At 42.1% G+C, this 57671-nt stretch carries 44 protein-coding genes (2 of these 44 only partly in view); 16 read left to right on the forward strand and 28 right to left on the reverse strand.

Annotated elements, in window-relative coordinates:
* Nucleotides 1–767, forward strand: partial view of a PAS domain S-box protein gene (locus tag RMX98_RS03225; RefSeq protein ID WP_322678239.1) — the 3' end only. 1771 nt of this gene lie to the left of the window's left edge; only the last 767 of its 2538 coding nucleotides appear in the window; its start codon lies beyond the left edge, outside the window; its stop codon occupies nt 765–767.
* Nucleotides 768–789: 22 nt separating this feature from the next.
* Here RMX98_RS03225 and RMX98_RS03230 read toward each other — a convergent pair whose 3' ends face one another.
* From RMX98_RS03230 to RMX98_RS03295, 14 genes are all read right to left on the reverse strand, one after another.
* Complete coding sequence (locus tag RMX98_RS03230; RefSeq protein WP_322678240.1) at nt 790–1878, reverse strand: aliphatic sulfonate ABC transporter substrate-binding protein; 1089 nt, start codon at nt 1876–1878, stop codon at nt 790–792.
* 88 nt (nt 1879–1966) lie between these two features.
* Nucleotides 1967–3157, reverse strand: coding sequence for an aliphatic sulfonate ABC transporter substrate-binding protein (locus RMX98_RS03235; protein WP_322678241.1), 1191 nt, complete (start codon nt 3155–3157; stop codon nt 1967–1969).
* 284 nt (nt 3158–3441) lie between these two features.
* Nucleotides 3442–4305, reverse strand: a complete 864-nt coding sequence (locus tag RMX98_RS03240) for a TauD/TfdA family dioxygenase (protein WP_322678242.1) — start codon at nt 4303–4305, stop codon at nt 3442–3444.
* A gap of 37 nt (nt 4306–4342) precedes the next feature.
* Nucleotides 4343–5449, reverse strand: a complete 1107-nt coding sequence (locus RMX98_RS03245; RefSeq protein WP_322678243.1) for an aliphatic sulfonate ABC transporter substrate-binding protein — start codon at nt 5447–5449, stop codon at nt 4343–4345.
* Nucleotides 5450–5757: 308 nt separating this feature from the next.
* Complete coding sequence (locus RMX98_RS03250; protein WP_322678244.1) at nt 5758–6579, reverse strand: class I SAM-dependent methyltransferase; 822 nt, start codon at nt 6577–6579, stop codon at nt 5758–5760.
* 63 nt (nt 6580–6642) lie between these two features.
* Nucleotides 6643–7824 (reverse strand): acyl-CoA dehydrogenase family protein, encoded by a 1182-nt coding sequence (locus RMX98_RS03255; protein WP_322678245.1) that lies wholly within the window; start codon nt 7822–7824, stop codon nt 6643–6645.
* 396 nt (nt 7825–8220) lie between these two features.
* Nucleotides 8221–9702 (reverse strand): amidohydrolase family protein, encoded by a 1482-nt coding sequence (locus tag RMX98_RS03260; RefSeq protein ID WP_322678246.1) that lies wholly within the window; start codon nt 9700–9702, stop codon nt 8221–8223.
* Between the two features lie 115 nt (nt 9703–9817).
* Complete coding sequence (locus RMX98_RS03265; RefSeq protein ID WP_322678247.1) at nt 9818–11308, reverse strand: amidohydrolase family protein; 1491 nt, start codon at nt 11306–11308, stop codon at nt 9818–9820.
* A 268-nt stretch (nt 11309–11576) separates the two neighbouring features.
* On the reverse strand, nt 11577–12635 hold the full coding sequence (locus RMX98_RS03270) for an ABC transporter substrate-binding protein (protein ID WP_322678248.1): 1059 nt from the start codon (nt 12633–12635) through the stop codon (nt 11577–11579).
* A gap of 161 nt (nt 12636–12796) precedes the next feature.
* Nucleotides 12797–13126: a ferredoxin family protein gene (locus tag RMX98_RS03275; RefSeq protein WP_322678249.1), complete on the reverse strand. Its 330-nt coding sequence runs from the start codon at nt 13124–13126 to the stop codon at nt 12797–12799.
* Complete coding sequence (locus RMX98_RS03280) at nt 13123–14742, reverse strand: FAD-binding protein (RefSeq protein WP_322678250.1); 1620 nt, start codon at nt 14740–14742, stop codon at nt 13123–13125. Before RMX98_RS03280 ends, RMX98_RS03275 begins: the two co-directional genes overlap by 4 nt.
* 803 nt (nt 14743–15545) lie before the next feature.
* Complete coding sequence (locus RMX98_RS03285) at nt 15546–17360, reverse strand: iron uptake porin (RefSeq protein WP_322678251.1); 1815 nt, start codon at nt 17358–17360, stop codon at nt 15546–15548.
* 692 nt (nt 17361–18052) lie between these two features.
* Nucleotides 18053–19066: a glycosyltransferase family 2 protein gene (locus RMX98_RS03290; protein ID WP_322678252.1), complete on the reverse strand. Its 1014-nt coding sequence runs from the start codon at nt 19064–19066 to the stop codon at nt 18053–18055.
* A gap of 107 nt (nt 19067–19173) precedes the next feature.
* Nucleotides 19174–19884, reverse strand: a complete 711-nt coding sequence (locus RMX98_RS03295) for a TVP38/TMEM64 family protein (RefSeq protein WP_322678253.1) — start codon at nt 19882–19884, stop codon at nt 19174–19176.
* Nucleotides 19885–20354: 470 nt separating this feature from the next.
* Between RMX98_RS03295 and ssuD the strand changes: the two genes are divergently transcribed.
* The 6 genes from ssuD to RMX98_RS03325 all read left to right on the forward strand — a co-directional run bounded on the left by ssuD (nt 20355) and on the right by RMX98_RS03325 (nt 26266).
* The gene (gene ssuD, locus RMX98_RS03300) at nt 20355–21503 is read left to right on the forward strand and encodes an FMNH2-dependent alkanesulfonate monooxygenase (protein ID WP_322678254.1); all 1149 of its coding nucleotides are present in this window, start codon (nt 20355–20357) and stop codon (nt 21501–21503) included.
* Nucleotides 21504–21601: 98 nt separating this feature from the next.
* Nucleotides 21602–22429, forward strand: coding sequence for an aliphatic sulfonate ABC transporter permease SsuC (ssuC, locus tag RMX98_RS03305; protein ID WP_322678255.1), 828 nt, complete (start codon nt 21602–21604; stop codon nt 22427–22429).
* 115 nt (nt 22430–22544) lie between these two features.
* On the forward strand, nt 22545–23315 hold the full coding sequence (locus RMX98_RS03310) for an ATP-binding cassette domain-containing protein (RefSeq protein WP_322678256.1): 771 nt from the start codon (nt 22545–22547) through the stop codon (nt 23313–23315).
* Between the two features lie 328 nt (nt 23316–23643).
* Nucleotides 23644–24150 (forward strand): GNAT family N-acetyltransferase, encoded by a 507-nt coding sequence (locus RMX98_RS03315; RefSeq protein ID WP_322678257.1) that lies wholly within the window; start codon nt 23644–23646, stop codon nt 24148–24150.
* A gap of 120 nt (nt 24151–24270) precedes the next feature.
* Nucleotides 24271–25218, forward strand: coding sequence for a D-2-hydroxyacid dehydrogenase (locus RMX98_RS03320; RefSeq protein WP_322678258.1), 948 nt, complete (start codon nt 24271–24273; stop codon nt 25216–25218).
* 97 nt (nt 25219–25315) lie between these two features.
* Complete coding sequence (locus RMX98_RS03325; protein ID WP_322678259.1) at nt 25316–26266, forward strand: D-2-hydroxyacid dehydrogenase; 951 nt, start codon at nt 25316–25318, stop codon at nt 26264–26266.
* A 110-nt stretch (nt 26267–26376) separates the two neighbouring features.
* Here RMX98_RS03325 and RMX98_RS03330 read toward each other — a convergent pair whose 3' ends face one another.
* The 4 genes from RMX98_RS03330 to RMX98_RS03345 all read right to left on the reverse strand — a co-directional run bounded on the left by RMX98_RS03330 (nt 26377) and on the right by RMX98_RS03345 (nt 34519).
* On the reverse strand, nt 26377–27576 hold the full coding sequence (locus RMX98_RS03330) for an acyl-CoA dehydrogenase family protein (RefSeq protein ID WP_322678260.1): 1200 nt from the start codon (nt 27574–27576) through the stop codon (nt 26377–26379).
* A gap of 339 nt (nt 27577–27915) precedes the next feature.
* A complete protein-coding gene (locus RMX98_RS03335; protein WP_409881044.1) occupies nt 27916–31905 on the reverse strand; it encodes a beta strand repeat-containing protein in 3990 nt (1329 codons plus the stop codon).
* A gap of 662 nt (nt 31906–32567) precedes the next feature.
* Nucleotides 32568–32780, reverse strand: coding sequence for a hypothetical protein (locus RMX98_RS03340; RefSeq protein WP_409881045.1), 213 nt, complete (start codon nt 32778–32780; stop codon nt 32568–32570).
* A gap of 344 nt (nt 32781–33124) precedes the next feature.
* Complete coding sequence (locus tag RMX98_RS03345; RefSeq protein ID WP_322676410.1) at nt 33125–34519, reverse strand: TldD/PmbA family protein; 1395 nt, start codon at nt 34517–34519, stop codon at nt 33125–33127.
* 394 nt (nt 34520–34913) lie between these two features.
* On the opposite strand from RMX98_RS03345, the gene RMX98_RS03350 reads away from it, so the two are divergent.
* Both RMX98_RS03350 and rpsU read left to right on the forward strand, forming a co-directional pair.
* Nucleotides 34914–35234: an RNA-binding protein gene (locus RMX98_RS03350; protein WP_322676409.1), complete on the forward strand. Its 321-nt coding sequence runs from the start codon at nt 34914–34916 to the stop codon at nt 35232–35234.
* 120 nt (nt 35235–35354) lie between these two features.
* Nucleotides 35355–35546, forward strand: a complete 192-nt coding sequence (rpsU, locus tag RMX98_RS03355) for a 30S ribosomal protein S21 (protein WP_322676408.1) — start codon at nt 35355–35357, stop codon at nt 35544–35546.
* Nucleotides 35547–35776: 230 nt separating this feature from the next.
* Here rpsU and RMX98_RS03360 read toward each other — a convergent pair whose 3' ends face one another.
* The 4 genes from RMX98_RS03360 to RMX98_RS03375 all read right to left on the reverse strand — a co-directional run bounded on the left by RMX98_RS03360 (nt 35777) and on the right by RMX98_RS03375 (nt 43962).
* Nucleotides 35777–37090, reverse strand: coding sequence for a response regulator (locus RMX98_RS03360; protein WP_322676407.1), 1314 nt, complete (start codon nt 37088–37090; stop codon nt 35777–35779).
* On the reverse strand, nt 37087–39933 hold the full coding sequence (locus RMX98_RS03365; protein WP_322676406.1) for a CHASE2 domain-containing protein: 2847 nt from the start codon (nt 39931–39933) through the stop codon (nt 37087–37089). Before RMX98_RS03365 ends, RMX98_RS03360 begins: the two co-directional genes overlap by 4 nt.
* Nucleotides 39934–40129: 196 nt before the next feature.
* Nucleotides 40130–41101 (reverse strand): DUF928 domain-containing protein, encoded by a 972-nt coding sequence (locus tag RMX98_RS03370; RefSeq protein WP_322676405.1) that lies wholly within the window; start codon nt 41099–41101, stop codon nt 40130–40132.
* 314 nt (nt 41102–41415) lie between these two features.
* On the reverse strand, nt 41416–43962 hold the full coding sequence (locus RMX98_RS03375) for a CHAT domain-containing protein (protein ID WP_322676404.1): 2547 nt from the start codon (nt 43960–43962) through the stop codon (nt 41416–41418).
* A 523-nt stretch (nt 43963–44485) separates the two neighbouring features.
* Between RMX98_RS03375 and fni the strand changes: the two genes are divergently transcribed.
* The 3 genes from fni (at nt 44486) to RMX98_RS03390 (ending at nt 48167) form a co-directional block, all read left to right on the forward strand.
* A complete protein-coding gene (gene fni / locus RMX98_RS03380) occupies nt 44486–45535 on the forward strand; it encodes a type 2 isopentenyl-diphosphate Delta-isomerase (RefSeq protein WP_322676403.1) in 1050 nt (349 codons plus the stop codon).
* 152 nt (nt 45536–45687) lie between these two features.
* Entirely contained in the window at nt 45688–47523 is a 1836-nt protein-coding gene (gene sppA / locus RMX98_RS03385) for a signal peptide peptidase SppA (protein WP_322676402.1), read from the forward strand.
* Between the two features lie 404 nt (nt 47524–47927).
* On the forward strand, nt 47928–48167 hold the full coding sequence (locus RMX98_RS03390; protein ID WP_322676401.1) for a hypothetical protein: 240 nt from the start codon (nt 47928–47930) through the stop codon (nt 48165–48167).
* A 117-nt stretch (nt 48168–48284) separates the two neighbouring features.
* On the opposite strand, the gene RMX98_RS03395 is transcribed toward RMX98_RS03390, so the two are convergent.
* Together RMX98_RS03395 and RMX98_RS03400 are read right to left on the reverse strand one after the other, a co-directional pair.
* Nucleotides 48285–48479, reverse strand: coding sequence for a WYL domain-containing protein (locus tag RMX98_RS03395; RefSeq protein WP_322676400.1), 195 nt, complete (start codon nt 48477–48479; stop codon nt 48285–48287).
* A 107-nt stretch (nt 48480–48586) separates the two neighbouring features.
* Nucleotides 48587–49615: a hypothetical protein gene (locus tag RMX98_RS03400; RefSeq protein WP_322676399.1), complete on the reverse strand. Its 1029-nt coding sequence runs from the start codon at nt 49613–49615 to the stop codon at nt 48587–48589.
* 354 nt (nt 49616–49969) lie between these two features.
* Between RMX98_RS03400 and RMX98_RS03405 the strand changes: the two genes are divergently transcribed.
* Nucleotides 49970–51568, forward strand: a complete 1599-nt coding sequence (locus tag RMX98_RS03405) for an Hsp70 family protein (protein WP_322676398.1) — start codon at nt 49970–49972, stop codon at nt 51566–51568.
* A gap of 76 nt (nt 51569–51644) precedes the next feature.
* On the opposite strand, the gene RMX98_RS03410 is transcribed toward RMX98_RS03405, so the two are convergent.
* From RMX98_RS03410 to RMX98_RS03425, 4 genes are all read right to left on the reverse strand, one after another.
* Nucleotides 51645–52493, reverse strand: a complete 849-nt coding sequence (locus RMX98_RS03410) for a DUF6882 domain-containing protein (protein ID WP_322676397.1) — start codon at nt 52491–52493, stop codon at nt 51645–51647.
* A gap of 538 nt (nt 52494–53031) precedes the next feature.
* A complete protein-coding gene (locus tag RMX98_RS03415) occupies nt 53032–53556 on the reverse strand; it encodes a L,D-transpeptidase (RefSeq protein ID WP_322676396.1) in 525 nt (174 codons plus the stop codon).
* Nucleotides 53557–54052: 496 nt separating this feature from the next.
* Nucleotides 54053–54571, reverse strand: coding sequence for a L,D-transpeptidase (locus tag RMX98_RS03420; RefSeq protein ID WP_322676395.1), 519 nt, complete (start codon nt 54569–54571; stop codon nt 54053–54055).
* 113 nt (nt 54572–54684) lie between these two features.
* Nucleotides 54685–55317, reverse strand: coding sequence for a bifunctional 4-hydroxy-2-oxoglutarate aldolase/2-dehydro-3-deoxy-phosphogluconate aldolase (locus RMX98_RS03425; protein ID WP_322676394.1), 633 nt, complete (start codon nt 55315–55317; stop codon nt 54685–54687).
* Between the two features lie 321 nt (nt 55318–55638).
* Between RMX98_RS03425 and RMX98_RS03430 the strand changes: the two genes are divergently transcribed.
* From RMX98_RS03430 to RMX98_RS03440, 3 genes are all read left to right on the forward strand, one after another.
* Entirely contained in the window at nt 55639–55905 is a 267-nt protein-coding gene (locus RMX98_RS03430; protein WP_322676393.1) for a hypothetical protein, read from the forward strand.
* Between the two features lie 456 nt (nt 55906–56361).
* Complete coding sequence (locus tag RMX98_RS03435) at nt 56362–56634, forward strand: GlsB/YeaQ/YmgE family stress response membrane protein (RefSeq protein WP_322676392.1); 273 nt, start codon at nt 56362–56364, stop codon at nt 56632–56634.
* A gap of 513 nt (nt 56635–57147) precedes the next feature.
* Nucleotides 57148–57671: the 5' portion of a metallophosphoesterase gene (locus tag RMX98_RS03440; protein ID WP_322676391.1), read on the forward strand. 307 nt of this gene lie beyond the right edge of the window; only the first 524 of its 831 coding nucleotides appear in the window; its start codon is at nt 57148–57150; its stop codon lies off the right edge, out of view.

Consider the following 57671-nt stretch of genomic DNA (forward strand, 5'->3'; position numbering starts at 1 on the left):
GGAACCTGCTCTCAAATGCAGTTAAGTTTACACCAGAAGGCGGACGGGTTGATATTCGGCTCGAACAAGTAGGGAGTAAAGAAATACCAAACCACTCCCCGCTTTATGCTCAAATTATCGTCAGCGACACTGGAAAAGGCATCGATCCTGATTTTCTGCCTTATGTGTTTGAATATTTTCGCCAAGAGAACAGCAGCACCACCAGAAAATTTGGTGGATTGGGGTTAGGATTAGCGATCGTTCGTCACTTAGTCGAACTGCATGGCGGGACAGTCCAGGTAGAAAGTAAAGGCGAAGATCGGGGGGCAACTTTTACTGTGAGATTACCGTTAATCCAAAATCAATTAGAGATTAAACAAGACAGTAACAACTCTGAGCCATCCTCAAATTTGAATGGTGTCAAAATTTTAGTAGTGGATGATGATACAGATACGCGAGAATTTATTGCCTTTTTGCTAGAGCAGTATGGGGCAAATGTGACAGCAGTAACATCGGCAAATGAAGCTCTAGCGACTTTAGCCCAATCCTTACCAGATATACTTTTAAGCGATATTGGAATGCCAGAAGTGGATGGATGTATGTTCATGCGACAGTTAAGAATGCTGCCAGTAGAGCAGGGAGGACAAATTCGAGCGATCGCACTTACCGCCTATGCTGGAGAAATGAACGCCAAACAGGTACTTGCAGCCGGATTTCAAAAGCATCTTGCCAAACCAGTAGAACCAGCCGAATTAGTAGATGCGATCGCTAACTTAATCGCTGAATAAAGAAAGATTCAGAATTCAAAATTTATTTTTCACTTATCAGTGTTGGTGGAGTAATAGCTGCATATTCTTGAGGCGTGAGTAATGCTTCTTTGACATCAATTTTTTTGGGTAAGATTTTTTCGTTATAGAACAAATCAGCAACATTTTGTTGAGCTTGCATTAGTTCTGGAGTAATTCCTCTTAAGCGATAAGTAGCACGGCTAGAAATTACTTCCTGAATCGGTAAATCAATTTTGAGTACAGGTGCTATGAGTTTCGCTACTTCTTTACGATTCGCTTCTGCCCATTCACCATTTTTCTCAATTTCTTCTAAAATGATCCGAACTAATTCGGGATTTTCCTTAGCAAATTCTCGTGTTCCTACATAATATCCGCCTGGAGTACCGATATTTGTTGCATCTCTCAACACACGCGCACCGTGGAGTTTTTCTACCAAAGCTAAATGAGGATCGCCAGTTACCCAAACCGGAATAGTGCCTTGAATAAATGCGCCACGGGCTTCGACATTGGGCATACTTAAGACTTGAATATCACTATATTTTAAACCTACTTCTTTTAAGGCTTGAATGATAAAATAGTGAGAAGCAGAACCTTTTTGAAAGACTACTTTTTGACCTTTAATATCAGCTAATTTTTTAATTGGAGAGTTTTTCGGAACTGCGATCGCACTACCTTTACCTGAATTAGGCCCAAGTCTTCTACCAGCCAAATAGATGATTCTTGCACCCGCAGCTTGAGCAAAGATCGGCGGCGTTTCTCCAACAGAGCCAATATCAATTTTGCCCACATTCATCGCTTCCATAAGTTGTGGCCCTTGAGCAAATTGTGACCACTCGACTTTCAAGCCCAAAGGCTCCAAACGTTTTTCTAAAACTCCTCTAACTCTAACCAAATCACCAGAGCTTTGATACCCTATTCGCAGTAACTTTGTTTTAAAAGTTATAGTCTTAGCCCCTGCTGGCTCTGCTTTTGGTTCAGTTCCCGTATTTGTGTTAGATACATTTGACGTACAACTTATTAAAGTACTAGATAAAGCCACAAAACCAGGGATTATAAATAAGGCGAATTTATTGATTACTGTTGTCTTATTTTTCACTAAATTATTAAACATTTCCCCCTCACTTTTTGATTAACTGCTGATTTAAAAGCATTAGCTAATAACGTAACTTTTTTAGTTTCTTAAACTTAATTACAGTTCTTTACTTATTATATTTAATTGAATCAGGTGTGAATGCTGCATATTCTTCTGGAGTAAGTACTCCATCTTTGACATTAACCTTTTTTGGTAAAAGTCCTTGTGCATACCATAAATCAGCTATTTGTTGTTGTTTTTTAACAACTTCATCAGTAATTGGTAGCAGACCATATACTGCTTTACTATGAATTGCTTTGAGAGTAGGTACATCAATACCAACGTCACCCGTTTCAAGTTCTGCTAACTTATCAATATTTTTCTGTGACCAATCTTCAGCTTTGATAAACTCCTCTAGAAAAACTTTCAGAATATCAGGATGCTCTTTAGCAAATTTACGTGAGGTAGTATAAAAACTACCAAGATCCTGAAGTCCTTGTCCATCTATTAATACACGACCAAGATTTTTTTGGACATTTCTGGTAATGTAAGGTTCCCAAATTACCCAAACATCAATTCCTCCCTGACTAAAAGCCACATTTGCATCTGGAGGTGAGAGAAACAGAGATTTTACATCACTCAGTTTTAGTCCCTCTTTTTGTAATGCTTTTAGTAAGACATAGTGAGCAATAGAGGCTTTTTGAAAAGAAACTTTTTTGCCTTTAAAGTCAGCAACACTTTTAATCGGAGAGTTTTTTGGTACTAAAAAAGAAACTCCTCTACCATTAAATCGGGTCGTTGCAATATACACAAGAGGTGTACCTGCGGCTTGAGCAAATATAGGCGGTGATTCAGCTGTGGCTGCGATGTCAAGGGAACCAGCATTTAACGCTTCTAAAGCTTGTGGCCCAGCAGCAAACTCTAGCCACTTGACAGTAAAATTCTTTGCTGCCAAACTTTTTTCTAGAGTTCCTTGCTTTCTCATCACTGCAAGAGAACCAAGCTTAGAATAAACAACTCGTAGTTCTTGTTTTTGTGGAGTGTTAGAGACTGTTTTACTTTGAGATTCTGTACTAATTGGGGATAGTTGGTTTTGAGTATTTTTAGTGTCTTGACTACAACCAACTATGCTCATTGGTATAGTGAGAGTGCAAGCAGCAATTAATAAAGATATATGTTTAGGCTCAATTTTATATTTGGCTTCTATAAGTTTAGTATTTAGGCTATATTCACATACTATTTTGGTATTTTTGATTTTTGAATGCAGAGGTTTATTGCTAGACAAACTTAGCCTTTGCAAAGATTTGAAAAGCCCCATAATATTTTTCTAGTTAAATTTAATAATTTCCGTACTAGCGCTTTTAATGAGTGCTAACAACTCTCATTTTCAATCTAGAGTCTATCAAGTTTGGTCTAAAAATAAAGTATTCATGAACACTTGTTTTTAACCAAAAAAATAATTTTTACTATTTTTGATTTACAAGCATAGAGTATGATATTTAGACAAGTTTTATTGGTCAAAAGTCCAGAATAACTCTTGACTTTTGACCAATAAAAGGTATATTTAAACGCCCATAAACTCAATCTTCTGAGCTATAAATCTTAAAAGGGACGACTACCTGCAAGGCTAACCCGCTTTAATACTCGTCGCTCATTCGGATCGAATGCTTGACGGTAATGTAAGGTAGCTTGATTATCCCAATAGACAATATCGCCTACAGACCATTTGTGTTGGTAGTAGAACTTGGGTTGAGTTAGATGTTGTCTCAATTGTTCAATCAGTTTAGATCCTTCTTCCGGCTCTAACCCGACAATTTCTACTTCTGTAGCAGCATCTAAATAAAGATGCTTTTTACCACTTTCTGGATGGGTTCTAACTAAAGGATGGGGAAAGATCGGACTGATTAAAGGAATAGTTTTGTCTAAACGATACAAAGACCGGGGTGCATTCCGATCTCGCAAAAATGGGTTGTAGGTAATTAACTGTAAATCTGCAATCCGTTCTTTGGTGACTTCATCTAATGCCTCATAGGCTAAATTGGTATTTAACCAATAAGTATCTCCACCATGAGTTGGTATTTCCAACGCATAAAGAAGCGAACCACTAGATGGGATAGGAGTCCATTTGTGATCGGAATGGAAAGTGAGTTCTCCAGTACCGGTATAGCCACCATCGACATTGGAAATCGGAATCACCACCGGAGTTTCTCCTGGTTTAGAAGCCAATACTGGAGTTTCATCAGATGGTACAAAAAGCGCACCAAAGTATAGAGAAAAGTTCAAAAGCTGTTCATCGGAGAGCTTTTGGTCTTTGAAAATTAAGATGTGGCGATCGCGCAGAGCTGCTTTAAGTTGTAATATGACTTCAGGTGCGATCGCTTGACTCGCATCAAGATCGGTAACTATCGCTCCCAAAGGAGCATCAATAGGCTTAATTTTAACCTTTGTCAAAGTCGAGGTAGACATAATATTCTCCTGAATTTTAGTTTCTTCTTGGGAATAACTACTTATTCGCTAGAACCTCTGAAGGAGTAATTTTGGCGTACTCTTCAGGTGTCAAAAAACCGTCTCTAACATTTACCTTCTTGGGGATAAGCCCTAAGCTGTACCACTTATCTGCAACTTCTTGTTGTTTAGTAATAGTTTTATCAGTGATTGGTAGCAACCCATAGTCATATTTTTTATGCATTATTTCTAGAGTTGGTGGATCTAGTTGAGTTACAGGAGCAAGCAGTTGTGCAACTTCTTTGGGATGATCCTTAGTCCAGATTTCTGTCTTTTCTAGCTCCTCTAAAAACACTTTGATTACATCAGGATGAGCCTGATAAAATTGGCGTGAAGTTGAATAAAAGTTGCCAGTATCCCGCAACTTTTCACCATCTGCTAAAACACGAGCTATTTTATTTTGTACATTTCTGGTAGCAAATGGCTCCCAAATATACCAAGCATCCACCTTGTTCTGACTAAATGCCGCATTTGCATCTGGCGGTGCTAAAAAAACTGATTGCACATCGCTCAGTTTCAGTCCGGTATCTTCTAACGCTTTAACTAATAAGTAGTGACCGATAGAAGCTTTCTGAAAAGCTACTTTTTTACCCTTCAAATCGGCAACACTTTTAACAGGAGAGTTTACAGGAACTAAAAGTGAAATAGCTTTACCACTGGGGTGTGTAGTAGCTAGATAAACAAGAGGCGCTCCGGCTGCTTGTGAAAATACAGGAGGTGATTCGGCTGTAGATGCGATATCTAATCCATTGGCATTCAAGGCTTCTAGCTGTTGTGGCCCAGCCGCAAACTCAGCCCACTGTACTTTAAAACCCAGAGGTTTTAATCGCTTTTCTAAGGAACCCTGTTTTTCTAAAACTGCTAAAGCAGTAAGTTGTTTTGAACGTACAATCCGCACTACTTGTTTTTCAGTTGACTTCTGTGTAGTGCTAGATGCAGCTACAGACTCAGGGGAAGCTGATGATTGCTGAGTGTTATTTTTGGCTTCACCGCAACTCGATAAAACCGTCGATAGCATTAAGCAGTAGCCCAAAGCAAACAACAACGAACGACGCGTTGTTTTCTGGTTTTTCCTGAATTCAAACTTTCCTTTTAAAGCTGGCATGGGTTGTTTTATTGATTTCCCTCTAAGTGGTTAAAACGTGATGATTAATTGCTATGTGAAAAAACAAAAAATCTTTTTTATTAAGTTATTTAATAAGTGAAATAAATATTTTTACTCAAAAGACCTTATCTATTAAATTAAGAAATAGGTGGGTATAACCCACCCTGAAACGACTCGAGGAACTGAGAATTTAATAGTTAGGAGGCAAAAATTTAAGAAGTGGAGTGAGAAAGATCCACTCCAAGGGGGTGCTAGTGGAAGATTAAAATTTGTGAATGAAGCTCTGTTTTAATTTGCGTGCAATTTTGTTAGTGCTTCCAAGCGACTAGGATTGTAGCTTTGAGTTCTTCTGTAAAATTTCCAGACGGCTCAACTGCTAGTAGCGCTTCTCTAAGATCCTTTTCAAATGCTGGAGCGTTATCACCATAGAAAATTTTCAAAGAGAAGGCTGTAGTGTATAAATAGCCAAGATAGCTATCGACAGTCCAAGATTTTTCAAATAGCACTTCATAGTTTTCTTGACGAGCAAAAGCTGAATTGCCAATTACAACTTCATGGGGAGGATCGAGTGGCTTACGAATGCCTTGTCCTCGTTGTCCAGTTCGGCGTTCTTCACCTAGCCATTTTTTCACTACTCCAACAGCAGCTTGCTTCCAAGGTAAATTACTTTCCCAAGGGTTATCACCAGTCTGAAGCAGTGCTAATCCACCATCATCAGTTAACAATTCATAAAGGCTCTCAAGTACTAATTCGCGTTCCATCCAGTGGAAGGCTCTACCAATAGTAGCTAACTTAAATTTTCCTAAACTAGCGTCGATGAATTCTGCGCCTTGTTGTAACCAAGTGATATTATTTGCTCCGACTGCTGCTGCTTGCCGTTTAGCTTCTGCAATCATTTCGGGATCGGGATCGATCGCTACAACTTCCTCAAATTTGGTACGCAGACCAATTGAAATTAACCCTGGGCCAGTACCTAAATCAAGGAGTCGTCCTTGACCATTGAGATGAAATATTTCGGTTAGTTTGTCGAATACAACAGGTGGGTATTTGGTTCTATATAGAGCGTAGCCTTCAGCAGCTCCCTCAAATAAACTTGGGTCGTAGGTAGGAAGTGTTTTTAGTTGAGTCATATCAATTTTAGATTTTGGATTTTAGATTTTGGATTGTAGAGACACGATGAATCGCGTCTTTGGCTAAGAATATTGCGTGATAACGGGTAATTCATCATTGAGTACCCAATCGCCGATCGCTTTCAATTTGTAATCCACAGGATCGTGTAGAGTAAAGGTTCGTAAATCCCGCCAGTAACGGTCAAATCCATATTTGGTTGCTGTGGCGCGAGTTCCAGTAACTTCAAAGATGCGGTTGGTAATATCTATACCTACACGAGTCGCTAATGCCTTAGATGCGGAAACTGCGATCGCAACTTCTCCTCTCTCTTGATGAGTCAGTTCTACATCTTTATCCCACGCTGCTTGCACTTTCTCTGCTGCTTGGTCAGCTAGTGCGATCGCAGCTTGAATTTCAACCCAAAAGTCTCCGTAATGATGCAGAATATATGGGTCTTGAGTAGCACTATCTACCCCTGATGTAATCCACGGCTGTGTAGTAGTTTTAGTGTACTCACGAGCGGCGGCAAAAGCTCCTTTAGTAATTCCTAGATAAACGTTGGTTTTTGTTAGCTGGGCAATAATCCCAAGAAAAGTTGAGAAGGCACTATCAGAGGGATTTGGTGGCCCCAAAATCTCATCTTTTTCTACTAAGACATTGTTAAATGTATAACTACCGCTATCAGTGCGGCGTTGCCCAATATTATCCCAATCTTGATTAGAAACTAACCCTTCCCTGTCTTTGGGAATTATGAATATGAAAGGCAATTCTACGCCATCTTCCAAAGCGGAGAATACTCGGTAATCGGCAACGGAAATACCTGTACCAAAGCTTTTAACACCATTAACCCGAAAATTCTCGCCTTCTGGGTTAATCTTCAGCCTAGTATCCTTTGTATTGATAGCATTTGCCCAAAATAAGTTATTTTTAGCAGTTTCTCTATAATATTTTTCCTTTTGGGCTGGCGTGCCAGAAACGTGACCCAAAGCCGTTAAATTGAGATGATTACCATACAATTGACCGATTGAACCATCTGCTTTTGATAGCTTTCTAACAATTTTTAAAGCATCAATCCAAGTTGCACCAATGCCACCATATTGCTTAGGTACAATCAGTGGCAACAAACCACTTTCACGCAGTTTATTAATTTCCTCTTCTGGAACTCCAGCTTTAGCATCCCGTTCAACTGCGGATTGAGCAAGTTCCTTGGATAGAGAAGTTGCTAGATCAATGTAATCCTTTGGTTTTGTTATATCTAGTACCATAATTAAATCATTTTTGTGTAGGTTAGTTTTTACAAACCGATGCAATAAAGGTGCAACCCGATGCAATCAAGGTACAAGTCGATGCAATCAAGGTGCAAGTCGATGCAATCAAGGTACAAACCGACGCATCAAAGATGTAAACCGATGCAATGAAAGTGCAGATTGTGGGTATTAGACACAGAATTTAGAGAAATGTAGAGTGGGCAGGGCCCACGCTACAAGTGAACAGAGGAAATGGAACATGGAACGTTGTAATTGTCCTTTGTCATTAGTCCTTTGTCTTTTGTCCTTTGCAAATGACTAATACTTCGACTTACCTCGACTTCGCTACCTCGACTTCACTCGGCACAAGTCAAGGCAAGTCGCTCAGTACAAGTGACCAATGACCAATGACAGTTATTTCTTAGCCGCTAGATATTCGTTTGCGGCTTTCTCAACACCTGTACCCTTGAAGAAGTCTTGATTGAGACTGGTGTACAACTCTAAGGGATGGATTGAGAGGAAGTAGCGGAGGTCTTCTTCGGTAATGATTTCGCGTTCTGCCATTGAGTAGGCGTTGGCTGTAACGGCGGTGATATCAGGCACATCCCAGTGACCGGAATCGGAACCCAAGAAGGCTTTAACGCGATCGCCAAAGGGATTAGCGGCACGATTAAAAGCTTGAGCTACACGGGTATCATCTGATTCTGTACCGAAGTAGAAATGATTCAAGAAGCGATCGCGCACATCTTCTGGCTTCTCTATTCCTGCTAATTCAAATTCGTCGAGTTCGCCCGGATCTTCTGGCGCTAATAATTGATGGTGGAATCCTAAACCGTCACCAATTTTATCTAAGCGTCCATCTACAAGTTCGCCACCGTAACGAGTATATAACTCTACTAGTGCTTCTTTGTCGATAATCGCAGGATTGTTATTTGACAACAAATGTTGTTTGTTGCGGGTTTCCCAGTGCCAAATTATATCAGCGTAGAGACTAGCACCCCAAGCTGAACCACCTTCTAAGAAGGCAAACTTTAATTGTGGGAAGCGGCGGGTAACTCCACCAAAGAACAGCGATTTGCATAATGCTTCCGCAGCAAAGGCAAAGTGATTAATGTGATTGTACTGGGCGTTGGTGACAGAACGCTGAGTTGTCCAACCTTGGCTAGAGGCGTGAGTTGTGGGTACAACTTTCAGTTCTACGCACTTAGCCCAGAATGGATCGTAATCATACTCGCTATCTAAGCCAAAGTTATCAATCCAAACCACTTCGTTAGCGACTTCTTTGCCGTATTTTTCAAAGGCAGGAATTGGACGACGGACATAACCGGGGATTTGAATTGCTTTGAGTCCCAGAACATTTACCGCATATTCCAACTCTTCAATCCCTTCTTCGGGAGTGTGCAGTGGGATGGCGGCAATGGGTGTTAAGCGATCGCTATAAGGACGGAAAATATCAGCATGGTAGGTGTTAACTGCCCGACAAACAGCCCGCCGCATTTCTTCGTTGCCGATATTCGGGGCCATTGTTGCCAAATTGGGATACACAACGGCAAAGTCTGTACCTGCTTCTTGCAAGCGTTCGTGCAGCAACTTAGGCAAGCTAATGGTAGCCAAATTCAAAGTATTTTTGGTCGGACGACCCCACCAGTTAGGGCGATTGGTGCGATAGGCAAAACGTTCTTCCCAACTTTGCTTGTACCACTTAAAGCGAGAAGATCCTGGTAAATTTTCTTTGAAACGTTCGACAAGTTCAGTTCCACCAACTTGTTCTAAATAATCCAAGACTGCTGGTTCAAACTCTTGGGTATGTACATCGGTGTCAATGATTGGATAACCAAGTTTTTCCCGAATTTGAGCAGACCTGGTTTTTTGTGGACGGTCTAGAGCAATCGTCATGATAGTTTACCCTAAATTATTCAAATGTTTACGGGCATTGGGATTAGGGGAGAGGTTACAGGTGACAGGGTATAGATTATTTCCTATAACCTGTCACCTCTAACCTGTCACCTCTTTATTCCCTAGCCCCTTTCCCAGCCAAAAATTCATCTGCGGTTTTCTCCACAGCCGTACCTTTGAAGAAGTCACGATTCAGGCTGGTGTACAACTCCAAGGGATGAATTGACAGGAAATATTGCAAATCTTCTTCAGTGATGATCTTGCGTTCTACCATTGAATAGGTATTAGCAGCGATCGCAGTAATATCAGGTACATCCCAGTGACCAGAATCGGAACCCAAGAAGGCTTTAACGCGATCGCCATAAGGATTAGCTTTCCGGTTAAAAGCTTGAGCTACACGGGTATCATCCGATTCTGTGCCGAAGTAGAAGTGATTCAAGAAGCGATCGCGGATATCTTCTGGTTTGGTAACTCCGGCAACGGCGAATTCATCTAAATCACCTGGTTCTAGGGGAGATAATAAATCAGCGTGGAAACCTAAACCACTACCTAGCCGATCCAAACGACCATGTACTAATTCACCACCGTAACGGGTATATAGTTCTAACAGTTCTTCGCGATCGATATTGGCAGGATTGTTATTTTCCACCAAATGGTCTTTATTGCGAGTATCCCAGTGCCAAATCAAATCGGTGTACAAACTAGCACCCCAAGCTGCACCTCCTTCTAAAAAGGCAAACTTGAGCGTGGGGAAGCGGTGAGTTACACCACCAAAAAATAGAGATTTACACAGTGCTTCTCCAGCCGATGCAAAGTGACCAATATGGTTGTATTGGTAATTGCTAATCGAACGCCGATTTATCCAGCCCATACCGGAAGAGTGGGTGGTGGGTACAACTTTCAGTTCCACGCACTTTGCCCAGAAGGGATCGTAATCATACTTACTATCCAAGCCAAAAGTATCAATCCAGATAGCTTCGTTGGCTACTTCTTCGCCATACTTCTCGAAGGCGGGAATCGGGCGGCGGATATGTCCGGGGATTTGAATTGCTTTGAGTCCCAGCACTTTCACCGCATATTCCAATTCTTCGATCGCCTCTTCGGGCGTATGCATGGGAATAGCAGCAATTGGTGTTAAGCGATCGCTATAAGGACGGAAAATATCAGCGTGATAAGTGTTAGTTGCACGGCAAACAGCCCGCCGCATTTCTTCATTACCGATGTGTGGAGCCATCGTTGCCAAGTTGGGGTACACAACGGCAAAGTCTGTACCAGCTTCTTGTAAGCGTTCGTGCAACAACTTCGGCAAACTAATGGTAGCTAAATTTAGGGGATCGTTAGTGGGACGAGTCCAGAAAGGAGGGCGGGCGGTGCGGTAAGTGCGGCGTTCATCCCAAGATTGCTTAAACCATTTAGAGCGAGATGCACCGGGTAAGTGTTCTTGAAAACGCTCTGCGATCGCACTTCCAGCAACTTGCTCTAAATAGTCCAAGAATGCTGGGGGAAACTCTTGGGTATGTACATCGGTATCGATGATCGGATAACCAAGTTTTTCGCGAATTTGAGCAGACTTGGTTTTTTTGGGACGTTCTAACGCAATAGTCATAGGTTCTACCTGATTTTTCAATTGGATTGGGTAGATAGTACTGATTAAGAAGGTTGTCTACTTTCTTCTTACCAGCATTTTTTTGAAGAAGTTGGGATTTTCTTTACATATAATGTGGCGAGATTAGTAAAGATAAAATCTCGATAATCAGCTTTACCGAGCGTCTTCCTCTTCACAAACTTGTAGACATTAGCTGCAACAGCAATAGTCATAAAATCTTCCTCAAAACCGAGGAGTATGATTGTGTAAAAAACTAAAGCAGATAAAATTAACGAGACTGTTCTTTAGCAACCCAATCTGTTAATTTAAAGTCCGACTTTGCTAAACCCTGCGAGACTAAAAATTTCTTTGTTCCCTCTAAAAGTTTCACTCCGTCGGCTGGTAATGGTTCTTCTGAAACCTGTTTGAGTGGGTACGATACTTTAATAATATCGAGGGGATATTTAGTAGTTTGTGCGTGATATTGATAATATTCTTCAGAATTAGCTTTTAAATCCTTAGCTGCTTCTGTAAGAATTGCATTAAATTTCTGGGGAAAATCAGGCTGTTTCGCCAAAAAGCTTTCGGTTGCGACAACTAATGATGTCCCTGATAAACCCTGATGATTTGCCGAAGAATCAATCACTGGAAACCCTTGCGATTTCAGAAAAGGCCCGAGATCGCTGGAAGTTGCATAAGCTGCTACATCACCACGTTCTAAAGCCGCTTTTGCCTCAGTAGTCATCAAGTGAACAACTTTTACATCTTTGGCAATTTTAGCTTCAGCTAATAGACCCAGCAGGTATCTATGCATATAAGAACCTTTTTGAGTAGCTATTTTTTGACCTTTCAGTTCGGCAAGCGATCGCGCACCATTTTTTTTCGACACTAACCAGGCGGTTGTATTAAATTGAGTAATTCGCAGCAGTCGCGTTTCCTGACCCCTTGCTCTCAAAATTATGGCTGGTGTATCGCCTAAAGAACCAACATCTAATTGTCCGGCAACAAGCGCCTCATTTAGATCCGGCCCGTTAGGAAATCTTGCAAAAGTAATGTTTTTAAATCCTGCTTTTTGCAACTCCCGATCTAAAATTCCTTTTTTCTTTGCCCAACCAAGTGGTCCTGTCGGTGCTGAACTACCTACATAACCTATACGTAGTGTAGAAATATTATTGGATGCAGCAACAGTGTTATTGACATTAACAGCCTCAATGGATTGAGCAGATTTAGTTTCGCCTTGGCTACATCCTGTAGTAACTAAGAGTAGGATACAAGCCCCAGAGGTTGATAATCTGGAAGTAAATTTATTTTTACTAATAGAACCTGTTACTACTGAAAACGACAGCATAACTTTTTTCTCCGCCGTACTATACGCGGTGTACAACTTTCTCTCAGACCTAACCCCCAACCCCTTCCCTAGAAGGGAAGGGGAGCAGGAATCAAAGCCTCTCTCCCTGCGGGGGAGAGGAATGGAAGCGGGGTTCTAAGGATAAGTTGCACATCGCGTTACTATTTCATCTGCTTCAAAATTTGGAATGTTTCATCGGCTTTTGCTGTTGAGGTGCGTTTATGTCCCCAACCAACATTTTCACGATAACTACCCAGTAGCCCTACTTCTGCCAATTCTGCCTCGTTGACTGAAGTCGTTACATCACTTTCTGGTGCAACATAAAGAGCATCAACTGGACAATACAACTCGCACATATAACAGGTTTGGCAGTCACTCTGTCGAGCAATGGTTGGCGGTGCATCAGGTACGCGGTCAAATACGTTGGTTGGGCAAATATTCACGCAGATATTACATTTTATGCACCGCGACTCGCTGACCAACTCAATCACACTGCTGCTCCTATTTTGGATAAAGACTTTTCTGTACTCTGTAAAGGCTGACTCTTCACCCAAACCCGATCTAATCCGCCACTAATCAAGTGATGTTGCTGGTTAGCATCAAGTTCTGGATAGTCTTGATGTTTGTGCATACCACGAGTTTCTTTACGTTCAATGGCACTGCTGTACATCCATCGTGCTGTGGCTACCATTGCCGCAGCTTCTCGCGCCCTGGGAAGCTCTTTCTCTGATGTTACCTGGCTACTGCGAAGTTCTTGCCAAAGATGATTTAGCTTACTCAAAGACTCGGTTAAGCCTTGTTCTGTACGGAAATAGTTTTTTTCGTAGGGGAATACTTCAGCTTGGACTGCTTGAATAATTTCGTCAGTTGCTAAAGTTTGAGAGCGATCGCTTTGTAATCCTACCTCTCCAACTCCCTTAACTTGTCGTTGAGTTTTCTGTTCTCCCAAATTACGAGCATATTCAGCAGCTGATTTCCCCGACCAATAGCCAGAAGATATTGCCCAAGCCGCGTTATGACTACCACCGCCAGTAAATCCGCCACAAATCAGTTCGCGTGTAGCGGCATCTCCAGCCGCGTAAAGTCCTCGTACAGAACTGGCACAACTTTCATCTACAATCCGAATTCCTCCAGTACCGCGCACAGTTCCTTCTAAGCGCAGGGTGACAGGAAAACGTTGGGTAAAAGGATCGATACCTGCACGATCGAAGGGTAAAAAGAAGTTGGGCTGTGCTAAACGCATAGATGGCCGCATTGATTCTGCGGCTTTGTCTATGATGGCGTAAACTGGCTGTTGCAGTAATGTCTGGGCTATTACTGAACGTCTATGAGAACTTGCCCCTGGAATTACAGTACCGTCTTCGTAGGTGAAAGTTGCCCAATTATAAAACAGGGTTTTGGTAACTGAAGAAAAGGCGGGAGAGATGCCATAAGCATTGGAAAATTCCATACCCGACATCTCGGCTCCGGCTTCTGCCGCCATCAGATAACCATCCCCCGTCAGGACGTTGCATCCTAACGCTTTACTCAAGAATGCACAGCCACCTGTGGCGATAATTGTGGACTGCGATCGCACTATCCATTTCTCACCAGTTTGACGGTTCACACCTGTTGCACCAGCAACAGCACCATCGTCATCAACCAGCAATTCTAAGGCGGGGCTGTTGTCTAAAATCTTGACCCCAGCGCGTTGAATTTGCCGCCGCATCAGCCGCATATACTCCGGCCCTTGCAGCGATCGCCGGTAGGGTTTACCTTCATCGTCGGTAGGGAAGGGATAACCCCACTCTGCTAACTGATTGACGTTTACATAAGTCTGATTCAGTACTCGATCCATCCAGTTGCGATCGGATAAAAACCCACCCAACGATTCCCGACTTGCCTTTGCTGTTTCTCTTGCTTCGGGATCGGGTGGCACGTACCACACACCATTTCCAGATGCAGCAGCGCATCCAGTTGTTCCACAATATCCTTTGTCCACCAGGACAACTTTAGCTCCACTTGATGCAGCACTCCATGCCGCCCAAGTTCCAGCCGGGCCACCTCCAATCACAAGCACATCTGCTTGGAGGTCGAGTTCAAAATTGGTTGTTAACGTCTTCAGCATCTACCATTTCCCCCATCGATAAAGTCTTAAGCATCAAGTCTTCACCGCATTGATGCTGCAAAATATTTAGAAATTTGTTTGCCTATCTTCATCTTTACAGCTTACTAATAGCCTCAAATTATGACCCCTTAAGACAGGTTGCCAGTAGATTGGCTTTATTAACTACTTTATCTTGATCGACTAACAGTAGTTTTGCAATATAACAAAGCTTTTCACAGTTTTCGACAAAAAGCAAGCATTTTAACAAACAATTTCAAACGTAAAGTTATGTAAAACAAACTCGATTATTTCTCTTTAGAGATTTGCTTTTTTTAATCTTTTGTAAAAAATTTGACTATTATAACATACAATACTTAATCTCGATAGATTTACAGTTGTTTAAGGGAATTCCAGTAGGGGTACACAGTTGTGCGCTCCTACAAAAGTAGAAAGTAGAAATAATTTTGTTTGGATAATTTATTTTTTGTCAGTCCCTAATTAATTTTTCCAAACAAACAGCAAGGAATCCTATCCGGCTCAAAGCATCTACCTACCAATGTTATCCAGAATTCGAGCCAGACTAAAAGCATACACTGACGCTTGTCTATGAGACGCTATGCGTAGCTTGCTGTAGGCAAGTGGTACGCCAACACTTACAGTATAGGTAGTTTAACTAGAAAACCGGGCTTTGCTAATTGCGGTATGAAAAATAATTTTGCGTTATTTCAAAATCCTTGTAGAGACGTTGCATTGCAACGTCTCTACATCCAAATTCATACCTCGATTCAGCAACACCGAAAATCGATATCTCTGGTTTTTACAGGTTAAAACCTAAAAACAGTACGAACCCAAGCAAATAAACTATCAGGATTGCTAGCATCAGAATCTGGTGCAGTAATCCAGATCAAACCCGGCGTAATCTCAATATTATCTCCGATTTTATATTGGTAAAATGCCTCAACGTGCAGAGAAGTATCTCTGTCTGCTTGTCCTAGACCTTTTCCCAAATTTATATTATTACTAAGACTGATGAGTTTTGGCTCCATACCAACTAAAATCCCCCCTAAAGCACCTTCACTAAAAAGATCCGGGAATGCCAGTCCTACCGCCCAATCCATAGCTTCAGCATTTCCGCGCCCCAAATAGGTGTGTACCCCATAACTTACCCACGCATTGATTGCCAACTTGGGACTAACTTGATAGAACGCCTGTAGGCCATAAAGGTTGCCTAGAGTTGCTGCTCCAGGCACGGTGCTGTTTACCAGGTTACTCCCGACTGCTGGGCCAAAATTTGTTCCGCTAAAACCTATGGTATTTGGTGGGCTATAGGTATTAACGTAAGTTGCAGCCACCCGAAAATTCCTATTACCGGAGTAGTATATTAACTGTGCTAAAGCTAAATATCTGCCTGTAAATAAGCCGTTATTAGTTGTGGGATTGCTACCATTTGGTGCGCTGTACGCTATCCCGAACTGAACCTGTTTGCCTAATCCCTGGAGTATGGCAATTCCAGGGCCGCTATCTCCATAGTTATAGACCAAAGACCGCCGTGAAAATCGTGAAATCCCATTAGCGCCAGTCGCAGAAGACGATTCAAAATATGGGTTAACCGGGCCAGAAAGACCTATCTCACTAGCTCCATCAGACAAGGGATAAATGTTGACTTGGGTATTTGGAAAAGGTAGAAAGCGATAGCGAACACCACTGAGAATAATAGTATTGCGTGCAAAAGTAATACTGGAGTTATCAGCAGTTCTCCCCTCATAAGTTCCCAATAATCCAGCTCTTGTTTGTCCTAATGATTCAATATTTCCACCTCCTATTGTTATACCTAGTGAATCTTTACCGTTAAAACTGGTGTTTAAGCGTAAAGAAGTTGAGCCTTGAAGTGTGAGATTGTGAGGTGCTGGTCTCTTGCTGACAACGTTATTACCCGCCAGAAGTTCGCCAGCAACAATCTGAGCTCGACCTATAAGTTTGGTTGTGGTCGTAAACTGAGTTGATTCTAACTTCGCAGATCGTGCTTCCAAGCTATCTACGCGTCCCCGAAGTTGAGCGAGTTCTGGAGAAAATTGTTCTTGTAGTTTTTTGATGGTATCCAAGTCTTCGCGTTTGACTAAATCTGTCGTTGAAGTGGCTATTAGTTCATTGAGGCGATCTAAAGCTGCATTCAACCCAGCTGCAAATTCATAACGCGTTAGGGAGCGATCGCCTTTAAATGTACCATCTGTATATCCGGCAATTACACCGTAGCGCTCAACCAGAGACTGTAATGCTTGAAATGCCCAATCTGTCGGCTTAATATCTGATAGTTGCGAAACCGATGTCACTTGCCCTGCCCCATTATTTGGAGCTTTTTTCTTAGTTGGCGGTGCAACTTGCAACAATTGGGAGACAGGTGTCACTCGATCTTGGAGATCATTTGGAGCTTTTTTACGAGTGACTGGTGCAATTGAAGTGTCTACTGTTTGATTGGCAACTGCTTCTGAAGCTTTGTTCTCTTCTACTTCAGTAGTAGATACATCTGATTTCGGCAATTCAGCCTGACTTTTGGCTGGATAAAAGACTAGCATAGCTAGACTATCTAGCAACAAAAGCAGGAATACTATGGATCTAAAATTCCAGCGAAAATTTGACATGACTCCTTAACTCCTCAACCTTAAAGATGAATAAACTAGCTCTCAATTAGACAGAAAAGCCAAGACAAATCCTTGTTCTAATCTTTGTAGCAAATCATTAGAACATAGATTTAGCAGGGATTTCACTAATGAGAAAAGTAAAAATCTCTGACAAGTATCGAAATCAGTACTAAACAGTTGAATGTAGAATCTAAAATTCGCAGTAAACTAAGAGTTCTGACGCTTGAAAGAATCCTATAAACGTCTTGATTCAGACAACCACTGCTTTAGCAAAGACTTCTCTCCTTTTAAAGTAAACTCAACCACACACTATAAAAACTGATACTTCTGAAACATCTTAATGCCGTTTTTTTAGTTATCCTGTACAAAGTTCATCAATGGCTACTGACATTGACGAAAGCTTGATTTAGATGCAGGTGATTATTTGCCAATTAACATTAATTGAAAACATTAATTTGTAATCAGCTATATTTTGACAGCATCAATTGTTAGTCAAGTACGAAAGTTCTATCGACTTACCGTATTTTTGTAGAATTATCTTTGCATAGAGCTTGGTACAATGCAAGACCTAGTACTTTTTCATGAGGCGAAAATATGTCAAAATTCTTGGCTAAGTCGACTCTAGCAACTGCAATCGCCGAAAATAGTCAGTCAGTAAAAACGAGCAAATGGGCTACAGAGGCGTATTGTTACTACTTGTCTAGATTTTGAATCGTAGGATCTTCTAAATTATCTAGTTTGTCAGAATTGCTCCTTGAATTGGAGGACTTGTGATAAAAGCCAGCTACCTCTGCCAAAGTATAAAGGGGTCTAGCTTTAACTTCTTCGTAGATGCGCCCTATATATTCGCCTAAGATGCCAACACTGACTAACTGCACAGATCCGAGAAAGAAAATTGCCATCAAAATAATTGTAAACCCGGTTAAAGGCGAATGAGGGACAAAAAGACGCCAATACAAGACTAATAAAGCCATGAAAATGGCTGCTGCGGCTGCTACTAACCCTAAGTAGGTTGATAACCGCAATGGCACGATTGAAAACGACACTAGACCATTAATGGCCAAAGCCAAGGATTTTCTAAAAGTGTATTTAACTTCCCCAGCAAAGCGGGGGTTGCGCTCGAACCGAATTGCTGTTTGCTGAAAGCCAACCCAAGAACGTAGACCGCGAATGTAGCGGGTACGTTCTGGCATAGAATTGAGAATATCTACGATCTGCCGATCCATTAAACAAAAATCACCCGTATCAGTAGGAATCTCTACATCTGCCAGTTTCTTAAGTACACGATAAAAGAAATAGGCAGTAAAACGCTTAAACCATCCTTCCTGAAGGCGTTGAGTACGTTGAGCGTAAACTACCTGATAACCCTGTCGCCATTTTTCAACCATGTCGGGGATTAGTTCTGGGGGATCTTGTAAGTCAGCATCAAGGATGACGATAACTTGACCCCGGACAAAATTGAGACCAGCAGTAACTGCAATTTGATGACCAAAGTTACGAGCAAAGCTGAGATAGCAAATACGTGGGTCTTTTTGATGGAGGTCTCGTAGTAATTGTAAGGAGCGATCGCGGCTACCATCATTGATTAAAATTAATTCGACAAGCCCATCCATCCGATTCATCACTGCGCTCAGTCTGCGGTATAGTTCTGGAATAATTTCTTCTTCGTTATAAATTGGAACAATGAATGAATACTTTGGTACCATCTAGGAATTCCGTTTAATTTTTGAACAGCCAATCTGACAGACTGCTTGCGATCGTAAAGGTTTGGTTCTCAGTATACCTAGCAAGACTCAAGTCAGATTCCCATAATTTATTTATTCTTTGGATTGATGTTATCTGAAGAGTCTGATTCTTTAAGACTTTCTATAGCTTTTTTAGGAAAAGTCCGACGATGGCGGTACCAAGTAGACCCTGCTACCAGCATTCCAGTTAAGCCTAAAGCTAATACTAACGGCAAAAAATCGCCTGTATTCACTGCCTTCAAACCAGAACTACCTAGTAGTACAAAAGGCAAAACACTAGGAACAGTACCAAGTGTTGTACCTAGAACATAATCTTTAAAGCTGATCGAAGTTAGTCCGGCGACAAAGTTAACCAAGCCGTAGGGCATGATCGGTACTAATCGGATGGCAAACATATAAAAAAGCCCTCCACGACGTACCTCAGCATCCATAGCTTGCCAGCGTCCTGCTAGTCGTTTTGCAACTGTTTGGCGTCCAATAGTCCGAGTAAAAACAAAGGCAATTATTGCCGCAATGACTGCTGCAAGACTAGTCCAGGCAGTACCCAGCCAAGGGCCAAAAATTGCACCCCCAGTCAAATTAAGCACTGTCGAGGGCAAAACTAACATAGTTGCCACAACGTACAAAGCAATATAAATAATAGGTGCCCATATACCAGAAGATTTCAGCAATGCTTGGATTTGTGCTGGTTCAATGCCCCCAAGAAGATATACTGCTATACCAGTTGCAATTATGCAACTCAGTGTGAGTAGCAAAATACCAGCTTTCAAGTTCCACACTAGAATACTCCTACTGTTTTTGTAACCCAACCCATCTTTCTCAAACTTCCCCTTTAATTAATTATTGAAAACCTCGGTTCTGGAAACTAAAACTCCACTACATTAATTTTGATATATTCGGAGTGAGTGGCTCTAGCCCTCATCTAAGCACTAAAGTGCCGACTACGAACTGCATGTACCAAGTAGCAAGGCTTCTGTCGATGAAACCGAAAGTAAATGCTTCAAAGTCACAAAAATGTGGGTAATTAACACAAAACTTGTATTCTTCACGACAACCATTGTTGCAACAAAAGTGTCATGATGATCAGGATTGTCTGTGAGAACTATCAATTTTTTGTAGGCAGTTATTCTTTATGAATCGTTAACCTATACTGGCGTTTTAAATAATTTCCTGTAAAATACTGACTATAAACTACGGCAATTCGGTCGAGCTACCGTAGAATTTTGTCGTTATACCCCGCCTGACACAAATGCAAATTCTTTGGTTTATTCCTACTGGATCTCATGACGGACGCTATTTAGGCACAGATATTGGCTCTCGTGTTGCCACACCTGATTATTTGCAGCAAATTGCCCAAGCTGTCGATAGTTTAGGCTATACAGGTGCATTGTTACCCACAGGGAGTTCTTGTGAAGATGCTTGGATAACTGCCGCATCTTTCATATCTGTCACCAAGCAGATGAAATTTCTGGTGGCAATTCGTCCAGGAATTACTTCCCCAGGTGCTGCTGCACGGATGGCAGCAACATTTGACCGAATTTCTAAAGGAAGATTGTTGATTAATGTGGTGACAGGTGGAGATCCAGCGCAACTAGCTGGGGATGGCTTACATCTTAGTCATGACGATCGCTATGATTTAACCGATGAATTTCTCACAGTTTGGCGGGGTATCGTCAGTGGGGAAACAGTCGATTTTCAGGGAAAATACCTGGATATCAAAGGCGGTAAGCTCTCATTTCCACCAGTTCAAAAACCTTATCCACCTTTGTGGTTTGGTGGCTCATCTGCTGCTGCCAAGCGCGTTGCTGCTAAACACATTGATGTTTACCTAACTTGGGGCGAACCTCCACAACAAGTGGCCCAAAAGATTGCCGAAGTTAAGAAATTGGCGGCTGAACAAGGTAGAACAGTTCGTTTTGGGATTCGCTTGCATGTAATTGTGCGAGAAACCGAGTCTGCGGCTTGGGATGCAGCCAATGAGCTAATTAAGTATGTCGATGACGATGCGATCGCTAAAGCTCAGAAAGACTTAGCTCAATCTGATTCTGAAGGACAACGGCGTATGAGTCAATTACATAGTGGTAATCGAGAAGCCTTAGAGATTAGCCCCAACCTGTGGACAGGAATTGGATTAGTGCGGGGTGGTGCTGGTACGGCCCTGGTGGGAGATCCCGACACTGTTGCCGCTAGGATGCTGGAATATCGCAATTTGGGGATAGAAACATTTGTTTTCTCTGGATATCCCCATTTAGAAGAAGCATATCGTACTGCTGAATTATTATTTCCCCGCCTACCTTTGCAAAGTGAACCTACACCTTTAACATCACCAGTCTTGAGTTCTGTTGGCGAAACCGTCGCCAATGAAAAATTTGCGAAACAACTCACAAGTGCTTCATAACCTAATAATTAGTAATTTGTAATCAAAAAGTAAATTACTAATTTTGTTGGTGATGCTTCTAGATTCATCCTTTGGAACAATCTAAAATCCCAAATTCCATGACTATTACCTTTAAAAGCACCAAAAGCAAAAACAAGATATCCCTGAGCGAGGTATTAGACAACCCGCAAATCGAGAAAATAGTTCCTTGGATTGTGCCTGTTACCATATTAATTCTTTGGGAACTTGCTTCTAGAACTGGTCTACTTTCAACCAGGATTTTACCAGCCCCTAGTGGTGTAATCGCTACAGCAATTAAACTTGGCTCAACTGGAGAACTGTTCCAACATATAGGAATTAGTGCTGGGCGGGCGATATCTGGTTTTATAGTTGGTGGCAGTATTGGGTTCGGTTTAGGATTGCTCAATGGCTTTTCCCGTACCGCAGAAAAGTTATTGGATAGTTCCTTACAAATGCTCCGTACTATCCCTAATTTGGCATTAATTCCGCTAGTGATTCTTTGGTTTGGTATTGGCGATCAAGCTAGATTATTTCTAGTATCTATGGGGGTATTTTTTCCGATATATCTCAATACATTTCATGGTATTCGTAGTGTTGACCCCGGACTGATTGAAATGGGAAAAGTTTATGGATTAAAAACACCACAACTTCTGTGGCAAATAATTTTTCCAGGAGCTTTGTCTTCGATTCTCGTTGGTGTTCGTTTTTCGTTGGGGATTATGTGGCTGACACTAATTGTGGCAGAAACGATCGCAGCAGATTCCGGTCTTGGTTATATGGCAATGAATGCTCGTGAGTTTATGCAAACCGATGTTGTGGTTTTGAGTATTGTAATCTATGCACTGCTGGGTAAATTAGCAGATGCTGTTGCCAGAGGATTAGAAACAAAATTCTTGGCTTGGAATCCCAATTATCAAAAATCATAAATGCTAAACTCACCAAAATCAAAGATTGAAAAATCTTGATTTTAAATATAGTTTCCTTCTTCAACATTTCATCAAATAATTAAATTCCAATTGTTCTCGAAAGGAGGTTTTGCAAGTGGTTTCAAATGTACAGGGTACACAACTAAGTATTTTGGATTTGACGAAATCTTTTGGCAAGAAAACTGTTTTAAACTCGCTGAATTTAGAAGTTGAAGCAGGTGAGTTTGTTGCTATTGTCGGACGAAGTGGTTGTGGTAAAAGTACCTTATTGCGTCTTGTGTCAGGATTAGATAGAGCAACTTCAGGTGGAATACTACTTGATGGAGAACCACTACATAGACTCAGCCGCTCTGTAACAGTGATGTTTCAAGATCCCCGCTTGCTGCCGTGGAAGCGCGTTATTCAGAACGTAGGTTTGGGCTTAGAAGGTAATTGGCGTGAAAAAGCTTTGTGGGTACTCAATAAAGTCGGACTTAAAGATAGAGCTGATGAGTGGCCTTATGTTTTGTCTGGAGGACAACGGCAACGGGTATCATTGGCCAGAGCGTTAGCCAGTCAGCCCCGTTTGTTGTTGCTAGATGAGCCTTTGGGAGCATTGGATGCTCTAACTCGCCAAGAAATGCAGCATTTGATTGAAAACTTGTGGCAAGAGCGAAGATTTACTGCGTTTTTGGTTACTCACGATGTGGAAGAGGCTGTGGCGTTGGCAGACCGAGTGATAGTGATCGATCAAGGAAAGATTTCTATGGATTTACCTGTGAAACTTTCACGCCCGCGAGATCGAAGTAGCGAAATGTTTATCAATATCAGAGAAGCTGTTTTAGAACGAGTAATGAGCAATGAAGATACTCAAGTAAACAACCAGTTATTACAGCTAAGTAGTTGAAATTTAAGCTTTTAGTAGTCAATCAATATTCAACTTGAGGTAGCTGCGGTAAATAGGCTACTTCGAGATTAAAACTTGTCTATAGCAATAAAAAATTATTTGTAGGGACTGGGGACTGGGGACTGGAAAGAAGGAATAAAGGTGTACCTAGCCTCGCAAAAATCAAATATGAGTCCTATATGAACACTCAAAATACCTCCCAACTCTCCTCTGTGCTGGTCTGGGTAATTTTTTCTATATTTACGAGCTAGATAAACTAAAATATAATCTATATCGCTTTATTGAAAATTAAATAATACACAAGTATATATTACTTATATTTAATTTAATGATTGTCAAAAAATTAACAAAGGCTGATGCAGATGATTATAGACAGATCAGATTAGAAGCTTTAGAGAAAAATCCAGATTCATTTGGCACAACATATCAAGAAGAAGTAATTAAGACCATAGAACAATTTCGGGATAGAATTCCAGTAGATAACAACAATTTTATTTTGGGATGTTTTGAGGATAAACATTTAATTGAAATAGTCGCATTTAACCAAGAATCCAGAATAAAACTCCGGCATAAAGCACATATTAGTAGCATGTATGTTAAACAAGAATATCGAGGAAAAGGTATAGGTAAACTCTTATTGAATAAATTGATTGAAAGAGCGAAAGCTATTAACGAAGTAGAAATTTTATTACTTGATATTGTTAAAAGCAATTTTTTAGCAAAACAACTTTATTTATCATTGGGCTTTAAAATATATGGTACACAGAAAATGGCGTATAAATTTAATAGCCAATATTTTGATCTAGAGTTTATGTATTTACAGATTAAAGAATAAATTTTGAAATATTACTAAATATCATCATAATGTGTGCCAAGGAAAAATGGCACTTAGTTTTTGGTCAAGCATAAGCAATTTCCAGATATAGCCTTGTAAATAAAGAAGAGGTAATCTACAATGAAGCTCATTTTGCCGCTCGATTTGGTTGCTGACATTGAGCCACATCTACCACCCAATACACAGATTGTACGAGTAGATGTTGAAGGAAATCTAGATGGGGATGCTAGCGATGCTGAAGTTTATTTCAGTTGGTTTTTATCGAGAAGTCCTATACTGCATAAAATACTAGAATCAGCACCAGCATTGCGTTGGCATCACGCACCAAATGCAGGGGTGAATCACATCCTGACACCAACTTATTTGCAAAGAGATATTATCCTCACTAATGGGGCTGGAGTACATGGAATTCCGATCGCAGAATTTGTCATTACTTACATACTGGCTCATGCCAAACACCTGCCAGAATTATATGCTCTACAGGCTGAACGTCACTGGAAAAGAGGCTTTGCTATCCAAGAATTAACAGATGCAACCTTGCTAATTATTGGCGCTGGTGGTATTGGTCAAGAAATTGCTGCCCGTGCTAGACCCTTCGGCTTAAGAATTATTGGCAGTCGCCGTCATCCTCATGAACTAGCAAATTTTGATAAAGTAGTAGGTGCTGATGAATGGCGATCGCTCCTGCCAGATGTAGATTATATCGTTATTGCAACACCTCTAACTCCCGAAACCAAAGAATTTATTGATGAATCTGTATTGCGATCGCTCCCAAATCATGCCTACCTTATTAATATTGCTCGCGGCGGCGTAATCGATGAATCAGCATTAACAAAAGCGCTCACAGAAGGTTGGATTGCAGGTGCAGCATTAGACACAGTTAACTCAGAACCGTTACCACCAGAAAGTCCTTTGTGGTCACTTCCTAACATCTTTATCACCCCTCATACTTCCGGTCATTCACCCAAGAGTAAACAGCGTTCAATAGCTCTATTTATCGACAATCTAAAGCGTTACCAAGCTGGTCAGCCATTACGAAATGTAGTAGATAAAGAAGCAGGATACTAAACAATTAAAAATTAAAAATTAAAAATTAAAAATGAAGAGGTGCTGCCAATTAAGTTGCACAATCCAAAAAATCCAAAATTGAATTAAGGAGTAGCTAATGGTGAAACTAATTTTACCCGATCATCTCATTGCAGATATAGAGCCACACCTACCATCTAATATCGATGTAGTAGAGGTGGATAGTGAAGGTAATCTCGATGGTGATGCCAGTGATGCAGAGATTTATGTCAATGGATTTTACCTGAAAACCTCTACTCTTGACAAAGTACTGACAGCAGCACCCGCGCTGCGTTGGCAACAGTCACCGAGTGCTGGCGTAAATCACATCCTCACGCCAAATTTTTTGCAAAAGGACATCATCCTCACTAATGGTGCAGGGGTTCATGCAATTCCAATTTCGGAATTTGTACTGGCATTTATGCTCTATCACGCCAAGAATCTGCGGAAATTGCAAACTTTGCAGGATGAGCATACTTGGATAAGAGGAATATTTCTTGAAGAGTTGGCAGACGCAACTTTATTAATTCTCGGCACAGGAAATATCGGTCAAGCGATCGCATCTCGTGCTAAAGCCTTTGGAGTCACAGTTTGGGGTAGTCGCCGCCATCCCGAACCCCTACCGAATTTTGACAAAATTGTAGGCGCTGATGAGTGGCGATCGCTCCTTCCAGCCGCAGACTATGTAGTTATTGCCACACCATTAACCCCAGAAACTAAAGGCTCGATCGATGAAGCTGCGTTGCGCTCTATGCGTCAGTCAGCTTACCTAATTAATATTGCTCGTGGTGCGATCGTCGATGAAGCCGCATTACTCACTGCACTCCGCGAAGGATGGATTGCAGGTGCTGGATTAGACACTGTTGCTACCGAACCTCTCCCACCGGAAAGTCCCTTGTGGTCGTTACCGAACGCCTTTATCACACCCCATTGTTCAGCCTTGTCACCACGCCTAAGAGAGCGCATAGCACAACTATTTATCGACAATCTTCAACGCTACCAAAATGGTCAGCCCTTGCGGAATGTTGTAGATAAGCAAGCAGGATACTAAATATTGGGCATTGGATATGGACAAGAGACAAGGGAGACAAGGAAGAAACTTGTTCAATAATTCCTCCTTGTCCTCCTTGTCCCCTGCTCGCCCTACTCCCCACTCCCCAATCACTTAACTTTCAGCACCGACTTTCCTAAAGATTGGCAAATAACATCATTTTGCGGTGTATGGATACGGCTACACAGAACATCACGGTAGTGACGCTCTAAAGGATTTCTTTTTAATAGACCAGGATTACCAGTTAGTTCTAAGGCAATCTCCACAGCACGAATTGAGTTGGTTGTGGTGAGGTATTTTACAGCCTGTGCCTGTAATCCTACGTTAGGCTCATATTCACCCTTGTCAATATCTTCAGCCAAACTATAAATCAATCTATTGTTAGCAAAAAGCAGTGCTTCTATCTCACCCACGGCAGTTTGGAAGCGTGGCAGTGTTGCCAGTGGCTCTTTGAGATTAGAAGGCGATCGCTCCCAAAGATATTTAGTAAGCCAGTCTCGCGCACTACTAGCAACACCGAGATATAAAGCACTCACTGTCAAACTGCCCCAAGTGGCAATCAGTGGATCAAAGGATGGTGCAGCAGATATAGGGTTGATATTTAGAGCATACTCTGAGGGAATTAATACATTCTCTAAAATGAGATCGTGGCTACCTGTAGCTCTCATTCCCAAGTGATCCCAAGTTTCGACAATTCTTAAACCTGGCAGATCGCGCGGAACTAGAAAATTCCCAACTTGTGGTTCATCTTCAGTTGTCCGTGCCCAAACAACAAAGTAGCTGAGGATAGGACTACCTGTGGTGTATTGCTTATGTCCTGTTAAACGCCAGCCTTCTGTTGTTCGTTCAGCAATTGTTGCAGGCAATCCGCCTCTAGCAGGCGTTCCTAACTCTGGTTCAACACGGGCAGCATTTAGCAGTGCAATGCCTTCGATTGATTCACGACACAACCGCTTATATACTTCTGGATGCCAGCGACGGCTACGGGCTGCATGAGCATGTTGCAGGTAGTGCATTGTCAGAACTAATGCGGTTGAAGCATCGCCACGCGCTATCCCTTCAATCACTCGGCAGATAGTTGTCAGTCCCAAATCCTGACCACCATATTCATGTGGGATGGTGAGATTGAGCAATCCTGCTTCATGCAAAGCTGTAAAATTCTCGAAGGGAAAGGAACCATCTCTATCGTGTGCCCCTGCACGGGTGGCAAAATCTTTAGCCAGAGCCTCAACTCGGTCGAAAATATTGGGGAGAGTTTCTAAGCCTTTGCCTACAAAGATGTCTGGCACTGTTTGCTCCAACTTTGACATAAATACTCCTTCACAATTCACTGTATTACTGAATCACAGATGCTTTTCAATATGGAAGCATTTCAAGTTTGCAGAAACATCAATTTTTCGCACTACAGCAGTCTCGATTAGGTTAGTTGTTAAATTATCTGACTTTTCACGGTAAGTACTCAAGCCCCGAAAAAGCGTGGCTTTTTCCATAGTTTGATTATCAATAGCCTGAGTTAATGATAATCAACCTATGGAAAAATCAGGGCTTGGGAAACCCTGAAAGTGATCTTTTCCACATACGTGAAAAGTCAGGTTAAATTATGCACCTCGCAACCCATACTTAGAATGGTGGCAGAACACTAATTTTGATTAACTGACAACCACAAAATTATTTGCGGTTAGTGACAATCCAGCTGATAGTTGGGCAAATTTTACCTGAGTAAAGCCAGACGCACTACCATCTTGGTCAAAGAATAGTCCACCTGTAATGTTGTTGTAGATAAATCGTTGAGCGATCGTCATTGCAGATGTTCCAATGGTAAACTGATTAGCTGAAAGTGAACCTATTGATAACCCTCCACCAAAAGTAGTAGCCGATACCTGAATCAATTCATTAGTCGCGTTGAAGTCATCAATAGTACTAACACCTTTAATGGAATAGAAATTAAAGGTATCAGTACCAGATCCTCCATAAAGAGTACCATTACCTTGAGCGCCTGAGAGGGTGTCATTGCCATCACCACCATAAAGGATACTATTACTTAAATACCCACCGGTCAGGTTATCGTTACCTGCACCGCCAAAAATTGTATCATTGCCATCGGCTCCATTTATCGTATCATTGCCATTGCTCCCCACAATGTTGTCATTGTCGATTGAACCTATGATATTTAATCGTTCGATAAACTTATAGCTAACTTGATTATTGTCAGCTGTAATTGAGCCAACGTTAGTAATAGCATTGAATGTCGAAGTGATTCCTCCAATACCATTGATGTAATCGGCATACAAAAAATCATCACCTTGACCCCCATCTACTGTTTGAGTTACTAAATCAGAGGGGACAGTAGATGAGGCGTCTACATAAAAAAAGTCATTGCCATCGCCCCCAGAAAGCAGATTATCGCCTTTTGAATAAGTAACATCCAGGGAATCGTCACCAATGCCACCGTTAAGAGTGTTATCACCTTTTGAACCGCTAGCACTCAAGCTATCGTTACCTGCACCTCCTTCTAGGGTGTTATTGCCCAAGGAGCGAGAGTCGTAGAAACCATAGGAATCGGTGTAGTAACCGCCATAGATGCCAAGAGAATCATTGCCATCGCCCCCAGAGAGCAGGTTATTACCTTTTGAACCGCTAGCACTCAATGTATCGTTACCTACACCTCCTTCTAGAGTGTTATTGCCCAAGGAGCGAGAGTCGGAGGAGGAAACGCTGCCGCTGTCACTGATCCCGTAGTAGAACAGGCCAGAGATGTCAAGAGTATCGTTGCCATCGCCCCCAGAGAGAAGGTTATCGCCTGTTGAATTGCTAGCATTTAAGCTATCATCACCAATACCACCGTCAAGAGAATTACTGCCTGCATTGGCAATGAGAGTATCATTTCCCGCACCACCAATGAGAAAATCATTTCCCGCACCACCTCTGAGCAGGTCATTACCACTTTTGCCGTCGATGATGTCGTCGCCCCCCTGACCATTGATGACATCATTGGAGTTGTCAAAACCCGTAATGTTGTTGGATAGGTCATTGAGAAAAGTAACAGTGTTCTTTTTGAACAGAGTAGTTTGAGTGGAATTAGCACTAAACACATCAAAACTGTCGGTGATGCTGGTTTGTCCATCAAACAGGATATTGCCAATAGCTGGGCGTGAAGAAGTTGCTGGCAAATTATTCAGGTTTTCTAAGAGGAAGTTTTGCAGAATAACTTTGTTGCTATTAGCCAAACCTTCAAAGGTAATTTCTAAGTTGTTACCATTTTGAGTTAATTGTAGATTTTGAGCAGTGAAGATACTACCTGTAAATTGCAAGGTGTCTAAAGAAGCAATTACCGCAGATGAGGGATTCGAGTCTTTACCTACACCACCGAAATCCGTGATCATATCAGTGTTAGTGTTTTCATCGAAGCTCTGGCTTAAGTCGTAAACAAATTTATCATTGCCCGCGCCACCAGTTAGGATGTCGTCACCAGTCCCACCTATCAAGATATCATTACCTGCACCGCCAATAATCGTATCTTTGCCAGCATAGCCTCCAGAGAGCGTATCGTTCCCACTGTTGCCAACAATGTTGTCATTGTATGCGGTAGCTAAGATGTTTAATCGCTCGATATTCTTATAGCTAACCCGACTTGTACCCGCCGTAATTACTCCAATGTTAGTAGTGGCATTGAATGTAGTTGTAAGCCCCACAGAAGCATCGTTGTAACTGCCGTAGACGGATAACACATCATCACCCTTACCTCCATCGATCGTATCATTGCCATAGCCCCCAGAGAGCGTATCGTTCCCATCATTGCCAACAATGTTGTCATTGTATTCAGTACCTAAGATATTTAATCGTTCGATATTTTTGTAGCTAACCCGACTTGTGCCCGCCGTAATTGTTCCAATGTTAGTAGTGGGATTGAATGTCGTTGTGATACCCCCTGTAGGATCGCTGTAATTGGCGGACAACACATCGTCACCTGCTCCCCCATCGATCGTATCTTTGCCACCCGCGCCCGTGGAGAGCGTATCGTTCCCAGCACTCCCAACAATGTTATCATCATAGGCTGTACCAAAGATATTTAATCGTTCTACATTGCTGTAGCTAACCCGATATTTGCCAGCCGTAATTGCTCCCTTGTTTGTAGTCGGATTGAATGTTGTTGTGATACCCCCTGAAGCTAACGTGTAATCGACGAACAACAAATCGTCACCCTTACCTCCATCTACCGTTTGAGTCACTAAATCAGAGGGGGCTTCATCTGGGAATGTAGGGCTTAGATACAAGAAATCATTGCCATCGCCCCCAGAGAGTAAGTTATTGCCTGTTAAATGTTCAGCACTCAAGGTATCATCACCAGCGCCACCGTTGAGAGTGTTATTGCCTCGGGAAAACGAATAACTGGCGCTATCGCCGGAAATAGATAAATAGGCATCAATGGAGAGAAAATCATTGCCATCATCCCCAGCGAGTAAGTTATTGCCTGTTGAAGACTCAGCCCTCAAGGTATCGTCACCAGCGCCACCGTTGAGGGTGTTATTACCTGAAGAGTTAAAATTAGGCTCTCCTCTATAAGTAGAGATGCCAGAGGTTGAAAGAGAATCATTGCCATCGCCCCCAAAGAGTAAGTTATTACCTGATGGAGACTGAGCATTCAAAGTATCGTCACCAGCGCCACCGTCGAGGGTGTTATTACTTGAGGAGAGGTAATAGATGTAAGCGCTGGCGCTGCTACCAACAATAGAGGCGTAAAGAGAATCATTGCCATCGCCCCCAGAAAGTAAGTTATTGCCAGATGTTGCCCCAGCATCCAAGATATCGTTACCAGCGCCACCGTTAAGGGTGTTATTGCCTGTTGAAAATTCAACATTCAAGTAATCGTTACCAGTACCACCAATCAGGGATTCATTGCTTCCAACGAGGGATTCATTACCTACACCACCAACGAGAGTATCATTCCCCGCACCACCAATGAGAGTATCATTCCCTGCACCACCTCTTAAAAGGTCGTTTCCACTCAAGCCATCAATAATGTCATTGCCACCCTGACCATTTATGACATCATTTGAATCGTCTAAACCCACAATATTGTTAGAGAGGTCATTGAAAAAGGTTACTGTGTTCTTGATACCTATAGTAGTATCAGTGGAGTTGGCATCAAGGACATTAAAACTGTCTGTGATGCTAGTTTGCCCATCAAATATGATATTGCCGATCGCTGGTGTTGTTCCAGAAGCTTTCAGGTTCTCCAAGTTTTCTAATTTGAAGTTTTTCAGAATGACTTGGGGGCCTAAAAACCTTGTTGTATAAGCATCCCCTTGAAAGCTGATTTCCAGATTGTTACCATTCTGGGTCAGTAGCAAATTTTGGGCAGTGAGATCATCACCCTCGAATTTGATGGTATCCACTTCGGCAATGACTGCTGCTGTCGGGTTTGTTCCTTTACCTACGCCACCAAAATCGGTGATGATAGTATTCTGGTTGTAGTTGTAGTCGTAGTAAATAAATTTATCCTTACCGCCTCCACCAGTTGAGGTGTCGTTACCACCGTTACCATATATGGTATCGTTGCCTGCAAGACCGTTAATTGTGTCTGCCTCATTACTACCTTGTAGAGTATCGTTACCGTTGCTTCCAATGATATTTGCCATAACTTTTACCTGACTAAATCGATTTTTTCAGTAACTTTAGTTCTCAATTTGGTGTTTGTGCGGTTTTCAGGCACAAACAATTCAGCGAAATCTGCATAGTTAATTCCTCACGCCTGAGGAACAGTGAATTTCTGGAAAATTCATCCGATTCTAAGGCTTGTACTATCATTTATTTAACTATTCTCTTATTATCTAAGTCTTAAGCACTGTACAAATTCATCAGCGTCTGCATTCAGGATAATCAGTGATTTCATACTAAATTAATCATCTTTGTTCAGTAGAAATTACTCTGACAGGCATCAAAAACTTTGACAATTAAATGCCTAAAATTCATCCTTCATGTTTGATTTTGCCAGTGCCTAAGTCCTACTATTAAGAAAAAATAGTCAACAGTTGACTCTTGAGCGGTAAAGAAATTTTTATACCCTCCTTATAGAATATTCTTCGTGGGTATCTAGCTTGAACATAGAGAACATCGCACAATACTTCTCGGTTTTTGCAGTTTCAAAAGAAGAATTTGCTTTGGGGGAAAGGTAAAAGGTTTTTTCTTAGTTTTTCCCCTTAACCCAAAAGTATTGGAACATCTCAGTAGATTTAAAACAACTACATACTTGATATCTTACTTAGATGTCTAGACTTAAGTACTCATCTTTGCATACTCTTCACATTATTTGCTGCTTAATGTATATACCAATACTAAACTTTGTGTTTTCTTCATCTATTTCAGGTTGGGCTGTTGGTGAAGATATAGTATCTTGCACTTGATTCAGGGATTGGGCAATATTTTGCTTAATGTCTGCTGAACTATTGGCTCGCCTTTTTAACTCGCTGTTCAATAAAAGAGAGAGCAATAAACCGATTTTTATGCCTTTCAAGAGCTTCAGAGGCTATTTTACTAGCCTAAATGTTTTGCCAATCTTGCTTCTTTAAGACGTATTCATCCCATTTCTACAAACGTTGAAACCCTCGAAATCCCAATTCAAAAATTGTTTGCGACAAATGTAGCTTGGATCAACGAACGAAACCCAACGCCAAAAAACTCGATTTTGTTGAGTAACACTAAAGTTCAAACCAACCTATGCATCTATTGCATTCTTTTCGGAAATTGGTATAAGTTGGCAGAGGTATTGATATAGCAAATTAACCAGAGAATTCAGCGATCGCCTCATAGCTTAACGAATCGCTAAACTCCTTATGTTTGGTTATGGCGGGAGATAGTTTATGTTTCCCCGCCAACGACTACATCTCGAATTCGGAGACTAGGGCCACCACAACCCACAGACAAGCCATTTTGTCCTCCTTTACCGCAACCGCCGGATTCATCCCAGTAAAAATCATCACCAAGTGCCTCAATATCTGCTAAAGTTTGGAATACATTGCCCGAAAGCGTCACATCCCGGACAGGTTCAGCAATTTTGCCGTTCCTAATCATCCACGCTTCGCCAGCACTAAAGGTGAACATTTCCCCATTCGTCATTCCACCCAACCAATTACGCGCATAAACTCCTTCTTTGATATCGGTGAATAAGTCTGCGACTGGTGTTTTACCCCGTTCAATCCAGGTATTTGTCATCCGCACAATCGGAGTAAAGTGATAGTTGAGACAGCGTGCGTTACCCGTAGGCGCTTCTTCCAATTTGCCTGCGGTTTCACGAGAATGTAAACGTCCAACTAAAACTCCATCTTTAATCAGTTGAGTAGTAGTGGCAGGAGTGCCTTCATCGTCGTAAAAATAGCTACCGCGATGTCCCTCTGGAGCCGCACCATCAAAAATTTGGAGTTCTTCTGGGCCAAACCGCCGTCCGATGGTCATAACTTCCAGCAAATCGGGGTTTTCGTAAGCCATATCAGCCTCAGAAAGATGTCCGAAGGCTTCGTGGACGAATAAACCCGTGAGAATTGGGTCAATGACAACGGTATAAGTATTGCCCTTGACCGATGGTAGAGACAAAGCAGTGATCGCTCTTTGAGCTGCACCTTTTACCTGTTCATCCAAATCGGTTAAATCTTCGTAAGCTTTGCGAGAGCCAGTAGTTTCCCGTCCTGTTTGGACAGTTTCGCCATTTCTGGCGGTGGCGGCAAAACGCATTTCCATATCCACCCAAGATTGCTCGATCAAAGTGCCTTCCGAGGTAGCAATGATCACTTTTTGGGCGCTGTCACCATAGCGTACCGAAGTAGTGGTAATTCGCCGATCAACGCTTTTGAGTAATTGGGCATAGCGATCGCACAGCTGTTTTTTGTTCGAGAGTGGGATATTTCGGGGATCTGCGCCTTTTAGGGGTAGAACGCATATTGCTTGCACCGGGTCAATGGGTGCAAGTAAAGTTTCTTCATCACCAACCATCCGCGCAGCAGCGATCGCTTCTTCAATACGATCTTTGATTGTCGCCAGTTGATTAAAGCAGCTCAACCCCCATCCACCTTTATAACAAGCACGAATATGTCCACCAATGGAGATGCCTTCGCTTAGGGTTTCTACCTTGTCACCACGCAACAAGATATCAGTCCCTTCTGCTTCTTCAAGGCGAATCATCAAATAATCTACACGCCCTGAGTACTGGGCGATCAGGTCAGAAAGTAAATTTTGTGCGTCAGCAAGTGTAGTCGGCATTTTCAATTAGTAATAATGACGAACTGCATTTATTTTGCAATTATTTGGGGAACTTCTGCTAATCAATATTAAAGAAGCAGGGAGGCAGGGGGAGCAGGAGGAGATGGCAACGCCAAAGGGGAAAGGGCAAGGGGCAAAGGGGAAAGGAAAGCTCCCTCCTTTTTCCTTTTCCCTTTTTGCTACCCGAAGGGTTTTGCTCAATGCCCAATGCCCAATCTTTAGTACTTCCAAGTTACGGTGGGTAAGAACTGAATGATGTGCTAAGGTAATCAAGTGAGAATAAAATTCGGTTACAGCGTTTGTTTTTAGTATTGACAGGCTTTTCCCTTTTGGTCTTAACAAGCTTGTCTCCGAAATCTAAATCTCTACACACCTATGATTTTGGAGATAATGCATGTCAATTTATGTAGGTAATCTATCCTACGAGGTAACATCAGAAGACCTCAATTCTGTATTTGCCGAACACGGTACTGTAAAACGGGTTCAGTTGCCTACTGACCGTGAAACAGGACGTCCTCGCGGCTTTGCTTTCGTAGAGATGGGCACAGAAGCTGAAGAAACAGCTGCCATTGATGCTCTTGATGGGGCTGAGTGGATGGGACGTGACCTTAAAGTTAATAAGGCTAAACCCAAAGAAGATAGAGGTGGTTCCTTTGGTGGAAACCGTGGCAACAGTGGTGGTGGCGGTGGATACAACAGAAATAGTCGCTACTAAACTTTAAGATCAAAAATTAAGTTTTAACGTCTTAAGGGCAGAATCATTATCTGCCCTTTTTGCACTCCGGTCTACTGGATAGCTTAAAATTGCCCAGTACCAATTAAGTAGGAGATGAAAATGACCCAAGTATTTGTGGGCGAAAATGAAGGAATTGAGTCAGCCTTGCGTCGATTTAAGAGGGAAGTTTCCAAAGCAGGTATTTTTCCAGACATGAGAAAGCATCGTCACTTTGAAACGCCTTTGGAAAAACACAAGCGCAAAGAAGTCGCAAGGCACAAACAACGCAAGAGAAATTTCCGTGGTAATTGACAATTAGCAATACTTACGGTGAGCTACGCTAACGCATCTCATTAGATTCTTAGCTGTCGAAGAGGCGATCGCTGGCTGTACTCCAAAAAAGAATCTAATGAGTAAGTTTTGACCTTCGGAAACCTTTTTTATTCTCAGGTATCTATACAAAATCTTCGGAATTTTTATTTAGTTCCTGCTATTCTGCATCGGTGAGAAGTTACAGGGATAACTAGTTATAAAATAATTCATCAATTATTCGGTAAGATGGGCAGAGTAATGATAAACTTTGTTCCCTCACCAGGCTTTGACAAGCAGTTGACTTGTCCATTATGTTTATCCACAATAATTTGGTAACTGATTGCTAATCCTAGCCCAGTTCCCTTACCCACGGGCTTAGTTGTGAAAGATTGCTCAAAAATTCGAGTTTGCACCTCAGCGAGCATACCTGGGCCATTATCTTGGATGCAAATTGTGACGTTTTCTTGCTGAGGATCAACCGATGTCGTAATGGTGATGATATTCGGGCAATCAGGAATCTCTTGATCGGACTGGTTTTGATTAAGTTCATCAAATGCATCAATGGCATTGGCGATGATATTCATGAACACTTGGTTCAGTTGTCCCGGATAGCAGCTGATTGGAGGTAAATTACCGTATTCTGTTACAACCTGGATTTTAGGGCGATCGCCCTTGCCTTGGAGTCGATGTTTCAACAACATTATAGTGCTATCGATTCCTTCGTGAATTTGAAACTCCACCTGAGATGAAATATCTGCGCGAGCAAAAGTTCTTAAAGAGAGGCTAATCTCTTTAAGACGGGTAATTCCCTGGCGCATTGATGCCAATAATTTCGGCAAATCCTCTGCCAGATACTCCAAGTCGATTTCTTCAACAAGCTCTTGAATTTCTGGGTCTGGCTGCAATAGCTTTTGCTGCTGGAGGCTCACCAGGCGAAGCAAATCATTTACATATTCCTCAATATAGGATAAATTTCCACCAACAAAACCAACCGGATTATTAATCTCATGACCAATACCTGCAACCAACTGCCCAAGAGTGGACATTTTCTCACTCTGGATCATTTGTAGTTGGGTTTGTTGTAACTGCTGTAGAGATTGAGTTAATTCTGCGGTGCGTTCTTGCACACGTTCTTCTAATGTGCGGGTGAGATGGGAAATTTTCAAGTGCAACTTTAAACGCGCAATTACTTCTTCGTGTTGGAAGGGTTTGGTAATATAGTCAACTGCACCAATTTCTAACCCCGCCACTTTGTCTGTAGAATCAGCCAGGGCAGTCATGAAAATCACCGGAATATTCTGAGTGATGGGATTGGTTTTCAGCCTGCGACAAGTTTCAAATCCATCAATACCTGCCATCATTACATCCAAGAGAATCAGATCGGGATGAGCATATTCTGTTTGTTCGATCGCTGACTCTCCATCGGTTGCCATCAGGGGTTTCCAGCCACACCCCTGAATCGCTTCCGATAGCACCTTGAGATTGTTTGGATTGTCATCGACCAACAAAATATGTATAGGTTTCGAGATAGGAACAGCGATCATGGTCGTAACTCCGTTGTAACAAATGATTTGAGGAATTTACGGATTTTTCCGGTTTGGAAATTGGCAGTAAGTTTGCTTAACTCTGCCACGAAGGGAGCTAGCTGACTGTTTTGCTCAATTAGCTCTCTTAACATTCCCTCGATCGCCGATATATCTCCCATCATTGCCAGATGATATAGTTGCTGCAAAACATCTTGGGATGGTAGAACCCATTCACTACTAGTTACCTGCTCACCTTTGGGAGGCGAAGATTGGGCATATATCCATTCCACTCCTAACAGCGATCGCAACCTATTAAGTAGTTCGTCAATCTGGAGGGGTTTGGGCAAGAATGCTGTTGCCCCTGCCTCTAAACTCCGTTGGCGATTTTCCTCAAACACACTGGCACTAGAGACGATGATCGGAATAGAACGGGTTTGTAGATTTCCTTGCAGATGAACCATTAACTCAAAGCCATCCATATTGGGCATGGCTAAATCGAGTAGAATCACATCTGGATTGTGTTCAATTGCTAGTTGTAGCCCATATTTGCCATCGGTCGCTTCCAAGGTTTGACAGCCAATTTCTTGCAGCAGATTGCTCAACATAGAACAGTGGTTGCGATCGTCATCGACAATGAGAATCTGAGGCGCACTACCCCGAATCGCAGTAATTCTCTGGGTAGTTGGGGCGCTTGTTGGTACATACCAATCATGCTCAAGGGGTACTGGTACTATCAAATCTAGCCAAAACACACTTCCTTCACCCAGGTGGCTCTGCACCTGAATTTGGCTTCCCATCAATGCCGCGATTCTGTGGCTAATCGCCAATCCCAAACCAGTACCTTCAGATCGCTGCCTTGCTTCACCAACTTGCTCAAAGGGTAAAAAGATTTTCTCCAGTTGATCTGGTGACATCCCAATACCCGTATCTTCAATCTGAAAACGAATCTTCTGAAGTGTCATTTGTCCATTGTCATTTGTCAGCCCTTGCGTTGGACGGGTTTCCCCGCTTGTAGCAAGTGGCGTCATTTGTTTAGATTCTTGACTAATGACTTCCACTTTAAAAGTTACGCTACCACTGTCTGTAAATTTGATCGCGTTGCCTAGTAAGTTAATCAACACTTGCCGCAGCCGTTTTTCATCGACTTCAATGGCAAGTGGTAGGCGATCGCTAATTAAAATATTAAATCCAATCCCTTTTTGTTCAGCCCGGATACCACAAATCTCAGTCACGCCATGTAAAAAACTGGGCAGATGTACACTGGTGACAACCAAATCCAATTTCCTCGCTTCTATCTTCGAGAGATCGAGAATGTCATTGATCAGCATCAGCAGGTGCGATCCGCATTGGTAGATAATGCTGACTCCTTCGAGGTTTTTAGCTGTCATGTTTGGCGATCCTTCTAGTACCTGGGCAAAACCAAGGATGCCGTTGAGGGGTGTACGTAGTTCGTGGCTCATGTTGGCGAGAAACTCACTCTTGGCCTGATTGGCAGCATCGGCAGCTTGTTTTGCCTCAACTAATTCATGAGTTCGTTCTTCGACCTTTGTTTCCAAGGTTTTGGAATAATCTAATAGTTGATTGTTGGCAATTTCTAGTTGACGATTTATTTCTTCTAACTTCTGCTGTTTATAAGCATTGGTTGTTGCAATCACACTACCGATAAACGCGGCTAAGGCGGGCGTTACCGGAATTAAAACACCATGCAAAAACGTCCCATAGCCACCCACTATGCAGGCTCCACTGATGCCTACAGTTGCCCAAAGAATTTTGCCACCAGGAATCCGCCGCTTGTGACGCGCACTAGCTAACCACCAACTGCCTGTAGAACCGATGACAGACCAAAAAACAATCCCAAGTGATAAATAAATCCCAGAAACAGCGTGTAAACTGGTTTTTCCTGTTTTTGCTCCTTGTACTAGTTGATGAGCAATATTGGCATGAATAAGGACACCTGGAGTCGGTTTTTGGGCAGATACCCCAGAAGAGAAAGGTGTGCTGAAGAAATCATTGGTACTGGAGGCGATTGACCCAATAAATACCATGCGATCGCGCATCAAATCTGCCGGAATTCTCCCTGCTAACACATCGCGCAGGGAAACTGTGCGAAATGCTGCATCCGTTCCGTACCAGTTGAGCAGAATTTGATAGCCTCCTAAATCGGCATCGGTATAACCTGCTTCTTGATTTTGCAGTGGTAAGTAAATTTCCCTACCCAACTGAAACTTTTGCTGTTGGGGGTCAATGCTTTCTAAACTAATTTTTTCAGATTCGAGGTATTTAAGCGCTACAAGGGTTGCCAGTCCGGCTTTAATGGTATTTTTTTCTTTAGTATCTTCAGCAGTCAGGAGCGCACGACGCACAAAGCGATCGTCATCCAACACCAAATCTGCTAATCCTACCTGCTCCTTTTTTTTCAGTTCCGGTGGGGGATTGACGCGTTCACCAGTAATTTTCTCGACTCCGATCAAATTAGGAGTGTTGCGGAAGACTTGAACAAGTTGCTCGTGTCCGTTTCCTTCCGGTAAATCTCGATAGAGATCCAATCCAATGGCGCGGGGCTGCTGCGCTCGGATTTTTTCTAATAATCGTGCCAGCGCCCAGTCTGGAACTGGCCATTTACGCACCGATTGGATATCACGCTCATCGATTGTGACAATCACAATCTCATCTGCGATCGTCTGTGGCGTTGACGTAGCCTGCCATAGGTATCGCTGACGAACCCATTCGTCACGAATTTTCCATTCCGGTAAATTGAAAAGTCCCAACGATTGCCCAACCATAACAGTCAAAGCAACGCTGGGAGTAATAATTAAAACGCTACGAGTGCGTTGGATAAAAGCCTGGAATCTGCGCCACATATTTGTGCTATACAGTTCATTGATCTCGGTCAACGTTGATGGAGCAAGGCTCCACTAAAACGTGTCTAGAATTGACTAGTAGTTCGCTTTCGTAACTTGGCGGGGTAAAGGGGCAAGGGGAAAGGGAAAAAGGGTTATTCCTTTACCCTTTTCCTAGCCCTCACCTAACAATTTTGGTTTGGCAGACTACTAGGAATTAATTAATAGATGCTGTTACAATCTCCTTCAAACTCACTGAGGATAAAAGTTCTTCCCATTGTTTACGGAGAGTTGCATTGCTAGGTTGGGCAGTGTATGTCGCTGCTAGTGTTGCTACACAGTCATACCAAACACCGTTTTTACCAAAAGCAGTGGCCCGCTTTAGAGCATCTTTGTCTTGCATTGCTATTGCCAACTCAGCGTCCGGCTGGATGCGCTGAACCCAACCATCGACGTAAGGCGTACTCGGATTGAGTTGTCCATCTATTTTGAGTGCTAGGAACCATTGATAGTTTTTGCCAACGGCTAAAGCGGGTGCATCGGCTGGTAATTTGATCGCGATGACCCCAGTTTTCCCCGCAACTGGAACATTCATCTGATATTGCATATTGCCTGTTTCATCTTTGAGGCTCAACACAGCTTCTTGGGCATTGGAAGCTGGCAGATATACCAGAATGGTGGGACGTTCAGACACGGTTGTGCCATAGAAGTTTTGGGGTAAAAGGGCGATTAACGCTGCTGGTTCTGTTGTACTTGTGGTCGATGGATTCAAGTAGTAAGTACCAACGCGAGAAGCTCCTCCACTTGCTTGTTGGGGAGCGCCTTTGCCTGCGGTAGGTGTGAAGAGGTTGCCTCGAGAAGCTCCTCCTGTTGCTTGTCTGGGCGCACCTTTGCCTGCGGTAGGTGTGAAGAGGTTGCCTCGAGAAGCTCCTCCCGTTGCTTGTCTGGGCGCACCTTTGCCTGCGGTAGGTGTGAAGAGGTTGCCTCGAGAAGCTCCTCCTGTTGCTTGTCTGGGTGCGCCTTTGCCTGCGGTAGGTGTAAATATGCTACCCCGCGAAGCTCCTCCCGTGGCTTGACTAGGAGAACTGCTGTTAGGGGGTGGGGTAAATGTAACAGCATAGGCACTACACGCACTACTAGCGATTAGAGCGATGACGCTCAATGTACTAGCTAAATATCGACGTTTCATGATGTTTGACCTCATTTAATTAGAATGTGATACAAAATACGTTCCCTTTGGCTATGGCCAGAAGCTAAGAGAATAAGTTTAAGCAATAGTCAACAGATTTTAATTTTTGGATTTTGGACTTCATTGTGAGCGCTCAATCGAACGATTTTGAATTTGTTTCACCCATAACAAACGTTAGTCCAGTATCAACCAAAAGAATCTAAAATTGGCATAGTCAAATCAGGAAACTTTTACTAAAATTATAGGCGGAGTCTAGCTTGAATATTGTAAAAATTGTAAAAACATTAAATCTAAAAAGCAGTGTTATTACTTAATTAAATCCAATTTCCAATCAAAACAAAGCCAGACCAAAAGAACGGATCGCGGAAATCAGTTTGGCGAATTAGGTTAATTTGTGCTTGTCTTAGTGCTTCGGCTTTAGTGATTTTAGGTTGTCGCAGTTGGTCATAGAAGCGAGTCATGAGCATTGCAGCTGCCCGATCTTTGACGGGCCATAGGGTAGCAATAGTAGAACGAGCGCCGGATTTGACAGCCAAGCCCGCCAGTCCCAGGACGGCGCGATCGTCTCCTGTTGCTGTATCGCAAGCACTTAGTACTAGCAACTCGATGGCTTTCGAGGGATCGCTACCCCGATTTTTGAGGAGTTCAGATAATTCCTTAACGTTGACTTTTCCATCCCAAGTGAGCAAGAAGGTATCTTCGAGGCGGGAACTAAATTGTCCGTGGGTTGCGAGGTGGACAACACCTGCACTACTGGATTTCACCCGTTCAGCAAGGGCTTGACTGGTGAATTTCTGGTTCAGCAACATGGAAGAGGATACCGCTTTGGAGATTTGTTTTACCTCTGATTCCACGGCGGGCAAAGCACTAAAGCCAGAGCGAGATTGGCTGATGCCACCGACGATCGCACTAATGTGATTTTGATGAAGCGATCGCGTCGCCATCAGTTGCAATCCTGGTGAGAGCGCCACAGCATACTTCTCAATCAAATATTGATTACCGTCATACAGGGCTGCAATCGGAATGTTACGTAACTTACCATCCAAAACAAACACCAATGTTTTAGTATTGGTAAAAGCTTGTTCCTGTTCGGCAGGACGAATCAGCCAATCATAAATCTGTTGAGACAATCGATTCCGGTCTTTAGAATCGGAAACCGGGTTGAGAGCTACTAAGAATTTATTGAGAGTTTGCTCAATTTCAGCTTGAGATTTTTGAGTGACATAGTAACGCAGAGGTTGTCCAGCTTTGGAGAGAATTACTCCTAAGCGATCGCTTAGGATAATTGGATAAATAACCGTTGCTGTGGGGTCAACTTCGTCAATTTGCTGCGCTTTATCTAAACAAGCTTCGCGGAAAAAGTTATCAAGCTCGGCGATTTGGAGTGACTCAATCAATTCACGAGCTTGCATCAATGCAGGCTGAGTTGGTTGCTCATCGAGAAGTAAACCCACCAGTTCCCGATAGACAGGCTCTACACTTTCGCGGAAAGAAAATTGGACATCGGGGTTGACGGCAACCATATCCCCTCGTAGTGACTTTAATGACTTAACGGCTTCGGTATAGGCTGTAATTGCTTTGGAGCGATCGCCTTGTTGTTTATACAACTGTCCCACCTGCCATGCCGATTGAGCAATGATATCGTCAGCCCCAAGCTGACGGGCAATATTGAGGGATTTCTCGGCTAATTCCTTGGCCTGTGACCACTGCTTTGTGCGACGGTAGAGTTGTCCCCACTGATGTAGTGCATAAGCTTCTGCGGAAGCATCCTGAATTTTTTGGGCAGATTTAACTGTAAGTGCCATAAGTTGTACTAAATCTTTGCTGGGGAAAACTCGATCGGAGTTTTCCAAGCGATTCAAGGTTGCCACAAAATTAATCGCTGCGTAAAGAGAATTATGGCTGGGTGGTAGTTCTTGAAACTGTTGCTGCAACTGAGGTGCCAGGGGGATAGCATATTCAAGTTTGTCGTAATCCACCAATAATTTGAAACGAGCTAAACGCGCTTGCAGAACTTCATTCGGGTTCATAGCTGCTGTTTGTGCGTCTTCAAAGTAATTTAATGCTGCTTCTGGATCTTGGGAGTCAGAAGCAACTTTCCCTAGAGCCGAAAGAATAGAACTTAGCTGAGTTTTAGCTGCTATTTTGTTCGCTGTGGCTAAACTTTGTTCTAAAACTTCCTGGCTTTTGCCATCACCAATAGCGTGCAAGGCCAAACCGAGCGATCGCAATCCACTAACTTTGATTTCATTATCCGGCATCTTTTGGAGTTTTTGAGTCAGCACCTCTAACTGTTGTTTGGAGCGGCGATAAAATCCTAAACTTTGTAAAGCTTGTGCCTGATTGATTTGACTGCCCAAGCTGCCCATTTTGTCGCCTGCTTGCTCATAAAATTTTTGAGCTTGTTGCCAACTTTCGAGAGCGGTTTCAGCTTTGCCAGTATGCAATTGCAAATTTGCCTGGGTATTGAGTGCCTGCGCCCAAAGAATTGCATCAGCAGAGGGAATAGAGGTTTGCAATAGTTTTAGACTTTGCTCAATAGACTGTTGAGCTACTTCCCATTGATTAAGTTCTTGTTGTGCCAGTGAGAGGTAACTTAAACTTAGAGCTTCGCCCTGGCGATCGCCTTGGGTATGGTACTGTTGTGCTGCCGTTTGCCAAATCGTCACTGCTTCGGCAAAGCGTCCTGAATGGTAGAGGTTTCGTCCCTCTTCTAGTCTGTTGGGAGGTTGGGAAGAAGAGAGAACTGGGGTTGTGACTGGTGGAGATGCTTTTATCGGTGTAATGGTAAATGCTAAACACAAACTTAAAATAGCGAGGCTGACATATAGCCAACGAGTTTGTTTAATAAAGAAAGCCATAATTACCATAATTAATTAGTTAATTACTTAACTTATAATTGAGCAGTTTGTTTAATGATTAGTCACAGGACGAGTGTTGAGGAAATCACTAAATCGCTGTATGTATAATTCCCAATTTCAAATGAGAAATATCATTTGAGCGGCGATGCTTCAGCAGTATCGCGATCGCTTTGGAGAATTAGACCCTTGACTTTAAAAAAATTAACTCTTGGGAATAGCAGCACAGTTGGCGTTGCTGATTCCATGTATGAAAACGATTTTGTATAATACCAAAATCCTTGTAGAGACGTAGCACTGCTACGTCTCTACATCTAGATTTATACTTCAATTCAGCAATGCCGCACAGTTTGATGTTTGTTGCACCTGAGCAGAAGATTTATCTGCAAATAACTCACATGGATATGTGATCAATAGCGTAACGTACCCGAAAGATAGCGAAAATAAATATTTTTGTTATACAAATACGTTTGCAGACAATGTAACAATAGCGATCGCAAGCCAATACTTTTAGTCATACCTACCAGTGAACGCCCCTACCAACATCTCTGCACAAACTCAGAATCGCAAAGCCGATCACATTCGGATCTGTTTAGAAGAAGATGTTCAGTCTCATCAAATCACCAATGGACTGGAACGTTATCGCTTTACCCATTCTTGCTTACCCGAAGTCAACCACAACGATATTGATATCAGTACAACTTTCCTGGGGAAACACCTTGGCGCACCCTTGTTAATTTCTTCCATGACTGGCGGCACAGAACAAGCCGCAATGATTAACCAACGTTTAGCCCAAGTCGCACAACACTACAAAATTGCGATGGGTGTTGGTTCCCAGCGCGTAGCAGTAGAAAAACCTCAAGTGGCTGATACTTTTGCTGTCCGCAAGTATGCCCCCGATGTTCTGCTATTTGCGAACTTGGGCGCTGTACAACTTAACTATAAGTACGGCTTAGATGAATGTTTGCGCGTAGTTGATATCCTAGAGGCTGATGCACTGATTTTACACATTAACCCTCTACAAGAGTGCATTCAACCTAAAGGTGATACTAATTTTCGGGGTTTACTTGACAAAATATCTAAATTGTGTTTTATGCTACCAGTGCCAGTAATTGCGAAAGAAGTTGGTAACGGTATTTCAGCAGCGATCGCACAAAAACTCATCGCCGCCGGAGTAGCAGCAATTGATGTCGCTGGTGCGGGCGGTACTTCTTGGGCAAAGGTGGAAAGCGAACGGGCAGAAAATCCCTTACAACGTCGCTTAGGGAGGACATTTGCCGATTGGGGTTTACCGACGGCAGAGTGTATTACAACTATTAGAGCAATCGCCAAAGATGTGCCTTTAATTGCTTCAGGAGGTTTGCGTCATGGATTGGATGTCGCAGCCGCGATCGCTTTGGGAGCAGACATAGCTGGTTTAGCAATGCCTTTTTTACAAGCAGCAGCAACATCAGAGACAGCAGTAGCGGAACTCGCTGAAGTATTAATCGCCGAAATCACCACAGTTTTATTCTGCACTGGCAACGCTACCTTGTATCAGTTAAAGCACTCTGACAGTTTACAGCGCATAGAATAAATTAAGTAGGTCATTAGTCATTCTTCCCCATCCCCAATGACGGCAGTTGACGGCAGTTGCTCCACTTGGGGAGATCCCTTGGCGCTAGCCTCTCACGAATGGGAGAAGACCGCACTGCCTCCCAATGCCCAATTCCCAATAACAAATAACTAATGCGTAATTTTATCAAACAAACTTTTGCTAGTTTAATTGGCACCTTATTAGGACTAATTATTTTTGGTGGTCTAGGAACCACTGGACTGTTCTTGCTGATATTAACTGCTAGTTCCTCTAAAGATACTGGGCCAAACGTGAAAGATAAGTCAGTGTTGGTTTTTGACTTGTCAATGAAAATTACTGATAGCGAACCTAGTTCAGGCGAACTGTTTCAAAACACAATATCAGGTGTAGATGACGATAGAATGGCACTCCGCAAAGTTGTGGAAACTTTGGAAAAGGCGCGACGCGATCCGCGAATTGTCGGGATCTATCTGGATGCAACGAACGCAAGCCAAACTGGTAATGTCGGCTATGCTTCCCTTAAAGAAATTCGGAAAGCGCTAGAAGAGTTTCGTGCTGCTGGGAAAAAGATTGTCGCTTATGGCAGTGATTGGAGCGAAAAGGAATATTACCTTAGTTCGGTGGCAGATTCCATAGTCCTTAATCCTCTGGGAATGATGGAAGTCAACGGTTTGAGTTCACAACCAATGTTTTTAGCGGGAGCATTGCAGAAGTATGGCATTGGTGTTCAAGTCGTGCGGGTAGGGAAATTTAAAGGAGCCGTTGAACCGTTTATTCTCAACAAGTTGAGTCCAGAAAACCGCGAACAAACTCAGAAATTGTTGGATGATGTTTGGGGAGAGTGGCGCACTGCTGTAGGCGCAAGTCGGAAAATTGAACCTAACCAGTTGCAGGCGATCGCAGATAATCAGTCACTACTAGAAGCTACACAAGCCAAAACTAACGGTTTAGTCGATCAAGTCCAATACCCCGATGAAGTGGTAACAGACCTGAAAAAGTTGACAGATAGCAAGAAAGAAGACAAAACATTCCGACAAATTAGCCTGGATAGCTACGCACAAGTTTCTGGTAAATCCTTGGGTGTAGAACGTAACTCCAAAAATCAAATTGCTGTTGTTTATGCTGAGGGCGAGATTGTCGATGGCAAAGGTGATGATGGGCAAGTAGGAGGCGATCGCTTTGCCAAAATCTTCAACAAAATCCGACAAGATAAGGATGTGAAGGCTGTTGTATTACGAATTAATAGTCCTGGTGGTAGCGCTACCGCAGCCGAAGTCATGCAGCGAGAAGTGAAATTAACTCGTGATGTCAAACCAGTTGTAGTATCAATGGGTGATGTCGCTGCCTCTGGTGGTTATTGGATTGCTAGCGATTCTAATCGCATTTTTGCAGAACCAAATACCATTACAGGTTCCATAGGGGTATTTGGGATGTTATTCAATGGGCAAAAGCTGGCTAATGAGAATGGTATTACTTGGGATTCAGTGAAAACCGGACGTTATGCTGATAGTCAAACAGTTTCGCGTCCGAAATCGCCCCAAGAATTGGCACTTTATCAGCGCAGTGTTAACCGCATTTATGATATGTTTCTGAATAAAGTTTCTCAAGGTCGGAAACTCCCAGAACAAAAAGTAGCAGAAATTGCCCAAGGAAGGGTTTGGTCAGGTGTGGCGGCCAAAGAAATCGGTTTAGTGGATGAAATTGGCGGTTTGGATAGTGCGATCGCATACACTGCCAAGCAGGCGAATTTAGGAGACGACTGGGAAGTGCAAGAATATCCTCGCACTAGCAGCTTCGGAGAACGCTTTTTTGGGCGTGCAGCAGAAGAGGCGCGGACTACTTTCGGGATTGAGAGGACGCAACTCAAATCAGCCAATCCTCTTACCACGGAATTTCAAAAATTGCAACAGGAAGTAGAGATTCTGCAAAAGATGAACGATCCACAGGGGGTCTACGCCCGCTTGCCTTTCAACTTGAAGATTGAGTAGATGTTTTTTGAGTATCAGTGGGCAACAACTCAGCGAATACTGCGTCAAACTAGTTTTGAGGATTTGTAGTCAAGATTTTAGTCCTTGTTTTCTCAGAGCTAAAGTCTTTGCTACGAAATTGTGTATCGATCGATTTAAAGATAGATGACTAGGACAAAGCACATGAGTTTACCTCGCCAGCCATAAACCAGCTGACATTTGCTGCTTGGATGTGTAAAGTAGTTTAAAGTCAACTACAATTTCTAACCTTTGACAGAATTTTAGATTTGGACTTTTGCTGAAGCAACCTGGTTAAACAGTGGCTCAAGTATGGAAAAATCTAAAATTTTTTATCCAAAACAAGTGTAATTACATACCAACCCAATTTAAAGTCTAAAATACAAAATTGAGTAAAACATCCATCTATGGCTAGAAAAACACAACGCCTTTTGCTGCTAATTGTTTCTTGTAGTATCACTGGTGTAATTTTAGGAGGTACTGCTGGTTGGGCAGAAAGTAATCTTTGTTTGGGAGACAGTAAAGTTACAAGTGAGTGCCTAACCCAAGATCCAATCCAAAAAACTATCCAAGGAATGAGTACTGGATTGTTAGCTGGGGCTGGGGCTGCTTTTGGTGCAGTCTGGCAGTTACGAAATGAAGATTGAGCATGAACTACCGCTAACCCGGAACTCCGGGTTAGATTAGGTTTTTGTACTAATTAGCCAGTGCCTCCACTTTGACTGTCGCCCAGCATTAAAGTCATGTGGGTCAATTATCTTAATTTATATGGCTTTGGAAGAATACCGATCTATTAATGCACGAGCAGATTTCTGGTGTTGTTCAGCTAAATATTGAGGAGAGATAAACTGAGCATTACCCATGAAGCGGTACACCCAGCGACAAAACTCCTCAAGCGATCGCTCAGGCAATCTCACAATATAATCTACATAAGCAGCTTTGCTATGTGTCTTATTCATAAGTCTGGGTTAATCGCCTGGATTGGTGAACGAAATAATCAGCTTTTTGGTCACTTACGTTGTTTTATTGACAAGAGATAACCTTGCTATTTACTGAGTGTACATTTCTAATTAAAAATAATTTCAGGATTTTCAGGATCATAATTGGGAACTTTGTCTGGAACTATAGATTCAATAACTTCACCATCGACCCTTATCCGATATGCAATAATAGGCCAATCATCAGTACAAAATACTCGAAATTCTTGCATTATATATTTTGTACGGGTATGAATGAAAAAGTTTAGCCTTAACTGTTCTTTCTGACTCAAATCAAACTGTATAGCCTCTGTTAATATTTTGTTTGGATACAGACTGTCGAAGGCAAAATATTTCTCTGTCCAGAATCGTTTATTTTGAGGATCAATTTCCTCATCTAAATCAATGTAGCGCCCATGTATATCAAAAACCGGATACTCAGATTGATTAAGCAAATCGAGTTCTAGTTTTTTACTACTACGAAGCGTAGGCATAAAGTAAGCAACACTACCGCCTCCAGTTGCATAACCAATCAGATCATTAGTTTGCTTCTCAATTTTGTGTACAAGGCTGTCTAAATTGCTATTTATTTCTTGTAGCCTCTTAAAGTGTTCTTGATCTCGGTAAGACAGAAGTGCCAAGTATTCTTCTTCAGTAATTTTTATGCTCAAATACTCTAATCGCGTACCATAATTTTTTGGTGTATTTAAGAGCAGTGCTAAACGTTCGAGATGATAAAGTTCAATAACTATACTTATGTCAAGATTTATTAATATTTTTCGCTCATTAAGTTTTAGTTCTTGATTTGTTATAAATACTAAGCCATCTGCTCTATTCTTTTCTACACCCTTTAAATCGCAAGAAAACTTTTTCTTAATCGCCTGTAGTGTTTGTTGACCTCGTGGGAAGTAGACAGCACCCACCAGCTTTAAATCATCCTTGACACAAATGAGGTCTTTACCACCATCTTTTCCACCTAACGGATGTGATGGATCTACGGAGTAGCCTTCAGTTTGCAAGAGTGTACTAGCCAACCTTTCTGCAGGTTTCTGCCCCTTTGTCCACTCGCGCAATCGATTCCAAGTTTCATCGCCATCAAATCGCCTTGAATGTTCCATTGCTCCCTGTACTCTAGTTCTTAACAGCTTTGATTATTAAAAAATTAGTATCTCACCGTTCAACTTCAAAGCACTATCTTAACTAAGAACTCAAGCAGCCTAAGTAGTTATATGATAAAGCCTGCTGTTGAGTTTATTGCTCCTTTTATACATTTACAGCCAATGATTTCCATGTTTTCTGACAAGCCAATTGTCTAACTGTGCTAACACTTCGCTGCAACAGACTGAATCGATATCTGGGTTGAGATGCAAAGAAGTATTCCTATGGGCGCATTTGCTTTCTTGGTAGCTTATAGAGAATAATCACAAATAAAGCAGCTTTGGCATCTTCGTGCGAGAGAATAAATATAAAGTATGGCGATCGCAATCGATTTTGGTACTAGCAACACAGTCATTGCTCGTTGGAACCCTGTAACCCAGCAGCCAGAAACCCTGACTCTACCAGGTTTATCAATCAAACAAAGTCTCAATCCGCCACTGATTCCCAGCTTGGTTTATGTTGAAGACGCAAGCCAGAATCAAGTCTTAGTCGGGCAACAAGTACGCGATCGCGGTTTTGACCTCAAAGGCGAAACACGATTTTTCCGCAGCTTCAAACGCGGTATTGGTGCAGATATTCAAGGTTTCTTACCCGAACTAGATGGGCAAATTGTCACCTTTGAACAAGTAGGGCAATGGTTCCTGACTCAAGTAATTGAAGAACTAGCACCTCTGGAAGGTGGCTTAGATTCTCTGGTGTTAACCGTACCCGTAGACAGTTTTGAAGCCTATCGTCACTGGTTGGGTCAAGTTTGCCAAGCCCTCCCGGTCGAACAAGTGCGAATGCTAGATGAACCCACAGCCGCCGCCTTGGGTTATGGTTTGGCAGATCAAGAAAATCTTTTGGTGATTGACTTCGGTGGTGGAACTTTGGATTTGTCCCTTGTTCGGTTGGATCAAAGCGTGCAGGCAAGCACAAAGCCGCTTGGATTTCTCCTCAAATGGGGTAATAAATCTCTGGCTGAAGATTCAAAACAAAAAGTCAAAACTGCCCGTGTTCTGGCGAAAGCAGGGCAAAATCTAGGCGGTACTGATATTGATAATTGGTTGGTAGATTACTTTGCTAAAACTCAAGAATTGGCGGTGAGTCCCTTGACAACACGCTTGGCAGAACGGTTGAAAATTCAGCTATCAACCCAAAACCAAGCTAGTGAAGTTTATTTTGATGATGAAACATTTGAAAGCTATGAACTGGAATTAAACCGCGACACTTTTGACGATATCCTTAAAGAACACGCATTTTTTGAGTTACTCGATGAGTCGATGACGACGCTGTTACAGCAAGCAAGACGGCAAGGAATAGAACTTCCAGATATTAGTGCAGTTTTGTTAGTTGGTGGCACAGTGCAATTACCCGCAGTGCAGACATGGATCAAACAGTATTTTGAGCCAGAAAAAATCCGTTGCGAACGTCCCTTTGAAGCGATCGCTCAAGGTGCATTACAGTTAGCTCAAGGTGTGCAAATCAAAGATTTTCTCTACCATAGTTATGGTATCCGCTACTGGGATCGCCGCAATCAGCGTCACAAATGGCATTCTTTAATTAAAGCTGGACAAGCATATCCAATGACTCAGCCAGTGGAATTAGTCTTAGGCGCTTCTGTAGAAAATCAGCCCAGCATTGAATTAATTATGGGAGAATTGGGAGCAGATACGGGTAGTACTGAAGTTTATTTTGATGGCGATCGCTTGATTACTCGCCGGATGGAGAATAGTGAAACTAGCGTCAAACCTCTCAACGATCAAGAAGGCGCGAGGACAATTGCTCAACTGACACCAGCCGGATATCCTGGAAGCGATCGCATCAAAATCCTCTTTCAAGTTGATGAACAACGCTTTTTACGAATCACCGTTGAAGACTTGTTAACAAATAATACGCTTTTGGAAAATCAACTTGTGGCACAGTTGAGTTAAACTACTGCACGTTTAAGTGTTTAATAAAATTTTGACAGTGGGTGCTGGCATTCAAACCACTGTTCTAAAGCCTGATTTATTCGTCCTTCATTCTGATTATTTCAATGGTTTTTTGAATTGATTCTTCACCAGATGCTTTAACAACTATTCTAGATGGAATAAAACTCTCGTCATCATATTCGGGAGAAGCCTCATAGTGGCCAATCTTACCTTGTTCTGCCAGTCTGCCTACCTCTGCATCAAAAGACCTTTTTTCTTCCACTGCTGGCGATGGGACGTAAACAACGTTAACGTCATCATCAACTCCACCTAACTCAATCGGGAAAAGATATAGCTTCTCTAACTCTCCAGCTTGGTATGCTGCAACTGCTGTCTCATGAGAATTGACTCTTTGGGCGATTGATTGAGTAATGCTTGGCTTGGTTGACAACCGACTTAATGTCACCCGATCAAACGTTATGAAAACGAGAGTTGAACCTGTTGGACATCGATATGCACCTTCTGCTTCACAAAGCTTACAGGCAAGTGCTGTAAACTCCCAAGCTTGATTTTCTGTACAACTGAGCTTCTGGGTAGTGAGAGATTCAATACCATACTCCTCTCCATAGGTTCGGACAACACGCGCGTGCGACTGTAATCCAGGGACAACAGATGGATGGTTCCAACCCCACAACCAACTGCTGTCTATTGTGTTGTAAGTGCCGATAATCTGCACTGAACATCTCGCCGTGATCCCATCTGGACGGGTGAAGACAACCGTACCAGTGTCTTGATTGATGTCCCAACTCGACTCACCGAGCCGCCAAGCATTATTGTGAGCTTCTGTTTTTAATCGCAATTCCTCCATACTCTGCTCAACTAAAGTATGAAACTCAGACAAATTATCTGATTTACCTGCACCGAATAGCTTGTTGAAAAAATTCATAACATTCTAACTAGTTAAAGACATTTTGCTATCAAATAAATAACCTAAACCATTAATAATTTGGGTTGGTGTTACATATTAAGTTAAGTTGGAGCGAGAAATCAATTACTTCTGTCTTTTAGTCGTTTGCACACTGTACTAATTTTGGGAGCCACTTTAATATTAGGTTTAGGTTTCGGATGGTTAGTGCGTCTGCTCAATCGCTAAAAGTTATCTTTAATTTTCGGTTACAGCTTATAAGTAAATATTTAGTTTTTAATCAAATATAACAGCACAAAGTTTACATTGTAAGCGGTTTCCCTTTCGGGATTGGCTTGTGAGTAATCTCTCCGTTAATATATTCGCTTACAGGCTTTGTTTTTGGGAGCTTCAGAAATTCCTTCAGGGTGAGAGGTTGAGTAGTTGTGGCGCTCATAGCTCCTAAATTCCTCAAAAATGTGTTTTTAGTCTAGCAGTATATATGAACAGGTGCGCTGACGCAGTGTTACGCACCTGTCCAGATATCAAGGTAAGAATTGCAGCAACGATCAATTCACTATCATTTATGCACCACTACTAAAGTTCCCGTTGAAGTCCATCTGTAAAGATTGCCAGCTTGCTTAACAGGTAAATTTACGCAACCGTGGCTGACTGGAGTGCCAAAACGGTTATGCCAGTAAGCGCCGTGGATAGCATACCCTCTGTAGAAATACATTGTGTAAGGAACGTCAGGAATGTTGTAGCCTCTGCCTCGCATCCGGTGAGTACGATACTTAGAATTAATCCGAAATCTACCTATGGGTGTAGGAGTTGCTCGCTTACCTCCCGAAATGCGATATGAATGAACAAGTTTATTACCTTCCCATGCACGTAAACGTTGCTCTGACAAGTCAATTTCAATCCAGCGAGGTTGGCTAATATTATTAGTGCTGTTTTGATCTACTGAGGTGGCTGTTGCTGTAGTCGAGTTGGGTATACCTGTTAGCGGTGATGACCAAGAGAATAAAGTCATCACCATCAGCGCCATGCCTGTACAAAAAGTTGCTGAAGAACGAATCCCACTACGGCCAATCCAAGTTTGCATTATGCCTTATCTTCTAAACTACGCAAAAATCATGAAGTGAAGTAATTTTCTGGAAAACTATAAATTTCCAAAGTGACTTCTAACTTCCTGTCGAGGATTTACGCAATTCATCCGCTAAAGCTTCTCAAGACAAGTCCTAAGTTAATCCGCCTTCAATTTGTCCTTTGTCCTTGGTTAAATGATGATTCCTAACTCATCACCAATGACCAATAACTAATTACAAAGGACAACCTTTACAAAAAGCTGTCATTTAAATGCCTAAATGCAAAGTTTCCCCGAATTCATCTTTGCATTTGTAATTTCACACAGGAATTTTCAGGATTTACGCTTATTTTTTTGGGCAAATAGTTAAATGCCCTCTTCTGTATTTTATTTCAATTTCAGTAATTCCGACTCCGAAGATTCCCAGCATAAAATCTTGCTGGGAATCACTTAATTGTCTTGATTTGTTGTTATTTATGATTTTACCTAAATTGCCTTATGGCTGCTTCATTTGCTATTTCTGGATGACTATTGGTGTTCCTACTGATGCCCACTCGAATAGCCATTTTGCATGTTTAGGTGCGATATTCACACATCCGTGGCTTACTGGAGTGCCAAATCTCTTATGCCAATAAGCTCCGTGAATAGCGTAATTACCTTGATAAAACATTGCATAAGGAACGTTGGGAACATTATAGTCTTCTCCCTGCATTCGCGTAGTTTTGAACTTAGATTGAACCTTAAAAGTGCCAATAAGAGTAGGAGTAGCTTTTTTGCCAGAGGAAATAGCACTTCCATAAACCACTTTGTCACCTTCCCAAGCTATTAATCGTTGTTTTGAAAGATCAATTTGAATCCAGCGCTTATCTGATTGTTGTAATGTCTGGATTGTTTGTGCAATCACTTGATCTTTTTTGGTATTTGCCCAAACTTCACTCGTTCCAGTAGTAGTAAAAACACTTAAGGACAGTGCTGTACCAGTGAGAAGTATTTGTAAGCGACGCACCCAGTCAGAATAAATCATTTTTTTCATTTTTAGATACACTCACACTCAAATCATGGGGTATTGAGAAACTTATCAGGTTTCACCTTTATTTCCATATCTATTACTTTAATAGACGTGAATTTTGATGATTTGATTCTAAGTTAACCTAACTGTCGTATGAGATTTTTTGCCTGAGTTGCGATCGCTGACCAATTTCCCTCTGTAACAAGCTTTTTCGGAAATAATTCCCCGCTCAAACCGACAGCGATCGCTCCGGCTTGTAAAAATTCTTTGGCATTTTCCAGAGTCACGCCGCCAGTAGGAATTAAGGGAATCTCACCCAGAGGCCCTTGCAAACTTTTGATATAGTCAGCCCCTCCCACTGCTTGTACGGGAAACACTTTGACACAACTAGCCCCCTGACTCCAGGCGGTAACAATTTCTGTAGGAGTCATAGCTCCTGGTATGATAGGTACATTTTTTTCTTGTGCTGCTTGAATCATTGCCGGATCAACGTGGGGTGTGAAGAGGAATTGTGCCCCAGATGCGATCGCATCTTGTAGCTGCTGCACATTGAACAGCGTACCAGTGCCAATGATACAAGCTGGTAATTCCGAACGTAGTTGACTGATTAATTCCCCAGCGCGATCGCTATTCCAGGTAATCTCAATTAGCTGCATTCCCCCAGATGCTACAGCCATTGCCATTTGCTGCCCCAATTCGATTTCAGGGGCGCGGATGACTGCGATCGCTCGGTGTTTTTGCAACTGTGATAACCAAATTTGATTAGGCATTTTGACTGGGAATTGGAGACTGGGCACTAGGGATTGGGACTAGAGAAGAGTTTTTACTCTAGTAAATACCTAATTTTCAATACTAATACCCAATACTTCAACTACCGCGGAGCCGTTGGCGTGGTCACTGAGCGTAGTCGAAGTGCAGCCTCTCGTAGAGAAGGGAGTCGAAGTGTCGAAACTCAGTACAAGTGCTCAATGCCCTTAAAACTTGCTTATTGCATCAAGCTATGAGATATTACATAAATACCACTAAATCTATTGACTTACCGTAGTTTAAAATTAGATGCCTGAGCGTTTGGGTCTAAAGGAGTAATTAAAATGACGATTGCACAACAAAATACAGTAGCACCCTTAGCAATCACCATTCACGATTCTGAAAGCGTGGATATAGCCAGCCTATGGAAGCTTGTGCGACTAGGTGCAGATGGATTTTGGTGGCACACTAAGGCATATACAACGATTCTGGGCGTTATGCTGCTGACCTTGGTAAGTCTGATTTTCTTAAGTATGCATTGGTTTTACCACAGACTGTTCCCCTTGATTGACGGCGATCGTTGGGATAAGCAATTAAAAATTAAAAGCTAGACATGAAGTTGCATAGGCTTAGACCATCGTCTCAATCACTTAATTTTGCTTACTTTACATTACTTTAGAGACAGTCCCTAAAAACTCAGCTTAATTCTTCTAGTAGAGGAGAGAGCTAATTAAAAATGCATATACTGCAATTACCAAGCAATAGTTTGATAAGCCCCTAGTTGAAGACCTACTAGGAGCTTTTTTTTAATTGACTATCTATCTACCTCAAATGGGTCATACAGCAGAATTCAGAATACAGAATTCAGGAGTAAAACACGCTTTATACCTGGGTAACAGACGCGAGCTTGTATACCTCACTTTCCTTGAAATCTACTGTATATAACTTAGTAGCGATTAAACTATTCCTTATGGATATTCATAATTAATTCTGATGGTAGATAGAGTAAGAAATGGAAATAGCTAATATTAATTTGTAAGTTAAAGACGTTTACCAACTTAACAACAATGAATATTCTTGCTTGGATTGTTTTAGGTCTAATTGCTGGTGCGATCGCAAAAGCTATCTACCCCGGTCATCAAGGCGGCGGAATTCTAGGAACCATATTGTTAGGAATCGTCGGTGCTTTTGTTGGTGGTAGTTTAGGTGTATTCTTCAGTACGGGAACCTTATCTCTAGCCGCTCCTACCCTCAGCATTCCAGGTATTGCAGTAGCAGTTCTTGGTGCAATTGTCGCAGTTTTCTTGTGGAACTTATTAACCAACCGCAGTGCCGTATAAAAATTAAATTGCGGACAATGAGCAAAGAAGATTTAGCAAAATCATTTAACTATTTGTAAGTGTGATTTAAATTAAAAAAATAGCGCCGCCCTAATTATAGGTAGGCGTTATTTTTTTGATTATTTTGCAATAAGGCAGAAGTACTAACCTGTTACGAACTAAGTCTTCAACACGCTCATAGCGTACAACCGCGTTACTACAGCACAGTGATTGTAAACTCGCCACTCTATTACCTTGGGGATATCCTGTATGACTGTGCCAAGAATTAATTCTGTATTTTCATTCCATTCTTGTTTTACTAAAACAGACGCTCAAATGCAAGCTGTTTCAGAAGCAGCGCTTCTTCAGGATTAGATGCTGACTGGCAAAGTTGTATTAAACTTAGCTGAGTATAAATACGTTATAACTTACAGCTTTCATAAAATTTTCAATAACTTACACTGGTCGCTGTATACGAACCGACAATATTTCGTTAAGCTGTAAGCGCTATGATTAAAGTTTATTAAACGTCTTATGCATTGGTTGTTATCTGGGCCGTTGAGTACGGAGGAAGTGACGGTTAACATTGCAGGGTTGCCTGCATCGTTACAGGGTAAGAAGGTGGTGCAGTTGTCAGATTTTCACTACGATGGTTTGCGACTGTCGGAAGATATGTTAGAAAAAGCGATCGCAGTTACCAACGAAGCGGAACCAGATTTAATTTTATTAACTGGTGATTACATAACTGACGATCCCGCACCAATTCACCAATTGATACTTCGACTGAAACATCTGCAAAGTCGCAGTGGTATCTATGCTATTCTTGGCAATCACGATATATATTATAAACCCGCCAAAGCAGAAGTTACAGAAGCGCTTACTAGCATTGGGATTCATGTCCTTTGGAATGAAATCGCCTATCCACTAGGAAAAGAATTGCCACTCGTTGGACTAGCTGATTATTGGTCGCGGGAATTCAATCCCGCAGCAGTTATGAACCAACTAAACCCCGACGCACCTTGCATTGTTTTATCCCACAACCCAGATACGGCAGAGAT

It is taken from the genome of Nostoc sp. DedQUE02, from assembly GCF_034531035.1.
Classification (GTDB): Bacteria; Cyanobacteriota; Cyanobacteriia; order Cyanobacteriales; family Nostocaceae; genus Nostoc.

Bases quoted from the DNA above. Each gene is read 5' to 3' on its own strand.
- RMX98_RS03285 (WP_322678251.1), bottom strand. From the start codon at position 17,360: ATGTCAAATTTTCGCTGGAATTTTAGATCCATAGTATTCCTGCTTTTG.
- sppA (WP_322676402.1), top strand. From the start codon at position 45,688: ATGCGTAATTTTATCAAACAAACTTTTGCTAGTTTAATTGGCACCTTA.
- RMX98_RS03435 (WP_322676392.1), top strand. From the start codon at position 56,362: ATGAATATTCTTGCTTGGATTGTTTTAGGTCTAATTGCTGGTGCGATC.
- RMX98_RS03235 (WP_322678241.1), bottom strand. From the start codon at position 3,157: ATGGGGCTTTTCAAATCTTTGCAAAGGCTAAGTTTGTCTAGCAATAAA.
- RMX98_RS03280 (WP_322678250.1), bottom strand. From the start codon at position 14,742: ATGCTGAAGACGTTAACAACCAATTTTGAACTCGACCTCCAAGCAGAT.
- ssuD (WP_322678254.1), top strand. From the start codon at position 20,355: ATGCAAATTCTTTGGTTTATTCCTACTGGATCTCATGACGGACGCTAT.
- RMX98_RS03350 (WP_322676409.1), top strand. From the start codon at position 34,914: ATGTCAATTTATGTAGGTAATCTATCCTACGAGGTAACATCAGAAGAC.
- RMX98_RS03410 (WP_322676397.1), bottom strand. From the start codon at position 52,493: ATGAATTTTTTCAACAAGCTATTCGGTGCAGGTAAATCAGATAATTTG.
- RMX98_RS03415 (WP_322676396.1), bottom strand. From the start codon at position 53,556: ATGCAAACTTGGATTGGCCGTAGTGGGATTCGTTCTTCAGCAACTTTT.
- RMX98_RS03245 (WP_322678243.1), bottom strand. From the start codon at position 5,449: ATGCCAGCTTTAAAAGGAAAGTTTGAATTCAGGAAAAACCAGAAAACA.
- RMX98_RS03405 (WP_322676398.1), top strand. From the start codon at position 49,970: ATGGCGATCGCAATCGATTTTGGTACTAGCAACACAGTCATTGCTCGT.
- RMX98_RS03290 (WP_322678252.1), bottom strand. From the start codon at position 19,066: ATGGTACCAAAGTATTCATTCATTGTTCCAATTTATAACGAAGAAGAA.
- RMX98_RS03230 (WP_322678240.1), bottom strand. From the start codon at position 1,878: ATGTTTAATAATTTAGTGAAAAATAAGACAACAGTAATCAATAAATTC.
- RMX98_RS03345 (WP_322676410.1), bottom strand. From the start codon at position 34,519: ATGCCGACTACACTTGCTGACGCACAAAATTTACTTTCTGACCTGATC.
- RMX98_RS03260 (WP_322678246.1), bottom strand. From the start codon at position 9,702: ATGACGATTGCTCTAGACCGTCCACAAAAAACCAGGTCTGCTCAAATT.
- RMX98_RS03315 (WP_322678257.1), top strand. From the start codon at position 23,644: ATGATTGTCAAAAAATTAACAAAGGCTGATGCAGATGATTATAGACAG.
- RMX98_RS03325 (WP_322678259.1), top strand. From the start codon at position 25,316: ATGGTGAAACTAATTTTACCCGATCATCTCATTGCAGATATAGAGCCA.
- RMX98_RS03270 (WP_322678248.1), bottom strand. From the start codon at position 12,635: ATGCTGTCGTTTTCAGTAGTAACAGGTTCTATTAGTAAAAATAAATTT.
- RMX98_RS03400 (WP_322676399.1), bottom strand. From the start codon at position 49,615: ATGGAACATTCAAGGCGATTTGATGGCGATGAAACTTGGAATCGATTG.
- rpsU (WP_322676408.1), top strand. From the start codon at position 35,355: ATGACCCAAGTATTTGTGGGCGAAAATGAAGGAATTGAGTCAGCCTTG.
- RMX98_RS03265 (WP_322678247.1), bottom strand. From the start codon at position 11,308: ATGACTATTGCGTTAGAACGTCCCAAAAAAACCAAGTCTGCTCAAATT.
- RMX98_RS03425 (WP_322676394.1), bottom strand. From the start codon at position 55,317: ATGCCTAATCAAATTTGGTTATCACAGTTGCAAAAACACCGAGCGATC.
- RMX98_RS03360 (WP_322676407.1), bottom strand. From the start codon at position 37,090: ATGATCGCTGTTCCTATCTCGAAACCTATACATATTTTGTTGGTCGAT.
- RMX98_RS03365 (WP_322676406.1), bottom strand. From the start codon at position 39,933: ATGTGGCGCAGATTCCAGGCTTTTATCCAACGCACTCGTAGCGTTTTA.
- RMX98_RS03420 (WP_322676395.1), bottom strand. From the start codon at position 54,571: ATGAAAAAAATGATTTATTCTGACTGGGTGCGTCGCTTACAAATACTT.
- RMX98_RS03370 (WP_322676405.1), bottom strand. From the start codon at position 41,101: ATGAAACGTCGATATTTAGCTAGTACATTGAGCGTCATCGCTCTAATC.
- RMX98_RS03335 (WP_409881044.1), bottom strand. From the start codon at position 31,905: ATGGCAAATATCATTGGAAGCAACGGTAACGATACTCTACAAGGTAGT.
- RMX98_RS03390 (WP_322676401.1), top strand. From the start codon at position 47,928: ATGGCTAGAAAAACACAACGCCTTTTGCTGCTAATTGTTTCTTGTAGT.
- RMX98_RS03320 (WP_322678258.1), top strand. From the start codon at position 24,271: ATGAAGCTCATTTTGCCGCTCGATTTGGTTGCTGACATTGAGCCACAT.
- RMX98_RS03330 (WP_322678260.1), bottom strand. From the start codon at position 27,576: ATGTCAAAGTTGGAGCAAACAGTGCCAGACATCTTTGTAGGCAAAGGC.
- RMX98_RS03255 (WP_322678245.1), bottom strand. From the start codon at position 7,824: ATGGTACTAGATATAACAAAACCAAAGGATTACATTGATCTAGCAACT.
- RMX98_RS03430 (WP_322676393.1), top strand. From the start codon at position 55,639: ATGACGATTGCACAACAAAATACAGTAGCACCCTTAGCAATCACCATT.
- RMX98_RS03240 (WP_322678242.1), bottom strand. From the start codon at position 4,305: ATGTCTACCTCGACTTTGACAAAGGTTAAAATTAAGCCTATTGATGCT.
- RMX98_RS03250 (WP_322678244.1), bottom strand. From the start codon at position 6,579: ATGACTCAACTAAAAACACTTCCTACCTACGACCCAAGTTTATTTGAG.
- ssuC (WP_322678255.1), top strand. From the start codon at position 21,602: ATGACTATTACCTTTAAAAGCACCAAAAGCAAAAACAAGATATCCCTG.
- RMX98_RS03375 (WP_322676404.1), bottom strand. From the start codon at position 43,962: ATGGCTTTCTTTATTAAACAAACTCGTTGGCTATATGTCAGCCTCGCT.
- RMX98_RS03395 (WP_322676400.1), bottom strand. From the start codon at position 48,479: ATGAATAAGACACATAGCAAAGCTGCTTATGTAGATTATATTGTGAGA.